Annotated in this window: 32 protein-coding genes and 1 tRNA gene; 27 read left to right on the top strand and 6 right to left on the bottom strand. The window is 42.0% G+C overall.

The annotated features are described in order from the left end of the window. Positions 1 to 383: 383 nt before the first annotated feature. The 7 genes from RG47T_RS13555 to RG47T_RS13520 all read left to right on the top strand — a co-directional run bounded on the left by RG47T_RS13555 (position 384) and on the right by RG47T_RS13520 (position 7,918). Positions 384 to 971: a putative outer membrane beta-barrel protein gene (locus tag RG47T_RS13555; RefSeq protein WP_074493428.1), complete on the top strand. Its 588-nt coding sequence runs from the start codon at positions 384 to 386 to the stop codon at positions 969 to 971. Positions 972 to 1,194: 223 nt separating this feature from the next. Beyond that, positions 1,195 to 2,127 (top strand): helix-turn-helix domain-containing protein, encoded by a 933-nt coding sequence (locus RG47T_RS13550; protein ID WP_074489969.1) that lies wholly within the window; start codon positions 1,195 to 1,197, stop codon positions 2,125 to 2,127. 406 nt (positions 2,128 to 2,533) lie between these two features. Continuing rightward, complete coding sequence (locus RG47T_RS13540; RefSeq protein WP_074489967.1) at positions 2,534 to 2,764, top strand: hypothetical protein; 231 nt, start codon at positions 2,534 to 2,536, stop codon at positions 2,762 to 2,764. A 17-nt stretch (positions 2,765 to 2,781) separates the two neighbouring features. After that, positions 2,782 to 4,626, top strand: coding sequence for a DNA topoisomerase 3 (locus tag RG47T_RS13535; RefSeq protein ID WP_074489966.1), 1,845 nt, complete (start codon positions 2,782 to 2,784; stop codon positions 4,624 to 4,626). A 194-nt stretch (positions 4,627 to 4,820) separates the two neighbouring features. Continuing rightward, positions 4,821 to 6,662: a sensor histidine kinase gene (locus RG47T_RS13530; RefSeq protein ID WP_074489965.1), complete on the top strand. Its 1,842-nt coding sequence runs from the start codon at positions 4,821 to 4,823 to the stop codon at positions 6,660 to 6,662. 11 nt (positions 6,663 to 6,673) lie between these two features. Then, a complete protein-coding gene (locus RG47T_RS13525; RefSeq protein ID WP_074489964.1) occupies positions 6,674 to 7,075 on the top strand; it encodes a response regulator in 402 nt (133 codons plus the stop codon). Positions 7,076 to 7,357: 282 nt separating this feature from the next. After that, positions 7,358 to 7,918: a glycoside hydrolase family 108 protein gene (locus tag RG47T_RS13520; protein ID WP_074489963.1), complete on the top strand. Its 561-nt coding sequence runs from the start codon at positions 7,358 to 7,360 to the stop codon at positions 7,916 to 7,918. A gap of 8 nt (positions 7,919 to 7,926) precedes the next feature. On the opposite strand, the gene RG47T_RS13515 is transcribed toward RG47T_RS13520, so the two are convergent. Next, positions 7,927 to 9,171, bottom strand: a complete 1,245-nt coding sequence (locus RG47T_RS13515; protein WP_074489962.1) for a Na+/H+ antiporter — start codon at positions 9,169 to 9,171, stop codon at positions 7,927 to 7,929. A 543-nt stretch (positions 9,172 to 9,714) separates the two neighbouring features. On the opposite strand from RG47T_RS13515, the gene RG47T_RS13510 reads away from it, so the two are divergent. The 15 genes from RG47T_RS13510 to RG47T_RS13440 all read left to right on the top strand — a co-directional run bounded on the left by RG47T_RS13510 (position 9,715) and on the right by RG47T_RS13440 (position 34,993). Further along, complete coding sequence (locus tag RG47T_RS13510) at positions 9,715 to 12,285, top strand: BamA/TamA family outer membrane protein (RefSeq protein ID WP_083627403.1); 2,571 nt, start codon at positions 9,715 to 9,717, stop codon at positions 12,283 to 12,285. A 233-nt stretch (positions 12,286 to 12,518) separates the two neighbouring features. Then, positions 12,519 to 13,742, top strand: a complete 1,224-nt coding sequence (locus tag RG47T_RS13505; RefSeq protein WP_083627565.1) for an MFS transporter — start codon at positions 12,519 to 12,521, stop codon at positions 13,740 to 13,742. A 352-nt stretch (positions 13,743 to 14,094) separates the two neighbouring features. Continuing rightward, positions 14,095 to 15,588: a TolC family protein gene (locus RG47T_RS13500; RefSeq protein WP_074489960.1), complete on the top strand. Its 1,494-nt coding sequence runs from the start codon at positions 14,095 to 14,097 to the stop codon at positions 15,586 to 15,588. Between the two features lie 22 nt (positions 15,589 to 15,610). Then, the gene (locus RG47T_RS13495) at positions 15,611 to 16,792 is read left to right on the top strand and encodes an efflux RND transporter periplasmic adaptor subunit (protein ID WP_074489959.1); all 1,182 of its coding nucleotides are present in this window, start codon (positions 15,611 to 15,613) and stop codon (positions 16,790 to 16,792) included. A gap of 48 nt (positions 16,793 to 16,840) precedes the next feature. Further along, entirely contained in the window at positions 16,841 to 20,095 is a 3,255-nt protein-coding gene (locus RG47T_RS13490) for an efflux RND transporter permease subunit (protein ID WP_074489958.1), read from the top strand. Between the two features lie 2 nt (positions 20,096 to 20,097). After that, entirely contained in the window at positions 20,098 to 23,373 is a 3,276-nt protein-coding gene (locus RG47T_RS13485; RefSeq protein WP_074489957.1) for an efflux RND transporter permease subunit, read from the top strand. Between the two features lie 34 nt (positions 23,374 to 23,407). Then, positions 23,408 to 23,839, top strand: a complete 432-nt coding sequence (locus tag RG47T_RS13480) for a MarR family winged helix-turn-helix transcriptional regulator (protein WP_083627402.1) — start codon at positions 23,408 to 23,410, stop codon at positions 23,837 to 23,839. 470 nt (positions 23,840 to 24,309) lie between these two features. After that, positions 24,310 to 24,948 (top strand): redoxin domain-containing protein, encoded by a 639-nt coding sequence (locus tag RG47T_RS13475; RefSeq protein ID WP_074489955.1) that lies wholly within the window; start codon positions 24,310 to 24,312, stop codon positions 24,946 to 24,948. Positions 24,949 to 25,089: 141 nt separating this feature from the next. After that, positions 25,090 to 25,161 (top strand) — tRNA-Cys (locus RG47T_RS13470). A 41-nt stretch (positions 25,162 to 25,202) separates the two neighbouring features. Beyond that, the gene (locus RG47T_RS13465) at positions 25,203 to 25,559 is read left to right on the top strand and encodes a winged helix-turn-helix transcriptional regulator (protein ID WP_074489954.1); all 357 of its coding nucleotides are present in this window, start codon (positions 25,203 to 25,205) and stop codon (positions 25,557 to 25,559) included. 262 nt (positions 25,560 to 25,821) lie between these two features. Beyond that, positions 25,822 to 27,768: a sialate O-acetylesterase gene (locus tag RG47T_RS13460; protein ID WP_074489953.1), complete on the top strand. Its 1,947-nt coding sequence runs from the start codon at positions 25,822 to 25,824 to the stop codon at positions 27,766 to 27,768. 18 nt (positions 27,769 to 27,786) lie between these two features. Beyond that, positions 27,787 to 29,310 (top strand): alpha/beta hydrolase family protein, encoded by a 1,524-nt coding sequence (locus RG47T_RS13455; protein ID WP_074489952.1) that lies wholly within the window; start codon positions 27,787 to 27,789, stop codon positions 29,308 to 29,310. A 26-nt stretch (positions 29,311 to 29,336) separates the two neighbouring features. Continuing rightward, a complete protein-coding gene (locus RG47T_RS13450) occupies positions 29,337 to 30,146 on the top strand; it encodes a polysaccharide deacetylase family protein (RefSeq protein ID WP_074489951.1) in 810 nt (269 codons plus the stop codon). Between the two features lie 908 nt (positions 30,147 to 31,054). Then, positions 31,055 to 32,137, top strand: a complete 1,083-nt coding sequence (locus tag RG47T_RS13445) for an endo-1,4-beta-xylanase (RefSeq protein WP_074489950.1) — start codon at positions 31,055 to 31,057, stop codon at positions 32,135 to 32,137. 12 nt (positions 32,138 to 32,149) lie between these two features. Further along, the gene (locus RG47T_RS13440; RefSeq protein WP_074489949.1) at positions 32,150 to 34,993 is read left to right on the top strand and encodes a glycosyl hydrolase 115 family protein; all 2,844 of its coding nucleotides are present in this window, start codon (positions 32,150 to 32,152) and stop codon (positions 34,991 to 34,993) included. A gap of 138 nt (positions 34,994 to 35,131) precedes the next feature. On the opposite strand, the gene RG47T_RS13435 is transcribed toward RG47T_RS13440, so the two are convergent. Continuing rightward, positions 35,132 to 36,166 (bottom strand): LacI family DNA-binding transcriptional regulator, encoded by a 1,035-nt coding sequence (locus tag RG47T_RS13435; protein ID WP_074489948.1) that lies wholly within the window; start codon positions 36,164 to 36,166, stop codon positions 35,132 to 35,134. Between the two features lie 114 nt (positions 36,167 to 36,280). Between RG47T_RS13435 and RG47T_RS13430 the strand changes: the two genes are divergently transcribed. The 3 genes from RG47T_RS13430 (at position 36,281) to RG47T_RS13420 (ending at position 40,867) form a co-directional block, all read left to right on the top strand. Then, positions 36,281 to 37,762 carry a xylulokinase gene (locus tag RG47T_RS13430; RefSeq protein WP_074489947.1) on the top strand — a complete coding sequence of 494 codons (1,482 nt, stop codon included), beginning with the start codon at positions 36,281 to 36,283 and terminating at the stop codon, positions 37,760 to 37,762. 37 nt (positions 37,763 to 37,799) lie between these two features. Beyond that, the gene (gene xylA, locus RG47T_RS13425; RefSeq protein WP_074489946.1) at positions 37,800 to 39,131 is read left to right on the top strand and encodes a xylose isomerase; all 1,332 of its coding nucleotides are present in this window, start codon (positions 37,800 to 37,802) and stop codon (positions 39,129 to 39,131) included. Positions 39,132 to 39,196: 65 nt separating this feature from the next. Then, entirely contained in the window at positions 39,197 to 40,867 is a 1,671-nt protein-coding gene (locus RG47T_RS13420; protein ID WP_074489945.1) for a sodium/sugar symporter, read from the top strand. A gap of 225 nt (positions 40,868 to 41,092) precedes the next feature. Here RG47T_RS13420 and RG47T_RS13415 read toward each other — a convergent pair whose 3' ends face one another. After that, positions 41,093 to 41,836 (bottom strand): SDR family NAD(P)-dependent oxidoreductase, encoded by a 744-nt coding sequence (locus RG47T_RS13415; RefSeq protein ID WP_074489944.1) that lies wholly within the window; start codon positions 41,834 to 41,836, stop codon positions 41,093 to 41,095. A gap of 28 nt (positions 41,837 to 41,864) precedes the next feature. Beyond that, positions 41,865 to 42,896, bottom strand: a complete 1,032-nt coding sequence (locus tag RG47T_RS13410) for a LacI family DNA-binding transcriptional regulator (RefSeq protein ID WP_074489943.1) — start codon at positions 42,894 to 42,896, stop codon at positions 41,865 to 41,867. Between the two features lie 259 nt (positions 42,897 to 43,155). Between RG47T_RS13410 and uxuA the strand changes: the two genes are divergently transcribed. Together uxuA and RG47T_RS13400 are read left to right on the top strand one after the other, a co-directional pair. Further along, positions 43,156 to 44,349 carry a mannonate dehydratase gene (gene uxuA, locus RG47T_RS13405; protein ID WP_317041634.1) on the top strand — a complete coding sequence of 398 codons (1,194 nt, stop codon included), beginning with the start codon at positions 43,156 to 43,158 and terminating at the stop codon, positions 44,347 to 44,349. A gap of 185 nt (positions 44,350 to 44,534) precedes the next feature. After that, complete coding sequence (locus RG47T_RS13400; protein ID WP_216351056.1) at positions 44,535 to 45,617, top strand: glycoside hydrolase family 43 protein; 1,083 nt, start codon at positions 44,535 to 44,537, stop codon at positions 45,615 to 45,617. A 72-nt stretch (positions 45,618 to 45,689) separates the two neighbouring features. On the opposite strand, the gene RG47T_RS13395 is transcribed toward RG47T_RS13400, so the two are convergent. After that, a complete protein-coding gene (locus tag RG47T_RS13395) occupies positions 45,690 to 46,322 on the bottom strand; it encodes an HAD family hydrolase (RefSeq protein WP_074489942.1) in 633 nt (210 codons plus the stop codon). 179 nt (positions 46,323 to 46,501) lie between these two features. After that, on the bottom strand, positions 46,502 to 46,942 hold a 441-nt coding region (locus RG47T_RS26735), incomplete at its 5' end, for a PDDEXK nuclease domain-containing protein (RefSeq protein ID WP_253187519.1).

Raw genomic sequence — 46,942 nt, 5'->3', positions numbered from 1 at the left:
TAAATTATATATTTGATTAGATGTATTGAGGTGCATCTTTTTTATTGAAGTAATAAGCAGCGGTATCAACCAGGTTGATGCCGCTTTTTTTATGCCTTTTCTCCAAAGGTTGGGGGAGGATGAAGCCCATGAAATTTCCCGCATTTACCGAAACGGAAAAATTGGTTCTATACGCCGAAGTTTTGGAATTGATGTGCCTGGGTAGCCGCCATACCTTTGACCCGTCGAATGAAAAACAATAACAATGAAGACACAAGATCATCACAAAGCATTATTAAAAGGCAGGCTGCTGCACTGGTACCATCAGGCATATGAACTATGCTACCAGATTTACAGGTAACAATTTAATGAAAAACATTTCTACACTAATAATTATAATAAAAATGAAAACTTCAATTAAACTAAGTGTTTTAATACTTGCATTATCAAGCATATTTACTTTATCTACTAAAGCACAAACCAGTACTGCCCCTGCAAGTGCTGCAACACGTTCTGGCGTTATATTAAGTGTTGGGCCCGATGGTGGCGTTCCGGTAGGTAGCTTACACAACAGTTACAACTGGAACTTGGGCGGATCTTTACAGGCAGATTTCCCAATCTATAATAACCAGTTATATGTAACCGTTAATGCCGGTTTCGATAACTTCTTTGCCAAAACAAATGATGTAACCGGCCTTAAAGGCAGCGACCTGCAATTAATCCCTGTTAAAGCGGGTTTAAAATTCTATCCGGTAGGTAACTTCTACATCCAGGGCGAAGCCGGTGCTTCTTTTGTTACCGATAAAAATAAAGTAGGTGCCGATAAATCAACTGCGTTTGTTTACGCCCCACAAATAGGTTACCAGTTCCCGCTAGGTGGTAAAAACTATCTTGACGCTGGTGTTCGCTTCGAAAGTAATACCAAATTTGTTGACAACGGTAGCAACAACAACTTCTTCGGTCTGCGTGTTGCTTACGCCTTTGGCTTGTAAATATAAATCGTCTTATTGCTTAGTGATGATGGAAAAGCGGCCTGCTCTTTAATTTGAGCAGGCCGCTTTGTTGGTTTACAGCCATTGCTTGTATAAATATAGTTGCTATGTTAAATTAATGTTATGACTTTGCTCTGATACAAAAAACCTTCCCTATACACTGTTATGACAGTTTTTGTTTACAGTATCGTTTCTTTTGCAGCAGTCAACCCCAACTGAAAAAATGGAACAATTTGCAAAAACATTAGACATTTCTACTACTATCCGTCACTTTACATCTGCAGATCAACATCCACAGAACCACCCCCAATTTAAAGACGAACTTGTTGCCGAAGAAAACTTTGCCATTATTCGCCACACCGGCAATATGGTAGCGCAACTGCCCTTTAAAGCCGACCATTATGCCTTGGTATTATGCCTTGCAGGCAGCGCGGTACGCACCATCAATCAGTTTCGATTTGAGGTTACGGCCAATACCCTGCATCTTACCACGCCACATTCTTTAAATGCCTGGCACCAGGCTACCGAAGATCTGGACTTGTATATTGTATTATTTAAGAAAGAATTTTTGGCAGATGGGCTGATGCAGGAAGCCGTAGTTAATAACCTACTCGATCACGATGCAGATAAAGCCCCGGTTTGTTTGCTTGCTGAGCATAACAAGGTTACCATATATAGTTTATTGCAAAAGCTCGATCAGGAATTTCATAGCCAGCAGCCGTTTCACAGGCAAATGCTGCGATTGCTGTTTTTTGAATTATTATTTGAGTGTAACCGTGCCGTTGGCCGGGAGCAGCCGGCAGTAAGTATTACACACCCAAACCGCACCCAGCAGTTGGTAAACCATTATAAGAAACTGGTAGAGGCGCACTTTATGCAACTGCGTACGGTACAAGAGTACGCCGACCTGCTGTTTGTTACCGCCAAACATTTAAGCGAAGTGGTTAAGCATGAAACCGGGTTAACGCCACTACAGTTAATTCATAACCGCATTTACCAGGAAGCTAAATACTGGTTATGCGCATCAGAACTCAGCGTAAAGGAAATTGCCGATAAACTGAATTTTGATACCAGTTCGCATTTTAGTCGGTTTTTTAAACACTTTGCAGGTTGTAACCCAACAGAATTTCAGCGCATTAAATGCGCTATTTTATAATCTTAAACAGGTTATTATAAGTATTATGGTGCTATCAAATTATCGGCAACATAAATTCACGAAAATAAAGGCATTGAAGCATTTTGAGGAAAAAGAGATTGCCGCAGGCAGAAAATACGTTTATGAATTTGAAATAGACCCCATATGCGACTTGAGTTTCCCTGATGCAGGTGAGAAAAACACCTCGAATCGGGCGATTTTGTGATGATGACAGGGAGCCAAAAAATAAAATTCGGACTGTTAGACTAATCATATGCACCCATATTAAGTAGATCAGAAACAGCCCATTCCAATAAAAAATGGGCCGTTTCTATTTTCTGTTCGGGTTAAATATCTAAATAAATTAGCAAAGATTTTTCCACAACGGTTGTAATGCCGATGGGTTTCCGTAATTTCAGCCTGATTTATGGGACAGGCGCTGCGCATCACTTTTGAACAACAGGATTACACGATCAAGTTATTATCACCCAATCCTCCGGCTATTGGAACTACCGAGTTAGAGGTAGAAGTTTTGGACGAAAACCGGACACTGGTATGGGACGAAAAGGTTTGGCTTTTTAAAGAAAATCAAGACCCGGCACTTAACGGGCTGGCCGATGCCATTGGCAGATCTATCCGCTTACGTTACCGTATTTGATCACCTAACCGCGGTCTATGAAAGTAATTATCGCCGAAAAACCGTCGGTAGCACGCGAAATTGCCAAAGTATTTGGCGCTAACCAAAAGCGCGACGGTTACATTGAAGGCAAAGGCTATACGTTTACCTGGGCTTTTGGCCATTTACTGCAACTGGCCCCGCCGCAGGAGTATGGCTTTTATGGCTGGAGTGTACAAAACCTACCCATGCTGCCCGCTAAATTCAAACTTTCTATCCGCAAGGTAAAAAGTAAGGATGGCATGATCGAAGACCCATCAGTCCGCAAACAACTCGATATTATTAAAGGCCTGTTTGACGAAGCTACCGAAATTATCGTAGCAACGGATGCCGGGCGCGAAGGAGAATTGATTTTTCGCTATATCTACTACTATCTTAAATGTAAAAAGCCATTTAAAAGGCTTTGGATCTCGTCACAAACAGATGCCGCCATTAAAGAAGGTTTCCGCAATTTAAAGCCGGGTACCGATTACGATACGCTATTTAATTCGGCCCATTGCCGTTCACAGTCAGACTGGTTGGTGGGGATGAATGCCACACAGGCATTAAGTCTTTCGGCCGGTACAAGGTCGGTGCTTTCATTAGGCCGTGTACAAACACCGACGTTGGCCATGATCTGTTCGCGATATTTGGAGAATAAAAATTTCGTTCCGCAGATTTATTATCAGGTGGCCATACAGGTTGATAAGGACGGGCAAATGTTTCGTGCTATAGCGCCAGAGAATTTTAAGACTAAAGAAGACGCACAGGTAATATTAGATCAGGTACAGGATGTTGCCGCCGGTTTTCCAAACGGAGGCCATATTCTCAGTGTGGAAGCCAAACCCCGCAAGGAGCCGCCTCCATTATTACATGATCTGAGTAGTTTGCAGCAGGAGGCCAACAAACGCAAAGGTTTTACGGCAGATCAAACACTTTCACTACTGCAAAACCTGTACGAAAACAAACTGGTAACCTATCCGCGTACCGGGAGCCGCTACATTGGCGACGATGTTTTTGCCACCGTGCCGGCATTGATAGATAAATATAAAGACCATGCGCAGTTTGGCAAACAAGCCAGCTTTTTGGCCGAAAACAAGTTAAACAAGCGTAGCGTTAACGCAAAAAAAGTAACAGATCACCACGCTGTTTTGCCTACCGGTGAAGTGCCTTACCAACTATCGGACGATAAGCAGGCTATTTACGATATGGTGGTTGGTCGTATGCTCGAAGCCTTTCACCACGATTGTATTAAGGAGATCACTAAAATTACAGTTCAATCGGGCAGTAAATTTATAGCCAGTGGTACCGTGATTAGCTCGGCAGGCTGGCGGGCAGTTTTTAATGAGCCCGATGAGGAAAAGAAGGACGAAGAAAACGCTTCCCTGCCTAAAGTTGTACAGGGTGAAAACCTGCCGGTGCCTAACAAAGCTATACTAGAAAAACAAACCAAACCTAAGCCGCTTTACAACGAAGCCAGCTTATTAAAAGCACTCGAAACCGCAGGTAAGGAAATTGACGACGAAGAACTCCGCTACGCTATGAAAGATAGCGGACTGGGTACCCCGGCAACCCGTGCGTCTATAATTGAAACGCTGATTAAGCGCGATTATGTGATGCGTGAAAAAAAGAACCTGCTGCCCACTAAAATGGGTTTGGCGGTTTACACTGTGGTTAAAGATCAAAAAATAGCCCAGGCCGAACTCACCGGCTCCTGGGAAAAGCGATTGGAAGAGATCCGGTCTGGTGCATCTGTGGTTGATTTTCAGGAAGAGATAAAAACCTATACCCGCGCTATCACCACTGAATTGTTAATATCGGGCAAAGGTTTATCAACAACTCCCAAAGTATTAACTGTTAAGTAATTGGTAATCAAAATTGTAATGTTTGGCGTTTTAAAATAACAATAAAAAAGTGTATTAATATACTACACCTGTTTATAACAAACAGGTTTGTTACTTAAGTAAATCAACAAATTAATGATAAGTATGGCAGTTATACTTTAAATTATGCTTATAATAGTTCTTAATATCTGTAGCTGATACATTTAAATTCTGCGATGCATAAGAAACTGGAACTGTATGAAAAGGTTACACCTTTGGCTCAGCTGGGTATTTGGCAAAGAAATCTGATAACGGGCGAAATTTACTGGAACGAGTACATAAGGGATATTTATGAGGTTGGCCCCGAAGATTACCTTACGTTAAATGATGCCAGCGAGTCTTATTTAGACAAGGAAGCTGCCTGCGAAATGATAGAATATGCCATAAGTACAGGGCAACCCCAAGTAGGTGAATTTAAGATGCTGACTGTAAAGGGGACTTTTAAATGGGTACGAATGCGCGTTAATACCACATTTGAAGACGACCAGTGTACCGAAATATATGGCACGTTAGAAGACATAACCTCTCAGGTTAGTATGATACGCGCGCTCGAAGAGCGAGAAGAAAAATTTCATCAGGCTTTTGATCACGCACCTATTGGTATGGCTATTGTATCAACAGAGGGCCATTGGATTAAAGTAAATAACAGCCTTTGTAGTTTACTGGGCTATGACGAAGATGAATTTTTGAAGCATACATTTCAGGAGTTTACGCACCCGGATGATTTGGATATCGACCTGAGTTACATGCACCGCTTGTTAAACAAAGAGATACCTTCTTACAATATGGAAAAACGGTACTTCCATAAAGATGGCCATCAGATTTGGATTTACTTGAGTGTTACCCTGGTGCGCGATACCGATGGTTTACCGTTGTATTTTATTTCGCAGATCAAGGATATTACAGAGCGTAAGCGATCTACTGAGATTTTACTCCAAGAGAGGCAGCGGCTGGATAATATTATAAAAAGCACCCAGGTTGGTACCTGGGAGTGGAATGTGCAGACGGATGAAACCATCCATAATAAAAGATCGGCAGCGATATTTGGGTATCACCCCAATGAAATTGTAGCCAACATGATGAATACATGGCACAATTTTATCCATCCGGATGACCGGGAAATTAATTTTGCCGAATTGGAAAAATGTTTCAAAAAGCAGGAGAAGTTTTATGCCTGCGAATGCCGGATGATGCATAAAAACGGGAGCTGGCTTTGGGTAGAAATTAGGGGTAAAGTAATTAAGTGGGATGATAACAACAACCCAATATTGATGCTGGGTACCTATGCCGATATTCATCAGCGTAAAACAATGGAGCAGGAACGTAAAAAAGCAATGGAAGTTATTAGCGGGCAAAATGGCCGGCTGCTAAACTTTGCGCATATCGTTTCACACAATCTTCGTTCGCACACGGGCAATATCCAAATGCTGCTGGATATGATAAACCACGAAACGGAAGAAGATGAGAAGCAAAAAATGATGCAGATGCTGGTGATCAACACATCGAACCTGCAGCAAACGCTTTCCCATTTAAATGAAGTGGTTGATGTGCATAGTAAGGGCGAATACAGCAAAAAAATCTTAAACCTCCATAAGGAGGTTTACCGTATGCTGGAGGTGTTGTCGCAATCACTACGCCAGGTAAATGCCATTAAAATAGTGGAGGTAGATCCTGATATTAATATTCAGTATGATCCTGCTTATCTGGAAAGCATTTTGCTGAATCTGGTAACCAACTGTGTTAAATATCGTGATACCGATCGCCAGCTGCATATCCATATCAAAGCTTATAAAGAAGGAAATATTGTCGTATTGGAAATTACAGATAATGGTATAGGGATTGATCTTAAGCTGCATGGCCATAAGTTGTTTGGCATGTACAAAACTTTTCATGATAATAATGATGCACGCGGCATAGGCTTGTTTTTGGTTAAAAACCAAGTTGATGCAATGGGCGGTAAAATTGAAGCCTCGAGTGTTTTAGGGCAAGGAACAACATTTAGAATAGAATTTAGCTGATACGAATAAGAATGAAAAAACTCGACATTGCGTGTATTATAGACGACGATAAAATATTCACCTATGTTTTATCAAAACAAATGAAGGTGGTTGATTTTTGTGAGAACTTACTGGTATTTCATAATGGCCTCGAAGCTATTAAGTACCTAAAGCCCATTTTAGAATCGCCGGAAGTATTACCGGACGTGATACTGCTTGATTTAAATATGCCGATAATGGACGGCTGGCAGTTTTTAGATGAGTTTGTTAAGTTTAAGGTGAATAAAAAGATAACTGTTTACATTGTAAGCTCATCTATTGATGTTGCCGACCATGCTAAAGCAGCCACTTATAAAGCAATATCCAGTTTCTATATTAAGCCCATTTCCCGCCAGGATCTTGCTAATATGCTGGAGCAGGTAAGCCTCTCATAAATACCATACAACTAAGTGTTACCCCGACAATTTATAATAAAGAAAATCCTATATATTTGATACTGCATCAGATGGGTTTCGCCGTTTGCATCGCGTTGTAAAATTAATATACAATTAGAATATTCTAATTATTGAAGATAAACATGGGCTGCGGTGAGAGGCAGTGCATGTTGTTATAGTACAAAGGCTGCGCTTCTGCAGCCTTTGTCGTTTACTGTTGATTTATTTAATAAATTGCGTTAAGTTTATAAAGCCCTAATTATCAACTTAATTCTTAGCAGTATGGCTCAATTTAATCCGGCGTTCTTGGTTACTATGGGTAATGAAGGCGGATATGCAAATAACCCTAATGATCATAGTGGCGAAACGTACAAAGGCATTGTCAAAAAATATTGGCCTAATTGGCCGGGTTGGGCAATTGTAGATGGCACTATTGCTGCGCATCCGCCAAGTATAAACCAGGCATTGCACGGTAATGCACAATTGCAAACACAGGTACAAACCTTTTATAAAACCAATTTTTGGAATACAGAATCGTTAGATTATATTGACGATCAGCAGATTGCTAACCAGCTTTTTGATACTGCCGTAAATATGGGTACAGGGGTTGCTTCTTTGTTTTTGCAGGAAGGCGTAAACATGTTATCGCCGGGTAAATTATTAGTTGACGGGCAAATTGGCCCCTTAAGTATTGCCGCAGCAAATGCCGCAGATCCGGAAGATTTATATAATGCTATTTGCCAGTTGCGCAGGGCAAAGTACGAGGCAATTATTCAGCATAATCCCTCGCAGCAGCGGTTTGCCAGCTCATGGTTTAGTCGTATAACACCCTATCAAACCTAGGCTACAAGTTATTTGCCCTTTAAGCGCCTTACCAGCCAGGGAAGGCTTAATCCCTGCCCAATTAAAGTAAATAATACCACTATAACCGAAATTAAAATAATGGCGCTTCGTTGCGGAAAAGGGCTTCCGCTGCTTAGGGTAATGGGTAAGCCAATAGCAATAGCCAGCGATACGATACCCCGCATGCCAGACCAACTGATAATGAGGCTGTTTTTGAAATCAAGCAGCGCATTTTCTGTTATTCTACCTTTCCCTTTTTTAAACGCTTGTTGTAAATTAAGTTGCTGTAAAAATACCCTGCCCATCCGTAATACCAGGGCTACAACAGTAATAATGAAACCATAGCCTATATAAGGTAAAAGCTGGGCTTGGGTAATACCCTTAATTACTTGCGGTAACTGCAGGCCAATAAGAATAAAAATAAGGCCGTTAAGTAAGAAAATAATAATATCCCATATTGATTTTGATTGCTGTTTTAAATCCTCCGGAAAAACCGTGCGGCTAAAATGGGCTATACTTAAGCCCAGTATTACCACCGCAATAACGCCCGAAACATGTATTTCTTCGGCAACAAGGTAGGTTACAAAAGGGGTGAGCAGCATAAAGCTTATAGTTGCCAGCCTGTTTTGATGAATCCTTTTGATAACAAAAGCTAATATTTGCCCTATTATAGATCCAACCACAAAACCTCCGCCCATCAATATGGCAAATTGTAAAGTAGCTTTCCAAAGTACAAAGGCGGTGCCGGTAACGGCTGCTACCGCAAACTGATAGCTTACCAGTGCCGAAGCATCGTTAATTAAACTTTCGCCCTCCAATATGGTGCTGGTTTTGTGCGATATACCTAAGCCTTTTGTTATACTCATGGCGGCTACTGCGTCTGTTGCAGAGAGTATGGCGCCAAGCACAAAGGATAGCGGCCAGGTCATGCCGGGTATTAGGTAGTGTGCTACAACGGCTATGCCCGTTGTGGTGACAAAAACAAGTGTAACGGCCAGCGTAATAATGGTGTTGATGTTCGTTTTAAATTCCTGGTAGGATATATTAAAGGCAGCATCATATAAAAGCGGAGGCAGAAAGATTAGGAAAACGATCTCTGGATTTAATTCAATATCCGGCAAATTGGGTAGAAAACCTAAGCCAATACCTGCAATAATCAGTAAAACAGGATAGGGCAGCTTTATTTTATCGGCAACTGCCGAAAGGCCGATCATAATGGCCATGATAAAGATAACAATGCTGTAGTTTTCCATTAGCAGGGATTATAAGCTATATACTTGTATATGCTAAAAGTAAGTTTACTGGGCCTATTTTCATAAATTTGTTTTAAAGTCAATTGTACTCTGCACTGTTTTCCTGTAACGATAGTAGTAATACCTACTATTAATATCATGATGCATACTACCGGCAGGTGACCATCATCAAAACTAAAAACTACAAATTTTAATGAAGTTCTGTATGTTTAGCATCATTTATTGAGGCAAAAGCGTGTACAGCTTTCGTTATAATATTCATTGTGGTATCTTACTGTCGATTTTTATTGCCGAATGAATTAATTGAAATCCGCTTCCGGCAAAAAAACAACATTTGGTGTCATACAGCAATACATCATCAGGTAATTAATATGTTTTCCTGCATACTATTTTGGTAATTAATAATTGTGTAGTTGATGTGCTGCTTGTTGTAATAAGCCATTCGCTTTAACAATAGTGTAGCATTTCAAATGCTGTACAACACCCGTATCTGTTTAGTGCGATAAGCAATACTAATAATAAGAGTCTACTTAATTTAATAACATGTTTAAAAAACTACTATTAGTTTTATTTTTTATAGTGTCGGGGTTTTATAGCCAGGCTCAGCAAATTGCCCCGTCTGCCTGGCAAATATTCCCTGATAGTGTTATGGCAAGGGTGCATGCCTCTTACGATAATGTTAGTGGTGTACACCGCTGGTTATTTGGAGAAAATTTCCGGAAAGACTGGGCCATGCCGGTAAAATTGCCGCTTATTAAAATATCGCAGGTTAATGGTGGCTTAGTGCCTATTCGCGAAGGCGGGGGCATGCAATCAAAATCATTGCGGCTGAGAGATAAAAGTGGCAGGGAATGGGTAATCCGCAGTGTAGAAAAAGCGCCGGACAAATTGCTGCCGGATAACCTGAAAGGTACGTTTGCTGTTGACTGGATCGGGGACGAATTTAGCGGCCAGCACCCATACTCGGCCCTCATTGTGCCGCCACTGGCCGAGGCAGCCAATGTGCCGCATGCCAACCCTGTTATTGGCGTAATGGCAGCAGATACAGCCCTGGGTAATTATAATAAAATATTTACAGGCATGGTTTGCCTGCTGGAAGAGCGTGAGCCAACCGGAAAATCAGACAATACCATTGAAATGGAACATGCGCTGATTAAAAGTTACGAAAACCGATTTGATTCTCATGAATTTTTGCGCGCCCGTTTACTCGACCTGTTAATAGGCGACTGGGATCGCCACGAAGATCAATGGCGCTGGACTCCTGCTAAAGATGGCAAAAGTAAAATGTATACTGCCGTACCGCGCGACCGCGACCAGGTATTTCATGTTAATCAGGGAGTGTTTCCCAGCCTGGCAGAATTACCCTGGATAGATCCTATTTTGGGCGACTTTACACCCGAGATAAGACGGGTAAGATATGGAATTTATAAAACCCGCTTTATGAAAGGTTTTCCTGATAATCAGTTTACTTACGAAGAGTGGATGAAGGTAACCAACGATTTTGTAAAGGCCGAAACTGATGACGTACTGGAAGCCGCGCTTAAACGCCTGCCCGCAGAAAGCTATCGTTTTCGCCATACTGAATTATTGAATATATTAAAAAAACGGAGAAATAATTTGCCGGCAGCCATGTCATCTTATTACCGCTTTATCAATCGTGTAGTTGATATCCATACCACCGATAAAGATGAATTGTTTAACGTAACCGATGCACCGGATGGTGCCATGAGAATAGCAATTAATAAACTGGATAAGCATGGGGAGGTTAAAGGTAGTTTTATGGATATGACCTATCACCCCGATATTACTAAAGAGATCAGGGTATATGTATCCGGAGGTGACGATCATGTAGTGATCGATACCAAATCATCTATTAAATTGCGTTTTATAGATAGTACCGGGCAAAAAACCTACGAGGTTAAAAATGCTAAACGGGTTATCCCGGTTTATGGCTCGCAGGATAGTATTACTTTTACGGGTAAGGTTAATAAGATAAATAATCACATTTCTACCGATAGCAATGCCACCTTTTTCAAAGCAACCAATCCGTATAATGTATGGGTGCCGCTGGCAACTGCTGCATTAAATAAGGATGAAGGTTTTTTATTGGGACTTGGTTTTAGATACACGGGCTACGATGGTTTCCGCAAACAACCCTTCTCTACCCAGCAGGAATTGTTGCTTACACATTCATTTGCCACAAAAGCCTATCGATTTAAATACCAGGGGCAGTGGATGCAAGCTGTAGGTAAGGCCGATTTTACCATAAATGCCTATATACTGGCACCGGGTAACACGGTAAACTTTTTTGGCCAGGGTAATGAGACCCCTCTTTTAAAATTTGATGACTACCGCCGGTTTTACCGCACCCGTTACAATATTTACCAGTTCGATCCTGCTTTGCGCTGGCATACAGGTAAGGGCAGTACGCTGAGTATTGGCCCGTCTTTCCAGTTTTACCGTTTAGATAATGATGATAATGCAGGCCGCTATATTACACAAATGCCGCACATTACCTCTTATGATAGTGTTACTACCGATAAATCAAGGGCTCACTTAGGAATAAAAGCAATTTTCATCAGCAACAAAAGAAATAATAATATCCTCCCTTATAAGGGTTATTACTTTGAAGTTATGCTACAGGGCTATAATGGTTTAAACAGCAATTCAAAAGCATTTGCACAAATTAAGCCGGAGTTTACTTATTACCAGCCGCTTGATAGCAAAGGAGATTTTGTGCTTTCAGATCGTGTAGGTGGTGGTATCAGTGTGGGTAACCCTGCCTTTTACCAGTCTATGTTTTTAGGCGGGCAGGGTAACTTGCTGGGTTACCTGCAGTATCGTTTTGCCGGTAATGATATGTTGTACAACAATTTTCAGGCACGCTGGAAATTAGCAGATGTTGCCAGTTATATTTTGCCTGGCCAACTAGGCATAACCGGATTTTTTGATTCGGGCCGTGTTTGGGTTAAAGCCGAGCACTCAAACGTGTGGCATACTGGCACAGGTGGAGGCTTGTTTTTTGCACCTGCCAGCCTAACCGTGATACAACTAATGGCAGGCCACTCTAGCGAAGGCTGGTATCCTTATATTTCTATGAATTTCAGATTATAACAAATTGCTGATGAGGTAATAGGACGACTTCATTTTTAACCTTATATATAACAACCTACAAAGCTGTTTCCTTACATGGAAGCAGCTTTGTAGGTTGTTCCTTATTTTTGCAAACTGTCTTCAAAAAATCATAATCTGTGCCTATATAGTGCATGCTGTTTAAACCTGTTACTTTTGCCGCAGATAAGCTCATTAATCAATGTGGCTTATTAAATTTTTTCAGATCCGGTAATATGTCCTCTCTACTTTCAACGCCCAAACAAATTAAAGCACATCATCAGGGTATAGCTAATGTGCTGGCTTTTGCTTTGATGCCACTTTCTGGTTTTGCTACAGATATTTATATACCATCGCTGCCTAGCATGTCGGCCGAGATGGGAGTTACCAGTATACAGGTACAGCTAACATTAACTTTGTTTTTAATTAGCTACGGCATTACGCAGCTATTTATTGGCAGTGTGCTGGATAGTTTTGGCCGATATAACATCAGCCTGATTTGCCTGGTGATATTTGCAGCGGCCAGTATTGTAATAGCCAGTACGCACAGTATTTATGTGATATACCTGATGCGAATTGTACATGGCATAACCGTGGGTGGGGTAGTGGTGTCTAAACGGGCCTACTTTATCGATCTGTTTACGGGGGCAAAGCTGAAGAATTATTTAAGCCTGTTCTCCATTATTTGGTCAACGGGGCCAATTGTTGCACCTTTTATCGGGGGCTACCTGCAAACCGGTTTCGGCTGGAAATCTAATTTCTATTTCCTGGCTGGTTTTGCCATTGTGCTGGCTGTGCTGGAGCTTATATTCAGCGGCGAATCTTTACAAACATTCTCGACCTTTAACGTTAAGAAAATTGCCGGGGTATATAGTAAAATGATTAAGACTACAACCTTTACGCTTGCCCTCATTATGGTTGGCCTTTCCTACAGCATGGTGATGATCTATAACATGACGGGCCCTTTTATCATTGAGCACACCCTGCATCTTTCGCCTGTAATAGCCGGTTACAGCTCGCTTATTTTGGGCGTAGCCTGGATGACAGGCGGAATTATCGGTAAATCGACCATAGATCGTCCGTTCTTTAAAAAAGCAGCCGTTAACCTTACGTTACAGCTTGTATTTGTAATTGCCATGATCATTAGTATTAATTACCGGGCCGATTTATATACTTTAATATTCTTCGCCTTTATTATCCAGGTAGGGGCCGGTAATACCTTCAATAACTTTTTTACCTATTGCTTAAGCAGGTTCCCGCAAAATGCGGGTATTGCAAGCGGCTTGTCTGGCGGGGTAAATTATGTAATTGTGTCGATACTCAGCTATGGTATTGTTGCCCTGCTTCCTGCCAGGGATGAGCATCATTTGGGCTATAGTTACTTCGTGTTAATTATTTTATCAGTAATAGTAATGCTTATCTTAAAAACTAAAAAGGAAGTATTAACCGATAATGCCTGATTTTTATCTCTTATTTATCTCTCTATTTTTAACAGTTTAGCTCAACTCAGTAAGCTAATTTGAGCTAAACTATAGTTACATTGTAACAATAGTAGCACCTGTAAACTAAAACTATACCCTATACTGACTTATAAGTATGTGGAAGTTGTGTTTTTATTATCGAAAGCTGATTTTAACAATATTGTTACCCTCAATAACAGATGTTTTTATCAATTTTGAATCGCCCCTATTAATTAACCAGAGACACGCCAGTGCTTCTTGTATGCGACTATCTGCTTAAATAATTAGGAAATTTATTAGCGTTTTATTGACCAAGCATCATCCCCGTTAAGGATGTTGAATATTTAATTATATGGATAAAATCCGCATTCTATTATTAATTATCATTTTAAGTGCATCATCTGTATATGCACAAAAAGTGCCGCCACGCAAAAAGCCTGTAGCCGTTGAACCTGATCTTGTAATGCCCGATACCAGTAGCGTGGTGGTAAAGGCAGATAGCAGCCACAATGCCTCGGGCGAATTTATGTCGCTAAAACAATGTATTGATTATGCCATGATCCATCAGCCCGGGCTGAATAAATCATTGATCAATGTAAGCATTGCCAAAGAAACAAATGCTGTAAATATAGCTCCCTGGCTACCACAGGTTAGCGCCAGTGGAAACGTTACACATTATATCCAGTTTCCGGAAAGTGGTGTTATTACTACGCAGGGCGGTACAACTACCGCAACAGGAGGAGCCACAACTGGCGGAACTACCGCCGGAGGCACTACGGGTACAACTACGTCGACTTCAAGTTCGGGCGTTGCCACCCGCACAGCCAATACGTTTATACCGCAACTGGCTGTTTCGCAGGCTATATTTAGCCCAAGCTTATTGTATGCTGCCAAAACTGCCCCCTTATTGCTTAAAGAAGCACAACAGGTAACAGATAGCACCAGGATCTACCTGGTATCGGCTGTAAGTAAATCGTATTATAACGTACTGCTTACACTAGAGCAGATCAATGTTTTAAAAGAAGACACGGCCCGCCTGGGTAAAAATGTACGCGACACTTATCACCAATATATAGGTGGTATTGTTGACGAAACTGATTACGAAGAAGCTACCATTACCTTAAATAACTCAAAGGCCCAGTTAAAACAAGCCAATGAGAACGTGGTGCCGCAGTTTGCGACGCTAAAGCAACTGATGGGTTTCCCGCCCGAGCAGCAGTTTAACGTAAGCTTTAACACCGACCAGATGATGCAGGGCATTTACATAGATACTACCCAGCAGCTGAGTTACGAAAAAAGGATTGAGTTTCAACAACTCGGCACCCAAAAAGCTTTACAAGCTACCTTAACAGGGTATTATAAAACAGCTTTTTTGCCAACGCTGTCTGCTTTTTACAATTATAACAGGCAATTTGCTAATTCAAAATTCTCTAATGTTTTCGATAGTTCTTACCCAAGCTCTTTGGTGGGCTTATCTGTGAGCATTCCCATTTTTACGGGGCTTTCGAGGGTGCATAACATCCGCAAATCCAGGTTACAGGAGCAGCTGATCACTTGGGATGAAACCGACCTGAAACTACAGATTAATAAAGAATACACCACCGCCAATGCCAACTATAAAGGCAACTTGTACAATTTGCAACTGCTGCAAAAGAACGTAGCTATGGCCAGGCGGGTATATTTTGTGGTAACGCTGCAGTACAAACAAGGCATTGTAGCTTATCTTAACGTTATCACTGCCGAATCGAATTTAATCACGTCCGAAATAAACTATCTGAACGCGCTTTTCCAGACCCTATCAAGCAAAATAGATTTGCAAAAAGCGATGGGCAATATCAGTTATTAACTTATAAAAATTAACCACCTCTATGAATAGAGTACTTTTAAATACCATTTGTATAAGTTGCCTCATTTTGGGTGCCTGCAAAAAAAAGCAGCCGCCGGTAAGTACAGAGGTCCCCGTTAACTTAGTAAAGGTTCAGGCGCAGTCTGTTTTATATTACGATAAGTACCCATCTACCACAGCAGCCTTAAGCCAGGTAAGCTTATTACCGCAGGTTCAGGGTGCCGTTACCGGGATCTTTTTTACCGAAGGCAGCCACGTTACCAAAGGTCAAAAACTATATGAAATTGATACCCGTATTTATCAAAATAATTATGATGCTGCGGTAGCTAATCTGCGCGTTGCGCAGGGCACACTCAAGCAATCGCAACAGGATGCCGACCGGTATGATTATTTGAATAAATACAATGCCGTTGCCAAGCAGCTTTACGATCATGCAATGATCACCCTGGAAAATTCGAAAAGCCAGGTAAAAGCTGCAGATGAGGCGGTTAAAACTGCTAAAACTAATCTTAATTACGCTATAGTTACCGCGCCATTTTCGGGTACTATCGGGTTTAGCCAGGTTAAGCTGGGTAATGTGGTATCGGTAGGTACAACAGTGCTAAACACTATTTCTACCGATAGCCCGATGGCGGTTGATTTTGTGATCAATGAGAAACAACTGCCTAAATTTGAGAAACTGCAGATGGAGAAGAAAGCAAACGTAGATTCTCTTTTCACCCTTTTATTGCCGGATAATACGCTTTACCCGGAGAATGGTAAGATCTCGATAATTGACCGTGCAGTTGATTCGCAAACGGGTTCTATCCGTGTGCGTTTGGTATTTCCTAATGCTAAAAATATGTTAAGGGTTGGTATGAGCTGCGTGGTAAGGGTACATAACCAGGATACCCAGCCGCAATTGGTATTGCCTAACAAAGCCGTGGTTGAGCAAATGGGTGAATATTTTGTGTACATAGCTAAAGACAGCACCATTACCAACCCTAAAGCACCTGCTGATAGTGCAAAAACAAAAAAGACATTGGTTGCTGCACAAAAGAAAGTACAGATTGGCCAAACCATTGGGCCTAATGTGGTCATTAAAAGCGGCATCAATGCCGGCGACAGGGTGGTGACAGATGGTGTACAATCATTACATGACGGATCGCAGATTACAACTGCTAATAAAGTAGGCCCGGGCGCAGGCAAAGGCGGCAAGGGTTAATAAATAATTGATATACGCGTTTCTGCATCTTACGATAGATGAAAATATATGATTGCTAATACCTTTATAAAAAGACCGATAACCGCGATAGTGATATCCATTGTATTGGTAATTACCGGTACAGTGAGTATTTTGCTTTTGCCGATTGACCAGTACCCCGATATTACCCCGCCGGTTGTACAGGTGAACGGTCAGTTTACCGGTGCCGACGCCCAAACAGTGGAGCAAACGGTTGCTATCCCTATTGAGGAGCAGGTAAACGGTACGCCGGGTATGGAGTACATGCAAAGTAATAGCACCAACAACGGCCTCATGCAAATGAACGTAACCTTTAAAATAGGGACGGATATTGACGTGGCTGCGCTTGATGTACAAAACCGGGTAAGTATTGCCACGCCTTTATTACCGGCGGTAGTAAGCCGCTTAGGCCTTACCGTACGTGCGGTAAACCCAAGTATGCTGATGATGGTGGCCATTTACTCGCCAAAGGGAACGCACAACAATACTTTTCTGGATAATTATACCAACATATTTGTGCAGGATGCTTTGCTGCGTGTACCAGGGGTAGGCAGTATCAACCGTTTTACGGATGATTTTAGTATGCGTATCTGGATGAACCCGGATAAAATGGCATCCTACAGCTTAACACCGGCAGATGTTATTGCTGCGCTTAATGCACAAAATGTGCAGGTAGCAGCGGGTACGGCAGGTGTACCGCCGCAATCTTCCAGCCAGACTTATGAGCTGGGGATATTGGTTAACGGCCGTTTAAGTAAGGTATCTGAGTTCGAAAATATTATTGTTAAAAATACACCGTCAACAGGTGCATTGGTTTACATGAAAGATGTAGCGCGGGTTGAGTTGGGTAAGTTCACCTTTTCCAGCAATTCTTTTGTAGATGGTCACCGGGCATCGTACCTGCAAATTTACCAGGCACCGGGCAGCAACGCGCTCGAAACCGCCAATGGTATTTACAGCGAACTGGCCAAGTTAAAACAGTCGTTCCCGTCTGATGTGGAATACTCGGTTCCGTTCGAGTCGGTTACGGTGGTTAAAGTTTCCATGCAGGATGTAGTGGGTACTTTGCTTAAAACGCTCGGGTTGGTTGCTGTAGTGGTATTCCTGTTTCTGCAAAACTGGCGGTCTACCTTAATACCGGTATTGGCTATCCCGGTATCTATCTTCGGTACATTCTGTTTCTTTATCCCGCTAGGGTTTACTATCAATACCTTAACCATGTTTGGTTTTGTACTTGCCATTGGTATTGTTGTGGATGATGCCATTATCGTAGTCGAGGCTGTGCAGCATTACATCGATCATGATAAAATGTCGCCCAAGGAAGCTACCTACCAGGCCATGAAAGATATTTCGGCCCCGGTTATTGCCATTGCCTTAATTTTGGCTGCGGTATTCGTTCCGGTAGGGTTTATCCCCGGTATTGTAGGGCGTTTATATCAGCAATTTGCCATCACTATTGCTATATCTGTGATGATCTCTGCTTTTATCGCCCTATCGTTAACACCAGCTTTGTGTACACTGTTACTTAAGCCAACGCCGACCGGTAAAAAAGCAAATGCCTTAAACAGGTTCTTTAATAAATTTAACACCTGGTTTGATCGGATTACGGCCAGTTATACCAATGGTGTTCAGAAGAGCATCAAAGCATCGCGATTAATCATCATCTTACTGGTGTGTATTTGTGCGGGAGCTTATTTCATGTTTCAGCAAAAGCCATCCGGCTTTATCCCGTCAGAAGATGATGGAAACTTGTATGTGACTTACCAATTGCCTCCGGCATCATCAACAGCGCAATCTGTTGATGTAATGCAACGGTTAATGAAGGTAATATCATCAACGCCCGGTGTGGCACACTATGCTGCCTTATCTGGTTTAAACGTGGTAACCAATGCCAGTAACTCTAATAATGGTACTATTTACTGCCAGCTTAAACCATGGGATGATCGTAGCAAATCGAGCGAGCAGGTTCCCGGATTAATCGGTGTAATGCAAAAGCGCATTTCTGATGCAGGGATTAAAAATGCCAACATCCAGGTTATCCAGCCTTCGCCTTTACCGGGTGTGGGTGCAACGGTTGGTTTCAGCATGCAGATAGAGCAGCGCAATACCAACGATAACCTGCAGGATTTTGAAAAGGTGGTTGCCAAATTTGTGGCCGCCGCCAATAAAAACCCTGCCATATCCAAAGCCTTTAGTTATTACCAGGCACACACGCCAAACTACAACCTTACGGTCGATAGGGAGAAATGTGAGAAACTGGGCGTTAATATATCCGATGTGTTTACCACCATACAGGCTTACATGGGTAGCTTGTATATAAATGATTTTACTACCTATAACCGTACCTTCCATGTGGTGGTACAGGCCGACACGCTTTTCCGCAGTAAGATCTCGGATATGGACAAGTATTATGTACGCAATTCGGCAGGTACCATGGTACCGCTGGGTACATTAATCAGCTACAAACCTACGGAGGCACCGCCGCTGGTATCACATTTCAACATCTTCAGAACGGCCGAAATTGATGGCTCATCTGCCGAAGGCTACAGCAGCACCGAAGCATTAAATGCTTTGCAGGAACTGGCTACCAAAACTTTGCCAGAAGGATATACTTACGAGTTTTCGGGCTTGAGTTATGAAGAGAAGAAGGCGGGTTCAACCACCATCTATATCTTTATGTTCTCCATTACCTTCGTGTTCCTGTTTCTGGCGGCATTGTACGAGAGTTGGTCTGTACCGTTTTCGGTATTGCTTGCCGTACCGATTGGGGCTTTCGGGGCTATTATGGCCCTGCTCTTTGTGCCAACTTTAACTAATAACGTTTATGCGCAAATAGGGTTGATAACGCTCATTGGTTTGGCTGCAAAGAATGCGATTTTGATTGTAGAATTTGCCAAGGTGCGGGTTGATATGGGCGAGGAGCTCATTAAATCAACACTCGAGGCGGTTAGTCTTCGTTTGCGACCAATCATCATGACTTCGCTGGCCTTTATCCTGGGTGTATTACCACTAGTGTTGGCAACAGGTGCAGGCGCGGTGGCAAGGCAAACCATTGGCTACACGGTATTGGGTGGTATGTTTGCGGCATCAACAATTGCGATATTTATTGTACCGGTATTGTTTGTGGTGATCACCCGTTTCTCTTACGGGAAACATAAACTAGAATATTTGCAGGCTAACCGTGAAGAACTGATTGCCAAATCTAAAAAGGTAGAAGCTCAAAATATCGACCCTGAACTGGAGTACGAAATACAAAAATCACGTGAACTAAGTAAAGAAGGGTAGGCATGATAGCGAATACTTTTATCAAAAGACCGGTAACTGCGATCGTTATATCAGTTGTGTTGATGATCTCGGGCTTAATCTGTCTTTTTAACCTTGCGGTTGATCAATACCCCAATATATCTCCGCCGAGTGTTTCGGTTAACGGATCGTATACCGGTGCCGATGCCCAAACAGTTGAGCAAACTGTTGCGATACCAATTGAAGAGCAGGTAAATGGTACCCCCGGTATGGAGTATATGCAAAGTACAAACACCAACAGCGGTGGGGTGGGTATCCGGGTCACTTTTAAAATAGGTACCAATGTACAGGTGGCTGCATTAAATGTGCAAAACCGGGTCGGTATTGCTTCGCCCTTGCTGCCATCGGTAGTAAGTAAGCTGGGTTTAACCGTACGCGCCAGCAACCCCGATCAGCTAATGCTGGTCGCTATTTATTCGCCAAAGAAAACGCATAATATTACCTTTCTGGATAATTACACCAACGTATTTATTAAAGATGCCATATTGCGTGTGCCCGGTGTGGGCGATGTAAGTGCCCGTACCGATGTGTTTAGTATGCGCATCTGGATGAATCCGGATAAAATGGCTTCTTACGGGTTAACGCCTGCTGACGTTACCGCTGCGCTAAACGGCCAAAACGTTTATGTAGCGGCTGGTTCTGTAGGGGCACCCCCACAGCAGAGCTCGCAAACTTATGAAACCGGGATTTTGGTAAACGGGATGCTAAGCAAGGTGTCGGACTATGAGCAAATTGTAGTGCGTAGTATCCCTGCAACCGGCCAACTGGTTTATTTGAAAGATGTAGCCCGGGTTGAACTGGGTAAGTTTACCTTCTCGAGTAATGCTTTTGCCGATGGTAACCGCTGCTCAACCATACAGATTTATCAGTCGCCCGGAAGTAATGCCTTGCAAACAGCCGAAAATGTTTATGCAGAGCTAGCTAAGCTGAAGAAAGCTTTTCCTGCGGATGTAGACTACTCGGTGCCTTTTGAATCGGTAACCATTATTAAGGTTTCTATGGATGAGGTAATTGGCACGCTATTAAAGGCATTAGGCTTGGTTGCCATCGTGGTGTTCCTGTTTCTGCAAAACTGGCGGTCTACTTTGATACCTATATTTGCAATACCGGTATCTATCCTGGCCACCTTCTGCTTCTTTATACCGCTTGGGTTTACCATTAACACGTTAACCATGTTTGGGTTCGTGTTGGCTATTGGTATTGTGGTAGATGATGCTATTATTGTCGTCGAGGCGGTGCAGCACTACATAGATGAGCAGCATATGTCGCCCAAAGAGGCTACTTACCAGGCCATGAAAGAGATTTCGGCACCGGTAATTGCTATAGCCTTGATCTTGGCATCAGTGTTTGTGCCTGTAGGGTTTATACCGGGTATTGTAGGGCGGTTGTACCAACAGTTTGCTATTACTATTGCTATATCGGTTGTGGTATCGGCGTTTATAGCATTGTCGTTAACACCTGCATTATGTACGCTGTTGTTAAGGCCAAGCCATCATGAGCAATCAAACAACTGGTTAGATAAGTTCTTTTTCCATTTTAACAGAATCTTTGATAAAATAACCTTTAGGTATACTAATGGCGTACAGCGAAGCATTAAAGGTGCCCGCTATATTGTACTTTTGTTATTACTGATTTGTATCGGTACCTGGTTTTTATTCAAGATGAAACCATCGGGTTTTGTGCCTTCTGAAGACGGTGGGCGTTTATACATTACTTATCAACTGCCCGAGGCATCATCAACTACCCAATCGGTTAACGTGATGACCAAGATGATGAAGATAGTGACCGCAACACCGGGTATGTTACACTATACGGCTATCTCTGGTTTCAATATTCTTAATGGTGGCGCCAACTCCAATAACGGCTCCATGTTTTGTATGCTTAAGCCCTGGGATCAGCGTACTACACCGGCCACCCAGATTGAGGGTATTACCAAGGCGCTTAAGGTGCGCTTTGCCAAAGCGGGTATCAAGAATGCCAACATCGTGGTTATTCAACCGCCGCCTATCAGGGGTATTGGACTGGCTGCGGGTTTTAGTATGCAAATTGAGCAGGGCAACTCGAGCGATGATATTCATGCCTTTGAAAAAGTAGTTCAAAACTTTGTAGCCGAGGCGCATAAAGTACCTGCCATTGCCACATCGTTCAGTTATTTTTCGGCACATACCCCAAGTTATGAGTTAACGGTAGACCGTGAAAAATGTGAAAAGATTGGTGTAAGTATATCTGATGTATTTAGTACCATGCAGTCTTACATGGGTAGCTCGTTTGTTAACAATTTTACCCTTTACAACCGTACCTATCATACCGTGATCCAGGCAGATACTACCTACAGGGCTGTAATTGCCGATATGAACAAATATTACGTGCGTAACTCGGTTGGTAGCATGGTGCCATTAAGTACATTGATCAGCTACAAGCCGATCTCTACTGCACCGCTGATCTCGCATTTTAACATTTTCCGCTCGGCAGAAGTGGACGGTGCCATCCCTCCGGGCTATAGCAGTGGGCAAAGCCTTGATGAATTAAAGAAACTGGCCGCACGTGTTTTACCGCGTGGTTACACTGTCGAATTCTCGGGGCTCAGTTATGAAGAGATTAAGGCAGGTTCCACAACAGTATACATCTTTATGTTCAGTATCATGTTTGTGTTCCTGTTCTTGGCGGCTTTGTACGAGAGCTGGTCGGTGCCATTCTCGGTGATGCTGGCTGTACCTATCAGTGCCTTTGGTGCTATATTGGCATTAACCTGTGTACCTACGCTTACCAACAATGTGTATGCGCAGATTGGGTTGATCACCCTGATCGGGCTATCAGCCAAAAACGCGATCCTGATTGTAGAGTTTGCCAAGCTGCGGGTAGATAGGGGCGAAGAGCTCATTAAATCAACCCTCGAAGCGGTGAAACTGCGTTTGCGCCCAATTATCATGACTTCATTGGCCTTCATACTCGGTGTTTTACCACTTGCCCTGGCAACAGGGGCGGGTGCGGCATCGCGTAATACCATTGGCGTTACCGTTTTGGGCGGGATGATAGCATCGTCTACCATTTCAATATTTATTGTGCCGGTGCTGTTTGTGCTGTTTACCAAATTCTCTTACGGTAAAAAACAACTGGACTGGTTAGAGGCCCATCATGAAGAACTGATGGACAAAGCCAAACGGGTAGAAGAACAAAACATAGACGCAGAACTTGAATATGAAATAGAACAAGCGCAACGGGAGAATAAAGCCGACCGGGAAGCACATGGAAAATCTTAAATAGTAGTATAGTACCCCTTATATTCTAACAATTATGAAACACGTGCAACTGATATCACGGAGTTTAAGGCAGATCAACCATCTATATAAAAAGATGCTGACCAAAGAGCTATCCGCCTTTGAATTAGACCACCATTTTGAGGCCTTGCTAATGCTGGGCATACAAGACCATCCTGTTACGCAGAACCAGCTGGCCGAGCTGTTACAGGTCGATAAATCGCGGGTGGTAAGCATCATTGCTTACCTGGAGCAGAAGAAGCTGATAAAAATAGAAAAGAACCCGGCCGACAGGAGGGAGCACTATGTGCATTTATCGTCTGATGCGGTATCGTCTATCCCTTACATTGAACGCAGTGTTGAAAAGATCAACGAACTGGCCGAGTTTGGGATTGAGGATGAGAAACTGGCTACTTTCTTCGAAGTATCAGAAATGATCCAGCAGAACTTATTGAAGCAGGCTATTTAATAGTTGCTTCAATAAGTATACAAGTTCTTTTTTTGGAATTTAGCATAATGTTTATTTTTTTTTGACTGAAATATAGATAGTTATACAATTTTTTATAAAAAGACTACCAATTTAGTAGTTTATTTTATAGCTTTGTTTTACACAAACATAGAATCAGTATTTTATTGCCAGGCAATACGATAATGATCTTAAAATAAAGATGAAATTGATAAACACACCACACCTTAAATTCTTAAACAGCTACGCCTGCAGCTGTTGTATGTGTTGTTGTTGATTGGGAAAGAAGAGACCTTTCAGGTCCGTTATTTATTCATTTAATCATCTATTGTTTTATTATGTCTGTATCTAAACACCTATATCTAATCAGTAATGCTGCTTTCTACAAAGCTATTTATGGTTTAAGCAATTGTTGTAGTTGAGATCTGCCCATGCGTTCACAACAAAATTTCACAACATTTAAATATTAATTTATGCTTAACCAACATCTTAAATACCCATTATTTGATACACTCGAAGTTATTACCGAGCTGGAATATACTACGCAAACTTATGCCAAATTAAACCCCGCAAAACCGGGTGATTTTATTTATGGTTTAAGTGCGCCAAAAAACAGGGACAAATGGCATCCGTTTTTTGATGAGAATATTTATAACCAATCGGGTGTATCTTTCTCTTACACTAAAAAGCCATTGGTGCTTTATTTTTACTCCAGCCAGTGGGGCGAAGCCGGGATAGCTCACCTTAAACAATTGAGCACCTTGCAGCAGGAAATTCAATACCATTATGGTAACCTGCTGGTGATAACAGATAATGCAGAAGACCTGAAGCAGGCATTATGGGATCATAGTCTTTCGCTTCAATTTTACGCAGATCAGCAGCATGAACTTGCACAGTTAATAGGGATATATGGCGAGAATAGCCCCACATGGAACCGTTATGCAGGCGTAGAACATAATGTGCCTTTACCATCTGTTTATGTTTTGGATAGTTTAAGGCAGGTGGCGTTTGCCCATGTAAATGAAGATATTTTAGCCGGTTTACCATTAGCAGATATTACAGGTGCTGTTTATCAGTCTAATAAATATTTGGCCGATAAAAGATCGGCGTAGCGTTTAGCGCGTCAATTAATTTCCGATAACAAATTTGTCTGCCCGGCTTTACAAAGTACAGCACCGGGACAAAAGCTAAAGCAGAGAATAGCTGTTAAGGAAATTTTATGTGAAAATTTTATGTCTTAGGGAGTCATGAAAGGTAGGGTGGCCGAGTGGTTAGGCGGGGGTCTGCAAAACCTTTTACGGCGGTTCGAATCCGCCCCCATACCTCATTAGCAATTAAACTTATCTCATTAATAATATTATAACGTATGGCTACTATTTTAAAAAGAAATTTAACCAACAACCATAACCTTAAAGTATTAGAAAACACAACCGAAGTAAACGACGTGCTGCGGACTATAAGCACCCGGTGGAAAATGATGATACTTTATGATATATCGCTGGGGGTAAACCAGGTTAATAAAATAAAGGCCGCTTTCCCTACCGCGTCAGACCATATGCTAACCCAGCGCCTGCGCGAGTTGGAAACAGAAAAGTTTATAGAAAGGCATGTAGAGGGAAATGTAGCACCCTCATTAATAAGCTATACTTTAACTACCAAAAGCCGGGCGCTGCTGCAAATTATTAAGCAATTACAGCAATGGGGTTTACACTGGAAAGAATGATGAAAATATAAAGTTACCGGAAGGATCGACGTCTTCAATATTTCGCAACATTATTATCTACCATCTAACCCTGTAAGTTAAAACCTTACAGGGCTTTTTTATAATGTAAAGTGATAAATCTGCCAGGAGATTTAATACAAGGCTACGCTTGTAAAATATATATTACGATATATGCAATCGATTGCTTTTATTGAAAAAATAAATTCATATTTGTTTTCAGGAACATCAGTCAGATCTCCGCAACCAATTATAATTATCTTTCATGAAACATTGTCTCAGGCCGTCTGCAGTCATTTTATTGAGTTGGTTTTTACTAACCATCCCATCAGCCTATGCTCAGGTTAGCTTGCCTAAACTGGTTAGCGACAATATGGTATTGCAACGCGACACTAAAATTAAGCTTTGGGGCTGGGCAGGCAGACATGAAAAGGTAACCATAAAGTTTAATAACAAAACGGGCAAGGCTATTACCGGTGATGATGGCAAATGGATGATACTATTGCCAGTTATGAAAGCCGGCGGGCCATATACCATGGAAATCTCGGCCAGCAACCATATCACTATCCGTAACATTTTAATTGGCGATGTATGGTTCTGTTCGGGCCAGTCAAACATGGTGATTAATATGGAGCGTGTTAAAGAAAGGTACCCGGAAGATATAGCCCAGGCCAATTATCCGGAGATCAGAAACTTCTTTATCCCAACGGTAGCTGATGTGCGTAAAGTACATGATGAACTGCCCGCAAGCGAATGGAAAGCAGCTACGCCAACAAACACGCTTAATTTCGGCGCAGCATCATATTTCTTTGCAAGGAAACTCTATTTAAAATATCATGTGCCAATAGGGATTATCAATGCCAGCGTGGGCGGTACGCCCATTGAGGCATGGATAAGTGAGGGTGGGTTAAAGCAATTTCCAGAATATCAAACTAAACTAGCCAATTTTAAGGATTCGGTTTATATGGGTAAGCTGCTCGCTAAGAAAGATCCGCCAATTAAGAAACCAGAAGCCGATAAGGGATTAACCGGACCTGTAAAATGGTATGATACAACCTATGTTCCTCAAGGCTGGCACAAATTCTGGTTGCCCGGTTATTGGGCCGACCAGGGTGTTAAGGGATTAAATGGTACAGTTTGGTTTCGGAAAGAAATCAATATTCCCGCAAGCATGACCGGTACACCTGCCAAGCTATTCATGGGGCGAATTATAGATGCAGACCAAGCCTATGTTAACGGCGTTTTGGTAGGCGGCACCACCTATCAGTACCCACCACGCAGGTATGATGTAGCGCAAGGATTACTTAAGCCGGGCAAAAATATTATTGTGGTTCGCGTTGTTAATACTGCCGGCAAAGGTGGTTTTGTACCCGAAAAACCTTATTTCTTATCTGCAGGAGGCCAGAATATTGATCTGCGGGGCGACTGGCAATACCAGGTTGGCGAAGTATTTGAAACACAATGGGGAGCGGGATCAGCTAATAACTTTTCGGCCCAGAATGAACCTGCAGGTTTATATAATACGATGGTGGCACCTGTGATAAACTATGCTGTTAAAGGCTTTGTATGGTATCAAGGCGAATCTAATACGGCTAAACCTCAAGCATACCAATACTTGTTGCCGGCTTTGATTAGTGATTGGCGCAGTAAGTGGAATAATGTAAAACTGCCGTTCATTTATGCACAGCTGCCTAATTTTATGGAAGTGCAATATTCACCATCAGAAAGCCAATGGGCAGAGATGCGTGAGAGTCAGTTAAAGGCACTGGCTGTGCCCAACACGGCCATGTCTGTCAATATTGATGCCGGGGAGTGGAACGATATCCACCCGCTCGATAAAAAGGACGTAGGCGAACGGCTGGCACTCGGTGCAGAGAAGCTGGCCTATCATGATGAAACAGTAGTATTATCGGGACCTATCTACCAGTCGGCTAAAATTGAGGGCAATAAGATAACGCTCACTTTTAATAACATAGGCAGCGGATTGGCCGCTAAAGATGGCGGCGAACTTCAATATTTTGCTATAGCTGGGAAGAATAAAAAATACGTTTGGGCCAAAGCCCGCATTGAGGGTAATACAGTTGTGGTGTGGAACGATGATATTACCGAACCACTGTATGTTAGGTATGCCTGGGCAGACAATCCGGAAGGGGCTAATCTTTATAACAAGGATGGTTTGCCTGCATCTCCGTTTACTACAGATACGCAATAAATATTTATCAATTTGAAGATGAGGAAGTTATTTGTAATGGTATTGCCTTTATTAGCCGTGCATGCCATGGCGCAACAGACATCTAATTACCCTGCTCCTGTAAACTTTACAGCAGCACAGGATCATCAAAATATGATGGATCAATTGGGGATTAAAGCATTGCGACCGGGGCCAAGCGGCGATAATGCAGCGCCTAATCACGCCAATTATGAGGAGGCTTTAGCTAATCCGTACCCCAATTTGCCCGAGGTGTTAACTTTAAAGAATGGCAAAAAGGTAAGTACCGCCGAAATGTGGTGGAAACAGCGCCGCCCCGAACTTGTGGAAGACATGGAGCGCGAAGTATATGGCCGCATCCCTAAAAATGTACCCAAAGTAAGCTGGACGGTTAAGGTAACTGATAAAGAATATGTAGGATTTACCCCCGTTATTGCCAAACAACTGGTTGGCCATGTAGATAATTCGGCTTACCCACTTATCGATGTAAATATTAGCATGACGCTGGTATTGCCGGCCAATGCCAAGGGCCCTGTGCCTGTATTGATGATGTTTGGGCGAAGTACTTTACCTGCGCCGGCACAACCCAGCCCCGAAGCATTGGAGAAGATCAATACTGCCATGAAATCGCTTCTGGTAAAGGAAGATCCAACGTTAAAGGCAGTTTTTGAGCAGTATCCTGCCTATCAGCCTATTGCTTCACAAGTGCCGGCGTTTGGATTTGGAGGGCCAAGGCCTGCTGGCGATCCGCCATCTACGCAGCAATTAATAGCCGATGGATGGGGTTATGCGTTGATAGATCCCGGAAGCTTTCAGGCTGATAATGCGGAAGGACTGACCAGGGGAATTATTGGATTGGTAAATAGAGGCCAACCCCGAAAACCCGAAGATTGGGGTGCTTTACGTGCCTGGGCCTGGGGAGCAGCGCGCGGTCTGGATTATCTGGAAACTGAACCTGGTGTTGATGCCAAACATGTTGGTATAGAAGGCGTTTCGCGCTTTGGTAAAGCAGCTTTGGTTACTTTGGCTTTCGAGTCCCGGTTTAACATGGGCTTAATCGGTTCCTCCGGCGAGGGCGGAGCAAAGTTGCATCGCCGTAATTTTGGCGAAGCGGTAGAGAGCCTTACCGGCGGAGAATACTATTGGATGGCTGGAAACTTTATGAAGTACGGTGCTTCTGAAGCCACATTCGGCCCAAAAACGGCAAAGGATCTCCCGGTTGATGCACATGAGCTAATTGCTTTGTGTGCGCCGAGGTTAACCTTTATCAGCTATGGCGACCCGGCACAGGGCGATGCCAAATGGCTGGATCAGCAGGGCAGTTATATGGCCGCTGTTGCAGCAGGGCCGGTTTTTAAATTGCTGGGCGTTGAGGATTTGGGGGTATCTAATAATTATAATACTGAAAAAATGCCTGCTATTAACGTAGGTCCTATTGGTGGCGAGTTGGCTTGGCGGCAGCATGATGGCGGCCATACCGATGCCCCTAATATGAAATACTTTATCCAGTGGGCAGATGGGCTGATTAATCATCATGCCAAATAATCCCATTAAATTAATATCTTGAACGCATGAATTGTAAGTATCTGTTATCGATCTGTTTATTATTTAATGTGGTATTTGCCAGTGCGCAAGCCACAACAGCATGGAATAATAAACAATGCGCCGTAGTACTTACTTATGATGATGCAATCGATATCGACCTGGATAACGTGGTGCCTGCTTTAGATTCGATGAAGTTTAAAGGTACTTTCTACCTTATCGGTTCATCACCTGTTGTTAATAAACGGATGGAAGAGTGGCGATTGGCCGCAAAGCATGGGCATGAGTTGGGTAATCATACACTGTACCACCCATGTGATGGCAGCTTGCCTGGCCGCGGTTTTGTAACTCCAGCTACCGATTTAAGTAAATATACCGTAGCCCGTGCCGTAAGCGAAACCCGCATCAATAATACCCTGTTAAAAGCCATCGACGGAAAAGACAAACGAACTTTTGCCTACCCTTGCGGTGATACCAAAATAGGGGATTCGCTTTTTTATAACAGTTTACGAAACGATTTTGTAGCCGCCAGGGGTGTATCGCCCGGCTTAGAAAGCATTAACAGTGTGGATCTCGATAACGTACAATGCTACGCCATTAACGGCCAAAATGCTGATTATATGATTGGTTTAGTTAAAGAAGCGCAGAAAACGCACACCATGCTGGTGTTTCTATTTCATGGAGTAGGAGGTGGCCATAATTTAAATGTGGGTCTTGCCGATCATAGCAAACTGCTACATTATCTTCAACAAAATAAAAATACCATTTGGGTTACTACCATGGTTGATGCAGCAACTTATATCAGCGCTAATAAAAATCCAAAAGTATCTGGTAAATAATGTCTTTCGCAAGCTTTTCTGGCAATATTATCCTCATACTACAACCCCTAATTATTCTATTTATGCGTATTGTTCTGCAATGCCTGCAACGGGGTTTTTGAGCGCATAATAAGTGTATTTTTTAAGCTAAGTGCTGTGTTTCAGTGTTGTGTAATGGAAATACCAAAACTCTGCCAAACAGAACTAATGCTTGCCTAAAATCTAATATTTTAAATTTTTGATTTTCATATTTGTATCAATTGTATTTTAAAGTTATCAGTATGATTGTATTAATGTCATTTATTTCAATTAGTTATATCAAAAAATGTGGATATGAAAAAAAATTATAAATCGTTTTTAAGTTATGCAATCGATTGTATTTTATAATAGTTTTACAATTACCAATTACGACATAATACCAATTATTTGCCCGTCTATTTTCGGCGAAACTATTAACGTGGTAATCCACAAAAAATTTAAATGAAGAGCTTATGATAAAAGTTACTTGATAGATAAGTGCATAACACCGAACAGGGATTATTGCATGAACCCTAATATTTAACTCTTGCCAAATGGGTTTAAAAAATATACGCCCTTAAAGCCAAAATATAATTATGAAAAGACAATTACTCAAAAAATTACTTGAAGGCAATGCTGATAGTAAGCCGTTTATAAAAATATAATGCAGAGGCCGGCCCGAACGTTCAGTCTTTTATGAATTTGAGGCCAATACCACAAACCCAGATCAACCTGGTTACGCAAGGGCCTCCGTTTCCATAAAGCCCTGGTTTCTAATAATATTAATCCTTGTTTAAGGCTGGTCCCCGAGTCTTAAACAAGGTCTGCAAAGGGCTTATTGCTTTAGGGTAAAAATTATTTAGATGCCCGGCTAATAACCGGGCATTTATGCATGCTTTAAATTTTTGTATATGAAATTATCAAAAGGGCTTTTATTTATGATCCTGATGCCGTTTGCATTTAGTGCTAATGCGCAACAGGCAAATCCATCAAAAGGGTTAAAGGACTATTACGACAAATATTTCCCGATAGGGGTGGCTGTGTCGCCCTACAGCATTAAAAATCCAAAAGAATCGGCATTGATTCTGAAGGAGTTTAATAGCCTTACGCCCGAAAATGCCATGAAAATGGCACCGATCCATCCCGAAGAAAACCGCTACAACTGGAAAGATGCCGACTCGATTGTGGCATTTGCACAGGTACATGGTTTAAGGGTGCGTGGCCATAACCTTTGCTGGCATGAGCAAACGCCTAAATGGTTGTTTTATGATCAGCAAGGAAAATTGGTTACCAAAGAAATACTGCTGAAAAGATTGAAGGATCACATTTTTACTGTGGTAAACCGCTATAAAGGCAAAATATATGCCTGGGATGTAGTTAACGAAGCCATTGATGATGACAGCACCAAGTTTCTACGCAACTCGTTATGGTACCAGATCTGTGGCGAGGATTTTATCTTCAAAGCTTTTGAGTATGCGCATGAAGCTGATCCTAAAGCCGTTTTATTTTACAACGATTACAATACCGAACGCCCCGAAAAACGGGAGCGGGTTTATAAATTATTAAAAAAACTGGTTGATGCTAAAGTGCCCATCAACGCGGTTGGTTTGCAAGCGCATTGGTCGCTCGATGAACCTACACAGAAGGATTTGATTACCACAATTGAAAGGTTTTCGTCGCTTGGGTTAAAAGTGCAGATCACGGAGTTAGATATGTCGGTTTACCCATGGGAGAAAAACCGACGGGATTTAAGACCGGGCGAATCTGATACTTATACTCCTGAAGCAGAACAAAAACAGGCCGATCAATATGCGATGGTATTCAAAGTATTTCGTCAATATAAAAGTGTGGTTTCGGGCGTTACGTTCTGGAATATATCAGACAAACATACCTGGCTCGATGAATATCCTGTAAAAGGCAGAAAGAACTATCCGTTATTGTTCGACCAAAATCTTCAACCCAAAAAGGCCTATCAAAGCGTGGTAGCATTTTAACTTATTGAAAGCATGAAGTATATTCAAATATTTTTCCTTTTGGCCATTACCGGCATCGGTTCATTACAAGTTGATGGGCAGGCTCCAGGCCATCAAACTTATGTCGCAAATAAAAATGGTATTGGGTATTTTGCCTTATCAGCCAATGATAAAGCGGCGCCGATTTATACAGGTGCTGATGAATATCCTGGCGTAAAACGGGCGATAAATAGTTTGATAGGTGATGTGCGTTCGGTTACCAAGTCAGCCCCGGCTTTAGTAACTGAAACAAAAGGGCTAAAGCAAATTATGCTGATTGGTACACTGGGTAAGAACCCCAAGATCGATCAACTGGTAAAAGAAAATAAATTGAATGTTAGTGCCATTGCCGGTAAATGGGAAACCTACCTGATACAGGTAGTACAAAAACCGTTTCCGGGGGTAGACCAGGCTTTGGTAATTACAGGGAGCGATAAGCGGGGGACTATTTTCGGTGTTTATGATCTATCGGCCCAGATTGGCGTATCGCCCTGGTATTGGTGGGCAGATGTACCTGTTAAGCAACAGAAAAACGTATACGTAATACCCGGCAGGTATACTGATGGCAGCCCCGCTATAAAGTATCGCGGTATATTTATTAATGATGAAGCCCCTGCTTTTTCGGGTTGGACTAAGGAGAAATTTGGTGGTGTAAACCATAAGATGTACGAGAAAATGTTCGAGTTGATTCTGCGGCTCAAAGGTAATTATCTGTGGCCTGCCATGTGGGGTAACGCTTTTAATGATGATGATAGGCTGAACCCGGTACTGGCAGATGAATATGGCGTGGTAATGGGAACATCGCACCACGAGCCGATGGACAGGTCGCAGCAGGAATGGAAACGCTATGGAAAAGGCGACTGGAATTATGAAAACAATAAAACCGTGCTGCAGGATTTTTGGCGAAAGGGAATTGAGAATATGGGCAACAAGGAAACGCTGGTAACTGTTGGTATGCGCGGCGACGGCGATATGCCCATGACAGAAGGCAGCAATATTGCCTTGTTGGAAAATATTGTAAAAGATCAGCGGAAAATCATCAGTGAGGTTACAGGTAAGGATGCTTCCCAAACACCGCAAATGTGGGCCCTGTATAAAGAAGTACAGGCTTACTATGATAAAGGTATGCGTGTGCCCGATGATATTACATTGCTGCTTTGTGATGATAACTGGGGCAATATCCGTAAGCTGCCAAGTTTAGCAGAGCACCCGCGCAAGGGTGGGTACGGCATCTATTATCACTTTGATTATGTGGGCGACCCGCGGAATTATAAATGGGTCAACACAAACCCGATCTCTAAAACCTGGGAGCAATTGCACCTGGCTTATGCGTATGATGCCCGGCAGGTATGGATTGTAAATGTGGGCGATTTGAAGCCGATGGAATTCCCGATCAGCTTTTTTATGGATTATGCCTGGAACCCCAATAAATGGCCTGCGAGCAGCCTAAATGATTATACAATTGAGTGGGCGAAGCAACAATTCGGACCAGCGTATGCTACAGAAATCGCTAAAATATTAACGCTGTATACCAAATATAATGGCCGCCGCAAGCCGGAGCTAATAGATCAGAATACGTACAGTCTGACCAATTACCGTGAGTTTGAAGCCGTAGTAACAGCGTATAATGATCTAAAAAATGAAGCTGAAAAGTTATATGCCCAAATTCCGGCTAGTGATAAAGATGCTTACTATCAGTTGGTTTTACACCCGGTACAAGCCTGCGCTAACTTAAACGAGATGTACTACGAGGTTGCCAAAAACAAATGGTATGCCCAACAGGGCAGGGCAGCAACCAATGCAACCGCTGCTAGGGTAAAAGCATTGTTTGAAAGGGATAAACAAATTTCGCGCTATTACAATGATACACTTGCCAATGGTAAATGGAGCCATATGATGGACCAAACCCATATCAGTTACACTTACTGGCAGCAACCGCCGATTGATAAAGTACCTGAAACGTCGGAGATTAATATACCCGAAGAAGCCGCTATGGGGATATCACTAGAAGGTTCAACCAAGGCATGGACGGGTAATGAAAAGATTACTGATCTGCCGGCTTTTTATCCCCGGGAAAAAGGAGGGCATTATGTCGAAATTTTTAATAAAGGGAAAGCCGCATTTAATTATAAGGTTGCATCACCAGCTGCTTATGTAAGTGTTCAGCCAAAATCTGGAAAAATTACGGAGCAGGAACGGATATGGGTCAATATTGATTGGGCTAAAGCACCTGCCGGAACGAGCCATGTTCCGTTAAAAATTAAAGGCCCGCAGGGCGAAGTAACTATTGAAGTAACCATTAATAATGAAAAGGCTATACCGGGGGCGTTTAATGAGCACAACGGCTACATCGCTATTGAAGCTGCCCATTATACCAAGGCTATAGCAGCAAAACCTGTTAGCTGGATGATTATCCCTAATTATGGCCGAACCCTATCAGGAGTAACCCCATGGCCGGTAACCGCTAAAAGGCAGCAGCCCGGTGGTAACAGTCCGCATCTGGAATATAGCCTCAGCCTGAAAGACACTGGTACAGTTTCGCTGGAAACCTATGTATCGCCGACTATTGATTTTAAAAATCAGAAAGGATTACTTTATGCAATTTCTATAGATAACGAAAAGCCGCAACTGGTTGATATTAATACTACTGCAGGTAGTAAAGAGTGGAGCAGTGCAGTAAGTGATAATAGCCGTAAAATGATCACCAAGCATCATATTACCAAACCGGGAGTTCATACTTTGAAGTATTGGATGGTTGATGCAGGAGTAGTGTTGCAGAAGTTGGTTATTGATGCGGGAGGGTTGAAGGAAAGCTATTTAGGGCCGCCAGAGCGATAATTGTGGGGCTTAAAAACCTCCACGTGATTAATTAAATCGCAAGTTTAACGCAGTGTAACTTGCGACAGCGGCGAACAAAATCGAAATGCTCTATCTATTACAACTTTTTCATCTAGTTTTTTGCCTCTTGATTCTCTTTTACCGCTTTTTCTTCATCGTCGATGATCTGACAATCAGCTTCGGTTTAATACTAATGATCTTTGGCACGACAATGGTATCGCTGTTTTCCAGTTCCTGGAAATACAGGTTAGCTACCGTTTTGCCCATGTAAAAGCTAAACTGATCTATAGTGGTGATGGACGGGCTGGTAAGTTCGGTAAAAGCCTCGTTAGAGTAGCCGCAGATGCCCAGTTGCGATGGTACTTTGATATTCATAGCCGTAGCTACTTCGAGCACACCCAGGGCAGAGAAATCAGACGTGGAGGCAAAAATGGCATCCGGCGGTTCAGGTAAACTCAATAGCTGGCGGGTTGCTTTGGCACCCAGCTCTTTAGTCCATGTATTTTCAATAATCAGCTCATTAACCACCGGTATGTTGTGCTTTGCCAGGGCGTTTAAATATCCTTTTTTACGCTGACGAAAAATATCGAGATTTTGCGGGCCTTCCAGCAGGGCAATGCGTTTATAGCCTTGCTCAATAATGTGATCTACTGCTTCAAATGAGGCTTGCTCGTTATCGTTAATTACTTTAAGTGTTTCCAGTTCGTCGGCCACGCGGTCAAACTGAATGAGCTGGATGTTCTGGTCGAGCACATTCTGTAAATGTTTGTGGTCATTGCTTTCTATAGAAACCGAGATCACAATACAATCTACATGCTGATTAATGAGGGTATTAACAGATTGTACTTCTTTTTCATACGATTCGTTCGATTGACAGATAATGAGGTTGTAACCTTGTTTATAAGTGGCATCCTCAATACCGGCAATAACGTTCGAAAAAAAGTTTTGGTTAATACGCGGCACAACAACGCCGATAGTTTTCGAGTGCCCTTTGCGCAGGTTGGATGCCATGGTATTGCGCTTATAGTTAAGCTCTTCTGCCGTTTTCAGGATCAGTTTTTTGGTGGCCTCATTAACATAATTACTGTTGTTTAGCGCACGCGATACAGAAGAAGGAGTAACATTTAGCTTTTGGGCAATGTCGTAAATTGTTGTTCTCTTTTTAGGTTTCATAAATCAAAAAGTAAAAATGCGAAAAATAAATTTCAACAATCGATTGCATATTCAAAAATTAATTTAATTTCGTTGATTACTAACACAGTATTAAACCTGTTATAAACCAAAAATATGTTATTGTTAGGAATCGATATCGGAACCTCATCTGTTAAGGTTTCTGTTGTTGACGCAGCTACGCAAAAAGCGGTAGCCACGGCACAATACCCCGATACAGAATCACCGATTAAATCGCTCCAGTCGGGCTGGGCAGAGCAATCGCCATCCATGTGGTGGGATCAGGCTCAAAAAGCTATTTTACTTGCTAATCAAAGCGGTAGCTATAATCCGCAGGATATTGGCGCCATTGGTATTGCTTACCAAATGCACGGTTTGGTTTTGGTTGATAAAGCTCAAAATGTATTACGCGATAGTATTATCTGGTGCGATAGCCGCGCGGTTGAAATAGGTAACAAAGCATTTGAAACCATCGGCGAAGAACATTGCCTCTCGCATCTGCTCAATTCGCCCGGAAACTTTACGGCCTCCAAACTGGCCTGGGTTAAAGAGAACGAACCGGAGATCTATCAGCAGATCGATAAAATAATGTTACCCGGTGATTTCATCGGGATGAAATTAACCGGAAGCATCACTAGTTCGGTATCATCACTATCAGAAGGTGTATTTTTTGATTTTATCAGTGGAACACTTTCTGAAGATGTTATCAATTACTTCGGTTTTAGTAAAGATCTATTCCCCGAAATTCTTCCTGTGTTTTCAGAACATGGATACGTTACGGAAGAAATAGCCCAATTGCTTGGATTAAAAGCAGGAATCCCGCTTACTTATAAAGCAGGCGATCAGCCTAATAATGCCTTGTCGTTAAACGTATTACAACCCGGTGAGGTAGCTGCCACGGCGGGTACATCAGGCGTTATTTATGGGGTGAGCGATCAGCTTACCTACGATCAGCAATCGCGCGTAAATACATTTGCACATGTTAATTATGCCGAAGACCAAAAACGTTTAGGTGTGCTATTGTGTATTAACGGAACGGGCAGCCTTAACCGTTGGGCTAAAAACCTGTTCGGTTCGGCTATCAGTTACCAGGAAATGAATGACCTGGCACAAGGTATCCCGGTTGGTAGCGACTGCTTGCGCATTTTACCTTTTGGCAACGGTGCCGAGCGGATGCTGAATAATAAACTGGTGGGTGTGCATTTCCATAACATTGATCTTAACCTGCACACGCATGCGCATATTTTCCGTGCCGTGCAAGAGGGGATAGCCTGCGCCTTTAGATATGGGTTGGATATTATGCGCGAAAACGGCATGTCGCCATCCATCATCAGGGCAGGTAAAGCTAACCTGTTTTTGAGCGATGTATTTGCCCAAAGTTTTGTAAATGTAACTGGTGTACCGGTTGAGCTTTATAAAAACGACGGCAGTGTTGGCGCTGCTTTAGGCGCAGGTATTGGTGCCGGAACTTACAAAACAGAAGCTGAAGCATTTGCTAATATGAAACCAATACAATTGATAGAACCAACCGGCGAAAGCATGGAGACAATTTACCAGGAATGGAAAACGTTACTGGAAAGACAATTAGAGATTTTATAAAAAATATATTATTAACACGAACTTCAATTTTTACAACATGTCGAATATTATTACAGGAGAAAAGGAATTTTTTAAAGGTATCGGTGCTATCGGTTACGAAGGGCCCGAAAGTGATAACCCGTTTGCCTTTAGATGGTATGATGCCAACAAGGTAGTTGCAGGTAAAACCATGCAAGAGCATATGCGCTTTGCAGTTGCTTACTGGCATTCATTTGTTGGTAATGGCGGCGATCCGTTTGGCGAGCCAACACATGTACATCCCTGGGATGCCAAGGCCGATGCCGTAGAACGCGCCAAAGATAAAATGGATGCAGCATTTGAATTCATTACCAAATTAGGCCTTACTTATTACTGTTTCCATGATGTGGACGTGGTAGATTATACCAATGACATTAAAGAGAACGAGCGCCGTTTAAATGCGCTTGTTGAGTATGCTAAAGAAAAACAAGCTGCCAGCGGCGTTAAATTACTTTGGGGTACTGCCAACTTATTCTCACACCGTCGTTACATGAATGGCGCCTCAACCAATCCAGATTTTCATGTACTGGCTCATGGTGGTGCACAGGTTAAAGCGGCTTTGGATGCAACTATTGCTTTAGGCGGCGAAAACTATGTATTCTGGGGTGGCCGTGAAGGTTACATGTCGTTACTGAACACCAACATGAAACGTGAGCAGGAGCATTTTGCTAAATTTTTGCACACGGCTAAAGATTATGCACGTAAACAGGGCTTTAAAGGTACTTTCTTTATCGAACCAAAACCTTGCGAACCAACCAAACACCAGTACGATTACGATGCAGCTACTGTATTGGGTTTCTTGCAGAAATATGATTTGTTAAATGACTTTAAACTAAACCTGGAAGTTAACCACGCTACACTGGCCGGCCATACTTTCCAGCACGAATTGCAGGTTGCTGCTGATGCTGGTTTACTAGGTTCTATCGATGCCAACCGTGGCGATACGCAAAACGGCTGGGATACAGATCAGTTCCCGAATGATATTAATGAAATTACCGAATCTATGATGATTATCCTCGAAGCAGGTGGTTTACAGGGTGGTGGTATTAACTTTGATGCCAAGATCCGCCGTAACTCTACAGATCCTGCCGATTTGTTTTATGCACACATTGGTGGCATCGACATTTTTGCACGTGCTTTAATCACTGCTGATAACATCCTTCAAAAATCTGATTACAAAAAAATCCGTACCGACAGATATGCTTCTTTTGATGGTGGGAAAGGAAAAGAATTTGAAGAAGGCAAGCTATCTTTGGAAGACCTACGCAACTATGCAGCAGAAAATGGCGAGCCGGCAACAATTAGTGGAAAACAAGAATACCTGGAAAATTTGATTAATCGGTTTATATAATTATAATTGTCAAACAGACAAATTAAACCAAAGTCCTAACCAGACAATTAAACCTAAGTGTAAAAATGAACAGACTATCCACAGGCGATTATGTCGTATTCTTCGTGTATTTTATAATCGTATCATCGTACGGTTTTTGGGTGTACAAGCGCAAGCATAACGCCGATGCCACATCTAAAGATTATTTTTTGGCCGAAGGGTCATTAACATGGTGGGCCATTGGCGCCTCACTAATTGCCTCTAACATCTCGGCCGAGCAAATGATCGGTATGAGTGGTTCTGGCTTTAAAATGGGGTTGGCCATCGCAACTTACGAATGGATGGCATCCATCACGTTAATTATTGTGGCCGTATTTTTTATTCCTGTTTATCTCAAGAATAAAATTTTTACCATGCCGCAGTTTCTTTCACAGCGATATAATGGTACCGTAGCTATGATTATGGCCATATTTTGGCTGCTATTGTATATTGTGGTTAATCTTACTTCCATATTATACTTAGGTGCGCTTGCCGTAAATTCTATATCGGGTATCCCTTTCCAGGCTTGCTTATGGGGATTGGCAATTTTTGCAATTATCATCACCCTGGGCGGTATGAAGGTGATTGGCTTTACCGACGTTATACAGGTTTTCTTCCTGATCTTAGGCGGTTTGGTAACAACCTATATTGCACTTAACCTGGTAGCAACGCATTTTGGCCAGCATGGCGTATTATCTGGTTTTAACTTAATGATGCACCAGGCGAATGACCACTTCCACATGATTTTGAAGAAAGATAATCCGAGCTATATGGATTTACCGGGCCTTACTGTATTGTTGGGTGGTATGTGGATAGTAAACTTAAACTATTGGGGTTGTAATCAATACATTACCCAAAGGGCACTTGGCGCTAATTTAAAAACTGCGCGCGGCGGTCTTCTTTTTGCAGCATGCTTAAAATTACTGATGCCTGTAATTGTTGTATTGCCGGGTATAGCAGCTTATGTGCTTTATAAGCAAGACCTATTCCACGCAGACTTAATTCAAGGTGGCGAGGTTAACCCGGATAGGGCATACCCCGTATTGCTTAACTTATTGCCGGCGGGTTTAAAAGGCTTATCATTTGCGGCCTTAACAGCAGCAGTGGTGGCTTCTTTAGCGGGTAAAGCCAATAGTATTGCTACCATTTTTACGCTTGATGTATACAAAAAAGCCATTAAGCCCGATGCTACTGACAAAAGCCTCGTTTTTACAGGTAAAATTGCTGTGGTAGTAGCGATGGTATTAGGTATTATTATTTCTCCGTTTTTAGGGATCGATAAAAAAGGTGGTTTCCAGTATATACAAGAGTATACCGGGTTTGTATCGCCGGGTATATTTGCCATGTTTTTACTTGGCTTCTTCTGGAAACGTACTACCTCAACAGCTGCAGTGTTTAGTGCAGTCGGTGGATTTATCTTGTCGGTGTTCTTTAAGTTTTTGCCAACATTTGCTAACCTTTCATTTCTGGCCTCAACCGGTTTTTCTAAAAAGAGTGATGCCGGTGTTTATGAGATTCCATTTTTGGACAGGATGGGCATTGTGTTCCTGATCTGCGTTTTTGGGATGATTATTATTTCAATGATAGAAAACGCACGTGGTGTTAAAACAAACGGGCTTGAAATTGATAGCAGTATGTTTAAAACATCAAGAGCATTTACAGCAGGTGCATTAATACTATGCGGTATTATTGTTGCCTTATACTCTGTATTCTGGTAGCAAATTGATTTATTTATGAGTCATTTTTTTGATTTGTTAATGAAGAAGAACTGATTTATTGATGAGCTATTTGTTGAAACTGTCAATAAATGAATATGAAAAGGCGTTCCGGTTTATCGGAACGCCTTTCTTGTTTAAATGAGAATGTTGATTGATTTGCCAATTAGGTAATTTGTTATGATGCTTAGCGGGAAGCAGTCACTGACAAATTATCTAATGAACAAATTAAAATCCTATAGAGTTCCCGCCATCAACAGGTAATACCACACCGGTAATATATTTAGCAGCATCAGATGCCAGGAAGAGCACAGCATCTGCAATATCTTCGGGGAGGCCTAATTTGCCCATTGGTGTGCGTGATAATACTTTCTGTTTACGGGTAGGATCATTATCCAATGCCTTGGCCGACATATCTGTTGCGATAAATCCCGGCGCTACACAATTCACACGAATACCTTGTGGTGAAAGTTCGGTAGCCATGGCCCTTGTCATACCCTCAATGGCCGATTTGGTGGCTGTGTAGGCAATTACATAAGGGATACCGTATTGAGATGCCATAGAGCTGATATTAACGATACAGCCGCTGCCGGTAGGCATCATTTTTTTTACCACCTCGCGGCTCAATACAAATACCGAAGTGAGGTTGGTTTGCACAATGCTTTGAAAATCCTGATCGGTAACCTCAGCAAAAGGTTTCTTCATATTAATACCGGCATTGTTCACCAGTATATTGGGTACGCCATATTCTTGTACGATAGTATTAACTAGCGAGGGGATCTCTTCAATTTTGCTTAAGTCACAAACTTTGTAAATACAAAGGGAGCCAAATTTAGTGGCTGCTGCCTGTAGCTTGTTTTCATCGCGACCAATAATAATGGTTTTTATACCGGCTTCTATAAACTTTTGTGTAGTTGCCAGGCCTAAACCAGATGCGCCACCTGTAACTATGGCTATTTTAGTAGGATTCATTTAAATTGAACTGTTAATAATTAGAAGATTATTTATTGCGAAGCGAAGATTCGCGTACAATTAATTCGTATTTGAGTATTAAATTATGGGCAGGCTGAAACTCGTCTTTATTCATTAACCTGCTTATCATCTGTTTGGCAGCTACTTCGCCCATTTCATATCCTTTGTAATTAATGGTGGTAAGGTTGGGCTCTATTACACAGGTTAAAGGGTCGTTGTTAAACCCGGCGAATAACAGGTCATCCGGCAGGCGAATCCCATTTTTCTTGAGTGTTTGCATGCAGCTTACGGCACAGATGTCATTGGCCGAAAAAACAGCATCGGGCAGAGGGGCCATTTTTAAGATCTGGTTGGCGGCTTCATGCCCAGCCTCACTGCTCAGGTTGTTGATGATAACCAGTGCTTCTTCAAATTTTAGGTTATTATCCTCTAAGGCCTTTTTATATCCGGCCAGCCGGTCTGAGTATACATTACGTAACTGGCTGGCTGTGATGTGTACAATACGCTTACTACCTTGTTTAATCAAGTGAGCGGTTATCTCATAAGCTGCCTTAAAATTGTCGATATAGATTTGCGGGTAATCGTCTTGCTCAAACACCCTGTCGAAAAATATAACGGGGATGTTGCGTTTTACAAAAGGTTCAAAATGGTTAATATTGGTGGTATCATAAGCCAGGGATACCATCAGGCCATCAACACGGTTAACCAGCATATCGTTGGCGTTGCTGATCTCTTTAGTCATGGTTTCTAAAGATTGGCTGATGAACACATTATAGTTGTTATTATTCAGCACCTTCTCAATCCCGGCAATCACATCCGACATGAAATTACTATTGAGCCGGGGTACAATAAGCCCGATAATGTTGCTGCTTTTTTTACGCAAATTGCTGGCAAAAGAATTAGATAAATATCCCATCTCGGCTGCGGTTTTAACAATTAGTTTTTTGGTGTTCTTATTAACCCGTGGATGATCTTTAAGTGCCCTGCTTACTGTTGCTGCAGAAATATCGAGTTTGGCTGCTATATCGTATATCGTTGTTTCTTTTGCTCCAACCGTCATGGTTTGTATTTATGGTATCTATGTAGTAATGAGCGCATTTTTACGCGCAATAAATGTAAAATTAATTAGAGCATTATTTTAAATGTCAATAGCTTGTTATAAAGCTATCATTTGCACCTGTCGAAGTTCGTTTTTGGGGATTTGAATTAATCTATATAAATAATGTGCTGCTAAATTATAAAATAATACAATCGATTGCGCAAATTTATACATTTGTTTAACCAATAAAAAAATCCTACAATTAAACGCTATTTCCAGTATGATGATTCCAGATTTAGAACAAACTTTCAGGTGGTTCGGGCTCACAGATCCGGTTACCTTACAGGCTATTAGCCAAACCGGCGCAACCGGTATTGTTTCTGCATTGCACCACATCCCATGCGGTGAAGTTTGGACTTTGGAAGAAATTAACCAGCGGAAAAAGATTATTGAAGATGCAGGCTTTAGATGGTCGGTTGTAGAGAGCGTAAATATTCATGAAAGTATTAAACTGGGACAAAATGGCCGCGAGCAATACATTCAAAATTACATCGAAACCTTAAAGAACCTAGCTCAGGCGGGTATCCAAACTGTTTGCTATAATTTTATGCCCGTATTGGATTGGACCCGTACTCATTTAGATTATCGACTAGCCAATAATGCATCGGCTTTAAGATACGAGGCACCTGCGATAGCTGCATTTGATCTGTATATATTAGAGCGGGAGGGGGCTTACAGTGAGTTTACGACAGAACAGCAAAATGAAGCCAAACAATACTTTGATAGTTTAACTACACCCGAAATTGAATTATTAACTAATACCGTTCTGGCTGGTTTACCCGGTACAAATGAGGTGTTTACCACCTCGGAATTTAAAGAATATCTTAAAAAGTATAGCGGAACAGATAGCCAGGCGCTTCAACAAAATCTTTTTTATTTTTTAAATGCTATAATACCCGATGCTGAGCAATTGGGTATTAAGATGTGTATTCATCCGGACGATCCGCCATTCCCAATTTTGGGTTTACCGAGGGTGGCTTCATCAGAACAAAACCTAATAGAGATTATAGAAGCTTGTCCATCAACCAGTAATGGCATTACACTTTGTACCGGTTCTTTGGGGGCACGTGCTGATAATGATATCCCCGGGATAATAACTCGTTTAGGAGCGCATATCCACTTTTTACACCTTCGCAACGTAAAGCGCGAACCCAACGGCAGCTTTTATGAAGCCGAGCATCTGGCCGGAAGCACCGATATGTATGAGGTTATGAAAGCTGTAGTAAATGAGCAGCTAAATAGGAAAAAGCAGAGCCGGCAGGACATCGCCATACCCATGCGCCCGGACCATGGACATAAAATATTAGATGACTATCATTACAATACCTATCCCGGCTATTCTGTAATTGGCCGCTTAAAAGGTTTGGCCGAATTACGGGGATTAGAAATGGGAATTAAAAGGAGTCTGATATAAATATTATTGTATGTATTTGATTTGTTTCTGTTTGAGTAATTTATATATTTACAATCGATTGCATAAACCAAATTATTAATAAAGCCTTATTATTTAACCTTTTATTTCCATTTCTGTAAGTGCGACTGGCTATTTGCTATTGTTTGTTACTAATGGAGGTGAGTTATATCTTCAAAATTGATATCATGTTAAATTCAGCCATGTTACAAAAGAAGTTCGCGGTATTACTCTGCGCTGTAGTTTCTTTAGCCACAATGAACTCTCAGGCACAAAAACTAAAGGTAAAATACCTTTCGCAGCCTTTGATCAGCTCTATTTACACAGCCGACCCTTCGGCACATGTGTTTAACGGTAAAATTTATATCTATCCTTCGCATGATATTAACGCCGGTATCCCCGAGAATGATAACGGCGATCACTTTGCCATGCGCGATTACCATATTTTATCAATAGATAGGGTAGGCGGCCCGGTAACAGATCATGGTATAGGTTTAGATATCAAAAATATACCCTGGGCGGGTAGGCAGCTTTGGGCACCGGATGCGGCCTGCAAAAACGGTACTTATTACTTGTACTTCCCGGTGAAAGATAAAAATGATATTTTTAGGATAGGAGTAGCTACTTCTAAGAACCCGGCCGGCCCCTTTAAGGCGCAACCTAAACCAATAGCAGGCAGCTTTAGTATTGACCCTGCTGTGTTTACCGATACAGATGGAAGTACCTATATGTATTTCGGCGGTATTTGGGGGGGGCAACTACAGCGATGGGCTACCGGAAAATACGATGCCAATGGTTCTAAGACAGATTTAATGCACGATGATGAACCGGCGCTAAGCTGCAAAGTAGCCAAGCTAAAAGGCAACATGCTTGAATTTGATGGTAAGGTAAAAGACGTTATAGTTGTAGACCAAGCAGGCAAACCTTTATTAACCAAAGACCATAACCGCCGTTTTTTTGAAGGCTCGTGGATGCATAAGTATAAAGGAAAATATTATTTTACGTATTCTACCGGTGATACACACCTTTTGGCTTATGCAATAGGCAATAACCCATGGGGGCCGTTTGTGTATAAAGGAGTGTTTATGAACCCCGTACAAGGCTGGACAACCCACCACTCCATCATTGAGTTTAAAGGAAAGTGGTACATTTTTTACCATGACACTCAACTATCCGGTAAAACTTACTTACGCAATGTAAAGGTGACCGAGCTGCAGCACAATGCAGATGATTCTATTAAATTGATTAATACCTACACCGAATTAAAATAGCTAAAAAGCACTTAGATTAAAAAGGGTTCTGTATTATTATGCAGAACCCTTTTATTTATATTTTATGCCAATTTATAACAAACCATTGCGGCTAAAATAGGCCTGAATAGTATCCGGGGAGGTCATTAAGAAGGTATTTATTCCTAATTGCTTTGCCGCCGCTAAATGCTGCGGACTATCGTCTATAAATAATGTTTCTTCGGGTTTCAGATTGTTTTCTTCGAGCACTTGTATAAATATGGGTAATTCGGGCTTGCGTTTGCCTGTTAAATGGGAGTAATAGGCTTTCTCAAATAAATGGGCATTCCCATCAAACCCAAAATCGCGTTTCAGGTAATTCATAATAAAGTTGTAATGGATATCATTGATATTACTCAACAGAAATGTGCGGTATTTGCCTTTTAATTTAAGCAACAAATCGTGGTTACCATCGGCCACACCTACCAAAATACTATTCCAGGCATCATCAATTTGCTGATCGGTAAGATCCGGATTACCAATTTTTTCCCGAACACGGTCCCGAAACTCAGCCGGACTGATCTGCCCACGGTCGAATAAATCAAAAATAGGGTCTTGCTGTAAATGTCCAAAAAACTCATCTACATTGCTAATACCCAATAATTTGAAAGAGGACTGTACCCTTACAAAATCGATACTAAATATAACGTTACCGTAGTCGAAGATGATATTTTTGATGTTTTGCATATTTGATTTGGCTAATTGAGCACAAATATGTAAAAATTAAAGATAGCATTAAAACTGCGTTTAAAGCCTGTAGAGGCATTTTTTAAATTTTAGATTTGTTACTCAATGTGGCTTTAAAGGCTGTTAGAGCGTTTTGGTAAAGTAGTGTTACTCGATTAGTTACCCATATTTAATAATTTCTAATCACTAATGAGCACAAAGCATTTTAATAAACGGTTGTAAAACACCAGGTCTACCCAAAAGTGGTCGCCCTCCAAACTGATCCGGCGTTGGCGTCCTTCGAACAAAAATCCTTTGCCTAACTCCAGCATAAAATGTTCAAGTTTGTTAATGATAGCCGTCTCCAGGTCATTCTCGGTATAGCGGTGGTCTTCGTCGAGATTCAGGAACTCCAGTATTACCGGGCTTTTGAGGACGTCGGTTGATTTTTCGAGCAGCTGTCCTTCTTTTGCAAGTTTCCTTACACCTTCTTTATCCCGGCTTAATGCTAAGCGTTCATAAAGTGAGGAATTTATCTGTCGCTGCATTTCCCGCAAAGACCAGTTCTCTTTTTCCACTTCCAGTTCATAAAATCTTCGTTCATCAGCATCCTTGATCTTTAACAACCTGACATAGTGAGA

Origin of the sequence: Mucilaginibacter polytrichastri (genome assembly GCF_001911425.1) — a bacterium.
GTDB classification, from domain to species: domain Bacteria; phylum Bacteroidota; class Bacteroidia; order Sphingobacteriales; family Sphingobacteriaceae; genus Mucilaginibacter; species Mucilaginibacter polytrichastri.
Note: the sequence above shows the minus strand (reverse complement) of the source record. Positions and strands in the feature narration are given on the sequence as shown.

Coding starts and splice junctions, on each gene's coding strand:
- RG47T_RS13555 (WP_074493428.1), top strand. CDS start 384: ATGAAAACTTCAATTAAACTAAGTGTTTTAATACTTGCATTATCAAGC.
- RG47T_RS13550 (WP_074489969.1), top strand. CDS start 1,195: ATGGAACAATTTGCAAAAACATTAGACATTTCTACTACTATCCGTCAC.
- RG47T_RS13540 (WP_074489967.1), top strand. CDS start 2,534: ATGGGACAGGCGCTGCGCATCACTTTTGAACAACAGGATTACACGATC.
- RG47T_RS13535 (WP_074489966.1), top strand. CDS start 2,782: ATGAAAGTAATTATCGCCGAAAAACCGTCGGTAGCACGCGAAATTGCC.
- RG47T_RS13530 (WP_074489965.1), top strand. CDS start 4,821: ATGCATAAGAAACTGGAACTGTATGAAAAGGTTACACCTTTGGCTCAG.
- RG47T_RS13525 (WP_074489964.1), top strand. CDS start 6,674: ATGAAAAAACTCGACATTGCGTGTATTATAGACGACGATAAAATATTC.
- RG47T_RS13520 (WP_074489963.1), top strand. CDS start 7,358: ATGGCTCAATTTAATCCGGCGTTCTTGGTTACTATGGGTAATGAAGGC.
- RG47T_RS13515 (WP_074489962.1), bottom strand. CDS start 9,171: ATGGAAAACTACAGCATTGTTATCTTTATCATGGCCATTATGATCGGC.
- RG47T_RS13510 (WP_083627403.1), top strand. CDS start 9,715: ATGTTTAAAAAACTACTATTAGTTTTATTTTTTATAGTGTCGGGGTTT.
- RG47T_RS13505 (WP_083627565.1), top strand. CDS start 12,519: ATGTCCTCTCTACTTTCAACGCCCAAACAAATTAAAGCACATCATCAG.
- RG47T_RS13500 (WP_074489960.1), top strand. CDS start 14,095: ATGGATAAAATCCGCATTCTATTATTAATTATCATTTTAAGTGCATCA.
- RG47T_RS13495 (WP_074489959.1), top strand. CDS start 15,611: ATGAATAGAGTACTTTTAAATACCATTTGTATAAGTTGCCTCATTTTG.
- RG47T_RS13490 (WP_074489958.1), top strand. CDS start 16,841: ATGATTGCTAATACCTTTATAAAAAGACCGATAACCGCGATAGTGATA.
- RG47T_RS13485 (WP_074489957.1), top strand. CDS start 20,098: ATGATAGCGAATACTTTTATCAAAAGACCGGTAACTGCGATCGTTATA.
- RG47T_RS13480 (WP_083627402.1), top strand. CDS start 23,408: ATGAAACACGTGCAACTGATATCACGGAGTTTAAGGCAGATCAACCAT.
- RG47T_RS13475 (WP_074489955.1), top strand. CDS start 24,310: ATGCTTAACCAACATCTTAAATACCCATTATTTGATACACTCGAAGTT.
- RG47T_RS13465 (WP_074489954.1), top strand. CDS start 25,203: ATGGCTACTATTTTAAAAAGAAATTTAACCAACAACCATAACCTTAAA.
- RG47T_RS13460 (WP_074489953.1), top strand. CDS start 25,822: ATGAAACATTGTCTCAGGCCGTCTGCAGTCATTTTATTGAGTTGGTTT.
- RG47T_RS13455 (WP_074489952.1), top strand. CDS start 27,787: ATGAGGAAGTTATTTGTAATGGTATTGCCTTTATTAGCCGTGCATGCC.
- RG47T_RS13450 (WP_074489951.1), top strand. CDS start 29,337: ATGAATTGTAAGTATCTGTTATCGATCTGTTTATTATTTAATGTGGTA.
- RG47T_RS13445 (WP_074489950.1), top strand. CDS start 31,055: ATGAAATTATCAAAAGGGCTTTTATTTATGATCCTGATGCCGTTTGCA.
- RG47T_RS13440 (WP_074489949.1), top strand. CDS start 32,150: ATGAAGTATATTCAAATATTTTTCCTTTTGGCCATTACCGGCATCGGT.
- RG47T_RS13435 (WP_074489948.1), bottom strand. CDS start 36,166: ATGAAACCTAAAAAGAGAACAACAATTTACGACATTGCCCAAAAGCTA.
- RG47T_RS13430 (WP_074489947.1), top strand. CDS start 36,281: ATGTTATTGTTAGGAATCGATATCGGAACCTCATCTGTTAAGGTTTCT.
- xylA (WP_074489946.1), top strand. CDS start 37,800: ATGTCGAATATTATTACAGGAGAAAAGGAATTTTTTAAAGGTATCGGT.
- RG47T_RS13420 (WP_074489945.1), top strand. CDS start 39,197: ATGAACAGACTATCCACAGGCGATTATGTCGTATTCTTCGTGTATTTT.
- RG47T_RS13415 (WP_074489944.1), bottom strand. CDS start 41,836: ATGAATCCTACTAAAATAGCCATAGTTACAGGTGGCGCATCTGGTTTA.
- RG47T_RS13410 (WP_074489943.1), bottom strand. CDS start 42,896: ATGACGGTTGGAGCAAAAGAAACAACGATATACGATATAGCAGCCAAA.
- uxuA (WP_317041634.1), top strand. CDS start 43,156: ATGATGATTCCAGATTTAGAACAAACTTTCAGGTGGTTCGGGCTCACA.
- RG47T_RS13400 (WP_216351056.1), top strand. CDS start 44,535: ATGTTAAATTCAGCCATGTTACAAAAGAAGTTCGCGGTATTACTCTGC.
- RG47T_RS13395 (WP_074489942.1), bottom strand. CDS start 46,322: ATGCAAAACATCAAAAATATCATCTTCGACTACGGTAACGTTATATTT.